The 57,671-nt window shown below is 57.1% G+C and carries 47 protein-coding genes (2 of these 47 cut by a window edge); 19 read left to right on the top strand and 28 right to left on the bottom strand.

The window, feature by feature from the left end; all coding sequences use genetic code 11:
* The 3 genes from sufC to K787_RS0109385 form a co-directional block, all read right to left on the bottom strand.
* Nucleotides 1–41 carry the beginning of a Fe-S cluster assembly ATPase SufC gene (gene sufC, locus K787_RS0109395; protein WP_022962547.1) on the bottom strand. It extends 715 nt beyond the left edge of the window, so only the first 41 of its 756 coding nucleotides appear in the window; it begins with the start codon at nt 39–41; its stop codon lies off the left edge, out of view.
* Between the two features lie 52 nt (nt 42–93).
* Nucleotides 94–1,530 carry a Fe-S cluster assembly protein SufB gene (gene sufB / locus K787_RS0109390; RefSeq protein WP_022962546.1) on the bottom strand — a complete coding sequence of 479 codons (1,437 nt, stop codon included), beginning with the start codon at nt 1,528–1,530 and terminating at the stop codon, nt 94–96.
* 126 nt (nt 1,531–1,656) lie between these two features.
* On the bottom strand, nt 1,657–2,139 hold the full coding sequence (locus K787_RS0109385) for a Fe-S cluster assembly transcription factor (protein ID WP_022962545.1): 483 nt from the start codon (nt 2,137–2,139) through the stop codon (nt 1,657–1,659).
* Between the two features lie 271 nt (nt 2,140–2,410).
* Here K787_RS0109385 and K787_RS0109380 point away from each other — a divergent pair, with 271 nt between their 5' ends.
* Nucleotides 2,411–3,847, top strand: coding sequence for an aldehyde dehydrogenase family protein (locus tag K787_RS0109380; protein ID WP_022962544.1), 1,437 nt, complete (start codon nt 2,411–2,413; stop codon nt 3,845–3,847).
* 358 nt (nt 3,848–4,205) lie between these two features.
* Here the strand turns inward: K787_RS0109380 and K787_RS0109375 are convergent, their stop codons facing one another.
* The 5 genes from K787_RS0109375 to K787_RS0109355 all read right to left on the bottom strand — a co-directional run bounded on the left by K787_RS0109375 (nt 4,206) and on the right by K787_RS0109355 (nt 9,057).
* Entirely contained in the window at nt 4,206–5,630 is a 1,425-nt protein-coding gene (locus K787_RS0109375; protein ID WP_022962543.1) for an NAD(P)(+) transhydrogenase (Re/Si-specific) subunit beta, read from the bottom strand.
* Nucleotides 5,631–5,632: 2 nt separating this feature from the next.
* Nucleotides 5,633–5,965: an NAD(P) transhydrogenase subunit alpha part 2 gene (locus tag K787_RS0109370; protein WP_022962542.1), complete on the bottom strand. Its 333-nt coding sequence runs from the start codon at nt 5,963–5,965 to the stop codon at nt 5,633–5,635.
* Between the two features lie 2 nt (nt 5,966–5,967).
* Nucleotides 5,968–7,095 (bottom strand): NAD(P) transhydrogenase subunit alpha, encoded by a 1,128-nt coding sequence (locus tag K787_RS0109365; RefSeq protein WP_022962541.1) that lies wholly within the window; start codon nt 7,093–7,095, stop codon nt 5,968–5,970.
* 91 nt (nt 7,096–7,186) lie between these two features.
* Nucleotides 7,187–8,095 carry an AEC family transporter gene (locus K787_RS0109360; RefSeq protein ID WP_022962540.1) on the bottom strand — a complete coding sequence of 303 codons (909 nt, stop codon included), beginning with the start codon at nt 8,093–8,095 and terminating at the stop codon, nt 7,187–7,189.
* Nucleotides 8,096–8,232: 137 nt separating this feature from the next.
* Nucleotides 8,233–9,057: a metal-dependent hydrolase gene (locus tag K787_RS0109355; protein WP_022962539.1), complete on the bottom strand. Its 825-nt coding sequence runs from the start codon at nt 9,055–9,057 to the stop codon at nt 8,233–8,235.
* A 210-nt stretch (nt 9,058–9,267) separates the two neighbouring features.
* Here K787_RS0109355 and K787_RS0109350 point away from each other — a divergent pair, with 210 nt between their 5' ends.
* Nucleotides 9,268–10,680, top strand: coding sequence for an alanine/glycine:cation symporter family protein (locus K787_RS0109350; RefSeq protein ID WP_022962538.1), 1,413 nt, complete (start codon nt 9,268–9,270; stop codon nt 10,678–10,680).
* Between the two features lie 46 nt (nt 10,681–10,726).
* Here the strand turns inward: K787_RS0109350 and K787_RS0109345 are convergent, their stop codons facing one another.
* The 3 genes from K787_RS0109345 to K787_RS0109335 are packed head-to-tail and all read right to left on the bottom strand — an operon-like array spanning nt 10,727 to nt 14,573.
* Nucleotides 10,727–11,518, bottom strand: coding sequence for an SDR family NAD(P)-dependent oxidoreductase (locus K787_RS0109345; protein WP_306361038.1), 792 nt, complete (start codon nt 11,516–11,518; stop codon nt 10,727–10,729).
* Between the two features lie 2 nt (nt 11,519–11,520).
* Entirely contained in the window at nt 11,521–12,906 is a 1,386-nt protein-coding gene (gene cysS, locus K787_RS0109340) for a cysteine--tRNA ligase (RefSeq protein WP_022962536.1), read from the bottom strand.
* Nucleotides 12,906–14,573, bottom strand: coding sequence for a glutamine--tRNA ligase/YqeY domain fusion protein (locus K787_RS0109335; protein WP_022962535.1), 1,668 nt, complete (start codon nt 14,571–14,573; stop codon nt 12,906–12,908). The genes cysS and K787_RS0109335 overlap by 1 nt, the downstream gene beginning before the upstream one ends.
* Nucleotides 14,574–14,739: 166 nt before the next feature.
* Between K787_RS0109335 and K787_RS0109330 the strand changes: the two genes are divergently transcribed.
* The 3 genes from K787_RS0109330 (at nt 14,740) to K787_RS0109320 (ending at nt 18,071) form a co-directional block, all read left to right on the top strand.
* On the top strand, nt 14,740–15,234 hold the full coding sequence (locus K787_RS0109330; protein ID WP_022962534.1) for a peptidylprolyl isomerase: 495 nt from the start codon (nt 14,740–14,742) through the stop codon (nt 15,232–15,234).
* Between the two features lie 11 nt (nt 15,235–15,245).
* A complete protein-coding gene (locus tag K787_RS0109325; protein WP_022962533.1) occupies nt 15,246–15,968 on the top strand; it encodes a UDP-2,3-diacylglucosamine diphosphatase in 723 nt (240 codons plus the stop codon).
* Nucleotides 15,969–16,406: 438 nt separating this feature from the next.
* Nucleotides 16,407–18,071, top strand: coding sequence for an electron transfer flavoprotein-ubiquinone oxidoreductase (locus K787_RS0109320; protein WP_022962532.1), 1,665 nt, complete (start codon nt 16,407–16,409; stop codon nt 18,069–18,071).
* Nucleotides 18,072–18,307: 236 nt separating this feature from the next.
* On the opposite strand, the gene K787_RS0109315 is transcribed toward K787_RS0109320, so the two are convergent.
* The 3 genes from K787_RS0109315 to K787_RS0109305 are packed head-to-tail and all read right to left on the bottom strand — an operon-like array spanning nt 18,308 to nt 25,237.
* Nucleotides 18,308–19,213: a transglutaminase family protein gene (locus K787_RS0109315; protein ID WP_022962531.1), complete on the bottom strand. Its 906-nt coding sequence runs from the start codon at nt 19,211–19,213 to the stop codon at nt 18,308–18,310.
* A gap of 15 nt (nt 19,214–19,228) precedes the next feature.
* Nucleotides 19,229–21,850, bottom strand: a complete 2,622-nt coding sequence (locus K787_RS24285) for a circularly permuted type 2 ATP-grasp protein (protein ID WP_022962530.1) — start codon at nt 21,848–21,850, stop codon at nt 19,229–19,231.
* A gap of 57 nt (nt 21,851–21,907) precedes the next feature.
* Entirely contained in the window at nt 21,908–25,237 is a 3,330-nt protein-coding gene (locus tag K787_RS0109305; RefSeq protein ID WP_022962529.1) for a transglutaminase family protein, read from the bottom strand.
* A gap of 256 nt (nt 25,238–25,493) precedes the next feature.
* Here K787_RS0109305 and K787_RS0109300 point away from each other — a divergent pair, with 256 nt between their 5' ends.
* From K787_RS0109300 to K787_RS0109285, 4 genes are all read left to right on the top strand, one after another.
* Entirely contained in the window at nt 25,494–26,948 is a 1,455-nt protein-coding gene (locus K787_RS0109300; RefSeq protein ID WP_022962528.1) for a circularly permuted type 2 ATP-grasp protein, read from the top strand.
* Between the two features lie 2 nt (nt 26,949–26,950).
* Entirely contained in the window at nt 26,951–27,913 is a 963-nt protein-coding gene (locus K787_RS0109295; protein ID WP_022962527.1) for an alpha-E domain-containing protein, read from the top strand.
* Nucleotides 27,914–27,964: 51 nt separating this feature from the next.
* Nucleotides 27,965–29,110: a zinc-binding metallopeptidase family protein gene (locus tag K787_RS0109290; protein WP_022962526.1), complete on the top strand. Its 1,146-nt coding sequence runs from the start codon at nt 27,965–27,967 to the stop codon at nt 29,108–29,110.
* Nucleotides 29,111–29,201: 91 nt separating this feature from the next.
* Nucleotides 29,202–30,431, top strand: a complete 1,230-nt coding sequence (locus K787_RS0109285) for a serine hydrolase domain-containing protein (protein ID WP_022962525.1) — start codon at nt 29,202–29,204, stop codon at nt 30,429–30,431.
* Nucleotides 30,432–30,500: 69 nt separating this feature from the next.
* Here K787_RS0109285 and K787_RS0109280 read toward each other — a convergent pair whose 3' ends face one another.
* From K787_RS0109280 to K787_RS0109235, 10 genes are all read right to left on the bottom strand, one after another.
* A complete protein-coding gene (locus K787_RS0109280) occupies nt 30,501–31,022 on the bottom strand; it encodes a lipocalin family protein (RefSeq protein ID WP_022962524.1) in 522 nt (173 codons plus the stop codon).
* Complete coding sequence (locus tag K787_RS0109275) at nt 31,019–31,723, bottom strand: type 1 glutamine amidotransferase (protein WP_022962523.1); 705 nt, start codon at nt 31,721–31,723, stop codon at nt 31,019–31,021. Before K787_RS0109275 ends, K787_RS0109280 begins: the two co-directional genes overlap by 4 nt.
* A 69-nt stretch (nt 31,724–31,792) precedes the next feature.
* Complete coding sequence (gene corA / locus K787_RS0109270) at nt 31,793–32,854, bottom strand: magnesium/cobalt transporter CorA (protein WP_022962522.1); 1,062 nt, start codon at nt 32,852–32,854, stop codon at nt 31,793–31,795.
* A 48-nt stretch (nt 32,855–32,902) separates the two neighbouring features.
* A complete protein-coding gene (locus K787_RS22690) occupies nt 32,903–34,777 on the bottom strand; it encodes a diguanylate cyclase (protein WP_022962521.1) in 1,875 nt (624 codons plus the stop codon).
* A gap of 138 nt (nt 34,778–34,915) precedes the next feature.
* Nucleotides 34,916–36,364 carry a siroheme synthase CysG gene (cysG, locus tag K787_RS22685; protein WP_022962520.1) on the bottom strand — a complete coding sequence of 483 codons (1,449 nt, stop codon included), beginning with the start codon at nt 36,362–36,364 and terminating at the stop codon, nt 34,916–34,918.
* Between the two features lies 1 nt (nt 36,365).
* Nucleotides 36,366–37,649, bottom strand: coding sequence for a serine--tRNA ligase (gene serS, locus K787_RS0109255; RefSeq protein ID WP_022962519.1), 1,284 nt, complete (start codon nt 37,647–37,649; stop codon nt 36,366–36,368).
* 39 nt (nt 37,650–37,688) lie between these two features.
* Nucleotides 37,689–38,060 carry a fluoride efflux transporter CrcB gene (gene crcB / locus K787_RS0109250; protein ID WP_022962518.1) on the bottom strand — a complete coding sequence of 124 codons (372 nt, stop codon included), beginning with the start codon at nt 38,058–38,060 and terminating at the stop codon, nt 37,689–37,691.
* Nucleotides 38,050–39,342: a replication-associated recombination protein A gene (locus K787_RS0109245; protein ID WP_052185350.1), complete on the bottom strand. Its 1,293-nt coding sequence runs from the start codon at nt 39,340–39,342 to the stop codon at nt 38,050–38,052. Before K787_RS0109245 ends, crcB begins: the two co-directional genes overlap by 11 nt.
* 49 nt (nt 39,343–39,391) lie before the next feature.
* A complete protein-coding gene (gene lolA / locus K787_RS0109240; protein WP_022962516.1) occupies nt 39,392–40,027 on the bottom strand; it encodes an outer membrane lipoprotein periplasmic chaperone LolA in 636 nt (211 codons plus the stop codon).
* 51 nt (nt 40,028–40,078) lie between these two features.
* Nucleotides 40,079–42,496 carry a DNA translocase FtsK gene (locus K787_RS0109235; protein ID WP_022962515.1) on the bottom strand — a complete coding sequence of 806 codons (2,418 nt, stop codon included), beginning with the start codon at nt 42,494–42,496 and terminating at the stop codon, nt 40,079–40,081.
* Nucleotides 42,497–42,733: 237 nt separating this feature from the next.
* Here K787_RS0109235 and aat point away from each other — a divergent pair, with 237 nt between their 5' ends.
* The 3 genes from aat (at nt 42,734) to infA (ending at nt 44,561) form a co-directional block, all read left to right on the top strand.
* Nucleotides 42,734–43,447, top strand: coding sequence for a leucyl/phenylalanyl-tRNA--protein transferase (gene aat, locus K787_RS0109230; protein WP_022962514.1), 714 nt, complete (start codon nt 42,734–42,736; stop codon nt 43,445–43,447).
* 30 nt (nt 43,448–43,477) lie between these two features.
* Nucleotides 43,478–44,185 (top strand): arginyltransferase, encoded by a 708-nt coding sequence (locus tag K787_RS0109225; RefSeq protein WP_022962513.1) that lies wholly within the window; start codon nt 43,478–43,480, stop codon nt 44,183–44,185.
* Between the two features lie 157 nt (nt 44,186–44,342).
* Nucleotides 44,343–44,561: a translation initiation factor IF-1 gene (infA, locus tag K787_RS0109220; protein WP_022962512.1), complete on the top strand. Its 219-nt coding sequence runs from the start codon at nt 44,343–44,345 to the stop codon at nt 44,559–44,561.
* Between the two features lie 227 nt (nt 44,562–44,788).
* Here infA and K787_RS0109215 read toward each other — a convergent pair whose 3' ends face one another.
* Nucleotides 44,789–45,997, bottom strand: a complete 1,209-nt coding sequence (locus tag K787_RS0109215; protein ID WP_022962511.1) for an acyl-CoA dehydrogenase — start codon at nt 45,995–45,997, stop codon at nt 44,789–44,791.
* 188 nt (nt 45,998–46,185) lie between these two features.
* Here K787_RS0109215 and K787_RS0109210 point away from each other — a divergent pair, with 188 nt between their 5' ends.
* The 7 genes from K787_RS0109210 to K787_RS0109175 all read left to right on the top strand — a co-directional run bounded on the left by K787_RS0109210 (nt 46,186) and on the right by K787_RS0109175 (nt 54,424).
* Nucleotides 46,186–47,127, top strand: a complete 942-nt coding sequence (locus K787_RS0109210; protein WP_022962510.1) for a LysR family transcriptional regulator — start codon at nt 46,186–46,188, stop codon at nt 47,125–47,127.
* A gap of 156 nt (nt 47,128–47,283) precedes the next feature.
* Nucleotides 47,284–47,679 (top strand): MerR family transcriptional regulator, encoded by a 396-nt coding sequence (locus tag K787_RS0109205; RefSeq protein ID WP_022962509.1) that lies wholly within the window; start codon nt 47,284–47,286, stop codon nt 47,677–47,679.
* 66 nt (nt 47,680–47,745) lie between these two features.
* Nucleotides 47,746–48,909: an isovaleryl-CoA dehydrogenase gene (locus tag K787_RS0109200; protein ID WP_022962508.1), complete on the top strand. Its 1,164-nt coding sequence runs from the start codon at nt 47,746–47,748 to the stop codon at nt 48,907–48,909.
* Between the two features lie 123 nt (nt 48,910–49,032).
* Nucleotides 49,033–50,640, top strand: a complete 1,608-nt coding sequence (locus K787_RS0109190; protein ID WP_022962506.1) for a carboxyl transferase domain-containing protein — start codon at nt 49,033–49,035, stop codon at nt 50,638–50,640.
* 125 nt (nt 50,641–50,765) lie between these two features.
* A complete protein-coding gene (locus tag K787_RS0109185) occupies nt 50,766–51,566 on the top strand; it encodes a gamma-carboxygeranoyl-CoA hydratase (protein ID WP_022962505.1) in 801 nt (266 codons plus the stop codon).
* A 6-nt stretch (nt 51,567–51,572) separates the two neighbouring features.
* Entirely contained in the window at nt 51,573–53,525 is a 1,953-nt protein-coding gene (locus K787_RS0109180) for an acetyl/propionyl/methylcrotonyl-CoA carboxylase subunit alpha (protein WP_022962504.1), read from the top strand.
* A complete protein-coding gene (locus K787_RS0109175; protein ID WP_022962503.1) occupies nt 53,522–54,424 on the top strand; it encodes a hydroxymethylglutaryl-CoA lyase in 903 nt (300 codons plus the stop codon). The genes K787_RS0109180 and K787_RS0109175 overlap by 4 nt, the downstream gene beginning before the upstream one ends.
* 411 nt (nt 54,425–54,835) lie before the next feature.
* On the opposite strand, the gene K787_RS22680 is transcribed toward K787_RS0109175, so the two are convergent.
* From K787_RS22680 to K787_RS22670, 3 genes are all read right to left on the bottom strand, one after another.
* Entirely contained in the window at nt 54,836–56,293 is a 1,458-nt protein-coding gene (locus K787_RS22680; protein ID WP_022962502.1) for an aminotransferase-like domain-containing protein, read from the bottom strand.
* A gap of 190 nt (nt 56,294–56,483) precedes the next feature.
* Complete coding sequence (locus tag K787_RS22675) at nt 56,484–57,350, bottom strand: substrate-binding periplasmic protein (RefSeq protein WP_022962501.1); 867 nt, start codon at nt 57,348–57,350, stop codon at nt 56,484–56,486.
* A 77-nt stretch (nt 57,351–57,427) separates the two neighbouring features.
* Nucleotides 57,428–57,671: the final stretch of a MiaE family protein gene (locus K787_RS22670; protein ID WP_022962500.1), read on the bottom strand. 392 nt of this gene lie beyond the right edge of the window; only the last 244 of its 636 coding nucleotides appear in the window; its start codon lies beyond the right edge, outside the window — the gene reads right to left on this strand; the stop codon is at nt 57,428–57,430.

The following is a 57,671-nucleotide window of genomic DNA, read 5'->3' as shown; positions in this document are numbered from 1 at the left end:
TTATCACCAACTTTCGCGTGCAAATCCTTGATATGTAACATATTAACTGCCTAATAACTATTGAATTAAAGGGACGCCAGTCGTGGCAACGGGTTAACCCACCGAGCCTTCGAGACTGACTTCCAGCAACTTGCCTGCTTCCACCGCGAACTCCATCGGCAGCTCCTTGAACACCTCGCGGCAGAAGCCGTTGACGATCATGGAAATGGCCTTTTCCGCATCCAGGCCGCGCTGCTGGCAGAGGAACATCTGGTCATCACTGACCTTTGAGGTGGTGGCCTCGTGCTCGACCACCGCCGTCGGATTGCGGCTTTCGATATAGGGGAAAGTATGAGCGCCGCACTGATCACCGATCAGCAGGGAATCGCACTGGGTAAAGTTACGCGCACCGTCCGCACCTGGGTTGAAACGCACCAGACCGCGATAGGCACTGTTGCTGCGCCCTGCGGAGATACCCTTGGCAATAATGGTCGAGCGGGTGTTCTTGCCCAAATGGATCATCTTGGTGCCGGTATCGGCCTGCTGAAAGTTGTTGGTCAGCGCCACCGAGTAGAATTCACCGACGCTGTTGTCACCCTTGAGGATGCAGCTGGGGTACTTCCAGGTCACGGCCGAACCGGTCTCGACCTGGGTCCAGGAAATCTTCGCGTTGGTATGGCAAATGCCGCGCTTGGTGACAAAGTTATAAATGCCGCCCTTACCTTCCGCGTTACCTGGATACCAGTTCTGCACGGTCGAATACTTGATGGTCGCGTTATCCAGCGCCACCAGTTCGACTACCGCTGCGTGCAGCTGATTCTCGTCGCGCATCGGCGCGGTACAGCCCTCGAGATAGCTCACATGCGAGCCTTCTTCGGCAATGATCAGGGTGCGCTCGAACTGCCCGGTGTTCATTTCGTTGATGCGGAAATAAGTCGACAACTCCATCGGGCAACGTACGCCCTTAGGGATATAAACAAAGGAGCCATCCGAAAACACTGCGCAGTTCAGCGCCGCGTAGTAATTGTCTTTTGGCGGGACCACGCTGCCGAGGTATTTTTTCACCAGCTCGGGGCAACGGTGCACCGCTTCACTGATCGGACAGAAAATCACTCCGGCTTCTTCGAGCTTGGCGCGGAAGGTGGTCACGACCGAGACTGAGTCGAACACGGCATCCACGGCTACGCCTGCGAGCATTTCCTGTTCGTGCAGAGGAATGCCGAGCTTTTCATAGGTAGCAATCAGTTCGGGGTCAACTTCGGCAAGACTTTGGGGTTTGTCAGCCATGCTCTTGGGCGCGGAAAAGTACGAGACCGCCTGAAAGTCAATTTCCGGATAGTGCACGTGAGCCCAGGTAGGCTCTTCCATTTCCTGCCAGGCGCGGAAGGCCTTCAGCCGCCATTCAAGCAACCACTCTGGCTCACCCTTCTTCGCCGAGATAAAGCGCACAACGCTTTCATCCAGGCCGGGCGGCAAAGTGTCGGACTCGATAGCTGAATGAAATCCAGCCGCATAGTCCTTCTTGATAAGACTCTCGACTTGTTCAGTCACGGTATCACCTCAATCAGGCAACCAGGGCAAACGGCCCGGCTGCTACGTCAAATCAGGCTTGTTAGTGGATGTACCAGCACTCAGGCAGGTCCGCCAACAATGATCGAGCGGCTCTTGCAGGCCGCTTCAGATAATGCGCTCCAGCTCAGACACTGTAGGGCTGTTAATACAGCCCACCTTGTCCTGACGACTACGCACTCGTTGAATATCCTCGCGAGACACCAGATCAGCCAAGCTGATATCGCTTAGAAATTGATGCAACCGGTCGCTCAGATCGGACCACAGATGATGGGTCAAGCAAACTTCCCCCTGTTGACAGTCACCCCGGCCCAAGCAACGGGTGGCATCCATGGAGTCATTCACCGCTTCGACAATCTGAGCAACACTGATGGCAGCCGGGCCACCCGCCAGTCGATAACCACCGCCGGGCCCTCTTACGCTCTCTACCAAGCGGCAGCGACGCAATTTGGCGAATAGCTGTTCAAGATAAGAGATAGATACACCTTGGCGCTGAGAAATATCCGCCAAGGTTATCGGCCCCTGGTCTTCATGCAGCGCCAAATCCAGCATGGCTGTCACCGCGTAGCGGCCTTTAGTGGTCAGTCGCATTGGCAATCCCGAGCCGGTTAAACATGCTAGGCATAATGCAATAGCCAAGCAATTTAGTCAAGTATTCGGCGGGTACAGAAGGCGCTAAACGCGGGCATTATAAAGACATTTGGCCAGCGGCTGAACAGCAATCACCCTGATAGCCACAGGCTATTTTGAAAGAGGACATCGCTTAAAACATAAAATCGCTGATACTTGCGTGCAGGTATGGCGCAGGTAGTGCTATCGTTTTGGTTGATTTGCGAACAGTACATTAGGGAGTCTATTTAGTATGAGTCATTACACCGAGTTCTTTATCAACGGCCAGTGGGTCAAGCCCAAGGGCGAGCAGACCCTGGACGTTATCAATCCGGCCACCGAAGAAGTGGCTGCGACCATTGCCTTGGGCAACAAAGAAGATGTTGATCTGGCTGTCGAAGCCGCGCGGAAGGCATTTGAAACCTACTCCCAAACCAGCCGCGAGGAGCGCATTGCGCTGCTGGAAAAAATCCTCGTTGTAATGACCAGGCGTCAGCCCGATCTGGCCAAAGCCATTTCCATCGAAATGGGCGCACCGGCCAAGCTGGCGAAAACGGCACAAGCGCCATCAGGCATTGGGCATTTCTCTGCTGCCCTGGACGCCCTGAAAGAATTCGAATTTGAGGAAGAGATCGGCACTACGCTGGTGGTCAAGGAGCCTATCGGCGTCTGCGGTCTGATCACCCCGTGGAACTGGCCGATGAACCAGATGGCTTGCAAGGTCGCACCGGCGCTGGCTACCGGTTGCACCATGGTGCTGAAGCCATCTGAAGTGGCGCCGCTGTCCGCGCTGATTCTAGCTGAGATTCTTGAGGAAGCGGGCGTGCCGGCTGGCGTGTTCAACCTGGTCAACGGCGACGGCCCAACGGTGGGCGCGGCCATGTCTTCGCATCCGGGTATCGATATGATGTCCTTTACCGGCTCCACCGGCGCAGGTCGTCAGGTAATGAAGGCCGGTGCTGACACCATCAAACGCGTGGCATTGGAGTTGGGCGGCAAATCAGCCAATATCCTGCTGGATGACGTTGACTTCGAGAAGATGGTTGGTCACGCAGTAATGTCCTGCATGAACAACAGTGGTCAATCCTGCAACGCTCCTACCCGCTTGTTGGTGCCCAACAGCCGTATGGAGGAAGTCGCTGAAATTGCCAAAGCAGTTGCAGCCAAGGTCAAGGCTGGCGATCCGAATGCGGAAGATACCGTGATCGGTCCGGTGGTATCCAAGGCGCAGTGGAGCAAGATTCAGGGTCTGATCCAAGATGGTATAGCAGAAAATGCCAAGCTGATTGTCGGTGGTCCGGATCGTCCCGAAGGTCTGACCAAAGGCTATTACGTCAAGCCGACTATTTTCAGTCATGTGACCAACGATATGACTATCGCCCGGGAAGAAGTTTTCGGTCCGGTATTGGTGATCATTGGTTATGAGAATGACGATGAGGCAGTGCGCATTGCCAATGACACTAACTACGGGCTATCTGGCTATGTGTCTTCGGCCAATCTGGATCGCGCGCGCAATGTGGCTCGCCGCATCCGTACCGGCATGGTTCACCTAAACGGTGCGCCGCTGGACAACAAAGCGCCCTTCGGTGGTTACAAGGAGTCAGGCAATGGCCGCGAGTGGGGTCACTATGGCTTTGAGGACTTCCTCGAGGTCAAGTCTATCTATGGCTATAACGTGAAGCAGGCTTAAACTTCAGCTGCTGCGTGTAAGAATCTGTAATGACCACAAAAACCCCGGCTCTATGCCGGGTTTTTTGTTTGTGAGTTGCCGCTAATAGCTCGGAGTTTCGTCGCCTTCGGCGGGTCAGCGTTACGAAAAACGCCGTGAATACTGTCCTGTAGGCTTGGATACGAAGCCCGATCGCCACGGATGGCGGAAGTGTCGATACTGCAGGAGCCTTTATCGACCTGTTTTATACATTTTCTCCCCTCACCCGCCGAAGGCACAGCGCACGTTAGTGTGATGCGTAAAACGCTTTCCCAAAGTCAAAAACAAACCAAGATCGGTTTTGGTCCTGGTTCTGCATTTAGCTCGCCGCTGAGCTGGGTTAGCCCAGCGACTTTACCGCTTCGATCATCTGCGCCATTACCTTCTGTGCGTCGCCATAGACCATTGAGGTGTTTTCGGCGTAGAACAGTTCATTCTCGACTCCGGAATAGCCTTTGCCCTGCCCGCGTTTGACCACGTAAGCCTGGTGGGCCATGTCGACGTTAAGAATCGGCATGCCGTAGATCGGGCTGGATTTGCGCGTGCGTGCGGCGGGGTTTACTACATCGTTGGCGCCAAGCACGATGGCGACGTCGGCTTGAGCAAAGTCCTCATTGATATCTTCCAGGTCATGGATGATGTCGTAGGGCACGCCGGCCTCAGCCAGCAATACGTTCATATGTCCGGGCATGCGCCCGGCCACGGGATGAATGGCGAACTTGACGTCCACGCCCTGCTTCTGCAGCAGCTTCACGAATTCATACAGCTTGTGCTGCGCCTGGGCCACGGCCAGGCCATAGCCGGGCACGATAATGACCTTGCTGGCGTAGTACATGGCAATAGCGGCATCCGAAGCTTCCGCGGTCTTCATGCTGCCTTCGATATCCGAGTCGTCTTCCCCACCGCTTTCACCGAATTGACTGAAGATTACGTTCGACACTGGGCGATTCATGGCCTTGGCCATCATCAGGGTCAGCAGTGTGCCGGCCGAGCCGACCACAGTACCGGCGATGATCATCGCCGGGTTCTGCAGCACAAAACCCTCGAAGGCGACTGCCAGGCCGGTGAAGGCGTTGTACAACGAGATCACTACTGGCATATCGGCGCCACCGATGGGCGTGGTCAGCAGCACACCCAGAACCAGGGCCAGGATAAAGAACAGCGAGATGAGTAGCATGGATACTTCGACGCCGGTTACGCCTGCTGTGGTGATCGCCGCACCCAGCCCCAGGGCTGCGAAGAACAGCACTGCATTGATCAATTGCTGCCCGGGCAAGCGCAGCGTTTTGCTGATGCGCCCATCGAGTTTGGCCCAGGCGACCAGCGATCCGGAGAGTGCCACCGCGCCGATCAAACCGCCCAGCACTGCCAGTATCGTAACCACGACGCCATGGGATTGGGCGTTGCCCGAGAACAGTTCGATGGCAGCGATTGCGGCTGCTGCACCCCCGCCCATGCCGTTATAAAGTGCGACCATCTGTGGCATATCGGTCATGGCGACCTTTTTGCCGCTGTACCAGGCCCAACCCACACCGAGCCCAAGGGCGATCATTAACAACCCCAGGTTCAAGCCTACATGCGGTTGTGCCCGCTCATTTACATCAAGACCGTAAAGAAAGGCCACCACCACAGCCAGCACCATGCCCCAGCCCGCGACCACAATACCCGAGCGCGCGGTCTTCGGACTGGCCATGCGCTTCAGTCCGTAGATAAACAACAGTGCTGCAATGAAGTACGCCCCTTCGATAATCAGACTGGTATCCATAACTACTCCTTGTCTGTCGAAGAGGACTTGTCCGCAGCCTTATCGCTGGATTTGAACATGTCCAGCATGCGTTCGGTGACCACATAGCCGCCGGCGGCATTGCCTGCACCGAGCAGCACACCAAAGAAGCCGATGGTCTGCTCCAGGGGCGTCGCCGCATTCAGTAGCGCCCACATTGCCCCCACCACGACGATCCCGTGGATGAAGTTGGAGCCAGACATCAGTGGCGTGTGCAAAATAGCCGGCACCCGGCCGATAATCTCGTAGCCGGTAAAGGCCGCCAACATGAAGATGTAGAGTGCAACGAAACCGGTAATGGTGGTGGTGACGTCCATGCTTATTCTCCCCCTGATTCGGCAGCCTTTCTGGCTGTCTCGTTTTTGATCTGCCCATCGTGCGTGAGTACTGCGCCGGCAAGAATGTCGTCTTCCCAATCCAGCGCCAGTGTCCCGTCCTTGATCATCAGCCCGACCAGAGCCAGCAGATTGCGCGCATAGAGTTCGGAAGCGTGTTCGGCCAGATGGCTGGGGATATTCAGTGGCGCAACGATGGTGGTCGGGCCGATTTCGACCGTATCGCCTGGCTGGGTCAGTGGTGTGTTACCGCCACCCTCCGCTGCCAAGTCAATAATCACCGAGCCTGGTTTCATGCCCATGATTTGCGCTTCACTGATAATTTTGGGGCTGGGCCTGCCGGGAATTGACGCGGTGGTGATCACTGCGTCGGCATTTTGAATGTGCCGAGTCAGTACCTCCGCCACCTTGGCCTGCTCTTCATCAGTCAGTTCACGGGCATAGCCACCCTGACCACTGGCCGACACGCCGGTATCGACGAACTTGCCGCCCACCGATTCCACTTGTTCCTTGACCTCGGGCCGCACGTCATAGCCTTCGACCATTGCGCCCAGCCGCTTGGCTGTTGCCAGCGCCTGCAGTCCGGCCACCCCGGCGCCCATCACCAGGACGCGCGCCGGACGCAGAGATCCGACTGCGGTGGTCATCATCGGCAAAATGCGATTCAGGCTGGTGGCGGCCAATAACGCTGCGTAATAGCCTGCCAGCGCCGCCTGGGAAGATAGCGCATCCATGGCCTGCGCACGGGTGATGCGCGGCACCAGCTCCATGGCGAAGCAGGTGATCTGGCCGTCCCGCAGGGCTCGCACCGTGGCCTGCTCCCTGTGAGCGTAAACGAAGCAGCAGAGTACGGTACCTGGGTTCATCTGTTCGATTTCCGCTATCGACGGGGGCTGTACGCTGAAAACCAGACTTACGTCCGCTGGCGGATTGGACAGTGCGACACCGATTGTTTCATAGGCTGAATCGGGAATGCGCGCAGCCAGCCCCGCGCCTGGCTGCAGGCTGATTTCGATACCTAGCTTGTGAAGCTTTTCGACTACGGCGGGAACCAGCGCAACGCGTTTTTCATGCAGGCGAGTTTCTCTGGGGACAAACAGCTTGACTGGCATGTAGGCTCCTGTGGCACGTCTGGTTTTCTCACAGCATAGACCAAGACCCCACAGTTCGTTTTATAGCTCCTCGCAGCGCCAAGCCATGCGGTTATCCTCCCAGCAAAAGCAACCACAACGGCAGAGTGACTGCTGAGAGTAGCGTCGATAAAAAGATCACCGAGCTGATGATGCGGCTATCTTCCTGGCCCATATAAAAAGCCAGTACGTTTACGCCCGTGGGGCACGCGGCCATGATCACCAGTACGGTACGCGCTTGCGAGTCAAGCCCGGGAATGGCGAGCCCGCAGAGCAGCACCAACAGGGGAAACAGCACTAGTTTGCTGAGCGTCAGCACACCCATGCTCGCACTCATATGCAAACGGTAGTGAGAAAGGCTTAAGCCCAGTACCAACAGCGCGCAAGGTAATGCAGCAGCAGCCAGCCATTCCACTGCCTTCCACAGGGACGAAGGTACCTGCAAGCCAGACAGATTGAGTAACGCCCCGAGCAGTAAGCCGATGATCAACGGATTGGCCAGGCTCTTCAGCGTGTCACGCAGATCTAGGCCTTTGCCGTCACCCTCGGCCCAAAAGGCGTTATAAAGACTTTGGGCGGTGAACAGCAGCAAGCTATGAAAGACCAGAATGGCGAATAGATACACTAGGTACTCTGGCCCTAGCACCAGTGTCACCACCGGTATCCCGACCAGCACATTATTCGAATAACTGGCTGCCAGGCCCATGCTGGTCGGACGACCCAGGCGGCGATGCATGATCAGATTAATCACGCCAAAGACCAGCAGAGCCGGCAGGAAATACACCAGTACCAGCACGGGTGATAACGCCTGACCCAAATCAGCCTTGGCCAAGCCGGAAAACAGCAGCACCGGCATGAACAGCTTGAAGGTGACGGCGTTGAGTGATCCTCCTGCGTCACCTGGCACCCAGCGACGCCAGCCGAGCACATAGCCGAGCAGGATCAAACCAAAAACGGGAATAAGGGCGTTGACAACGACCATGCTGCGCTCCTGAGAGGCGGATTGCAAAAGGCAACGCCGCCAGGCGCGCAGTCTACCAGTGCATGACCCCTTCAGCGCTTAGACTGTTGGGAACACACCGTTGCATCCAGGATGTGAAAAGCAGTTTGCGGCTAGCCTCACGCAGGATGACCCTGAAATTCCTCTGCTACGGAAGCCATTAATTGGGCATTGTCATGCTGCCAGGGATGGAAGTCTTCCTTGTAAAAATCCCGGTAATCGCTGATCAGATGGGAGAAAAAACCGTTCGGGCCCCAGAGCCAGTACATGCCCTTGCACCAGGTCTTAAGCGTCAAGGCGCGATCTTTTCTTAGCATGTGCCAGGTACCGACGGTCACGTCCTTGAGAAAGAAAAAAGTAGCTTGGCGCATCGCTTTACGCAAAATGCTGCGATCACCACAGACCTGCATATACACGTCAAAGGCGACCGCCTTGTGCTCTGTTTCTTCGAGCGCATGCCAGCGCCAGAGCCGGCGCAACTCGGGCGTCGCGCCTTGAATCCATTGCGGATCGCGCAACATTGCATTGGCCATGATGGCGGTGAAGTGTTCCATCGCTACAGTACCCGCCAGCTGCCGCTCGGCGGAGAACTGCTGCTGTATGAACCTAACGCGCTTTTTAACCTTGAGCTCTAGACGGTCAATGTCATACCCCAGATCACGCAAGCGGTTGTTATACTCGGTATGTTCGCGGCTGTGATGGCCTTCCTGACCGATAAAACCACGGATCTGCTCCTTCAACGCCGGATCGGTGACCTGATCACGAAAATGCCTCACCGAGTCAATAAAGTACCGTTCGCCATCGGGAAATAACACCGACATGGCGTTGAAAAAATGCGTCTTGAAGGGATCGTTGCTGTGCCAATGCCGTGGTAGCGGATTGGGCAGATCAAAATCCATATGGCGCGGTCGTATGCTCAGGTTTTCGGGCGTCAGACTGGACATGGCAACTCCGGTTGCTTAATTGGATATGACACCTCGCACGAGTGTCTATCGTCAATATAGGCTTACCCGTTGCCGAGTAACAGGTCGGATACAGCCATTTATCAGGTCATTTCTGGCCCGATTCGAGGATGTCTATTGCTCAGGCTGGCGCTTTAGCCGCGTACAACTAGTATTGTTTCAAACCTTCCTTAATTTCATGCAGGACGCTACATGACAGCGATCATCGACTTTCTGAACACTATTTTCTGGGGCTATGTGCTCATTTATGGACTCCTGGCTGTGGGTGTGTTTTTTACTATCAGACTGGGCTTTTTACAGTTCCTGCATTTCGGCGAGATGGTCAAGGCAATACGTGGCTCGAGAGAAAGCGACGAATCGGGTATTTCCCCTTTTCAGGCGCTCTGTACCAGCCTGGCCTCAAGGGTAGGTACCGGCAATCTAGCGGGCGTGGCTGTAGCGCTCTATCTAGGTGGTGCGGGTGCGATTTTCTGGATGTGGATGGTCGCATTGGTGGGTATGGCCACGGCCTATTCGGAAAGTACCCTGGCGCAGCTGTACAAGGTGCGTGATGGCAAAGGTCAGTATCGCGGCGGCCCGGCCTTCTATATTTCCAAAGGCCTAAAAGCGCCTTGGGCTGGCGGCGTGTTTTCCGTCTGCCTGATTATCTCCTTCGGCCTGGTGTTCAATGCGGTCCAGGCCAATTCCATCGCCGATGCCATGGAAGGTGCCTTCGGCTTTTCCAAGATGTGGGTCGGCCTGGTGATTGCTTTCTGTGCCGGACTGGTGATCTTTGGTGGGCTGCGCTCAATCGCCCGTTTTGCCGAACTGATCGTGCCCTTTATGGCGGCCGTGTATGTGTTGATGGCACTGGTAGTGATGGTCATGCACATCACCGAAGTACCTGGTGTACTGGCGCTGATCGTCAAGAGTGCCTTCGGTCTTGAGGAAGCCGCCGGTGGTGCAGCTGGCTCAGTTACCGCAGCGATGCTCAACGGCATCAAGCGCGGTCTGTTCTCCAACGAAGCAGGTATGGGTTCGGCGCCCAACGTTGCCGCGACCGCGACCCCAGCTCCGCATCATCCGTCCTCGCAGGGCCTGGTTCAGGCTATGGGTGTGTTTATCGACACCATCGTCATCTGTACCGCCACGGCGGTGATGATTCTGCTCTCCGGGGTGCTTGAGCCTGGCTCCGGCATCACTGGTACCCAATTGACCCAGCAAGCAATGGAATCGCATATTGGCGTCGCAGGCACCTACTTCATCGCTATTGCGATTCTGTTTTTCGCCTTTACCTCCATCGTTGCCAACTATTCCTATGCGGAGAATGCGCTGACCTTTCTGGGCGTCGGCAATACTGCAGGCCTTACCGTGCTGCGAATTGCTGCGCTGGGCATGGTGGTCTGGGGGGCGATGCAGGCGGTGGCGACAGTCTTCAATGCGGCGGATGCTTCAATGGGGTTGATGGCCACGATCAACCTGATCGCCATCATGATGCTGTCTGGCACTGTCGTAAAACTGACCAAGGATTACCTGGGTCAGCGCAAGCAGGGATTGGTACCTAAATTCAAGGCTGCCGACTATCCCGAGCTGAAGGAAAAGATCAAGAACGACATCTGGCGGTAAGCCAACTGGACTGTATCAAGAGCGCAATCAAGGGCAGAGTCTAAACTCAGCCCTTGATTTCCTGCAGACTGTTACCGCCGTCCACGACCAGCATTTGCCCGGTCAGATAACTACAACCTTCACTCGCCAGAAACACCACCACCCGCGCGATCTCCTCGGGCGTGCCTGGCCGCCCCACCGGCGTATGCAAACCCGCCGCTATCTCCTCCGGTTGGCTCGAATGGGTCGCTATCCAGCCTGGCGCTACCGCGTTAACCGTTACGCCCTGCCCGGCCACTTCATGCGCCACTGCACGCGTCAGCCCGACCATACCGGATTTCGCCGCGCTATAGCCGGCCGTGCCCGGAAAGGTCACCAACGGCCCGGTGACCGAGGCGATGTTCACGATACGACCATAGCCGGCCTGCAGCATATGCGGCAGCACGGTTCGGGTAACGTGAAAGCAGGTATTGAGGTTCAGGTCGAACTCACGCTGCCATTGCAAAAACGGCAACTTGTGAAACAGCTCGGGCAACGGCGTATCGACCCCGGTTTGGGTCATGCCGGCATTGTTGATAAGGATGTCGATGCGGCCGAAGCGCGCGATCGCCCGTTCGACCAGCTCTTCAACCTGAGCCGCGTCGGTCAGATCCGCGACATGCGCGAGGCAGCGCTCGCCGCTTTCATCCAGCGTGCGCTGGCGATCAAAAATCCGATTGGTGGTCGAGGTCAGTACCAGGCTGGCGCCGGCCTCGAACAGCAATCGCGCCGTAGCGAAACCGATCCCCTCTGCACTGCCCGTACCGGTAACCAGAGCGACCTTACCCTGCATGTCGCCCTGTATATGACGGCTAGCCACGGTCAATCCGCCAGTCGCCAAGTGGTACCCGCTTTACCGTCCTCGAGCACCACGCCCAACGCGGTCAGTTCATCGCGAATGCGGTCTGATTCCGCCCAGTTCTTATCGGCACGCGCCTGCAATCGCTGTTTGATCAGCAGCTCAACCGACTCAGCGTCCACCTTACCTTCGGCCCCAGCACGCAGGAAGGTATCCGGCTCCAGCTGAAGTAGGCCCAGGCTTTCTGCCAGCTCACGCAAGCGTGCCGCCAGGCCCGCCGCCGCATTCATATCGGTATCCTTGAGGCGGTTGATCTCGCGGACCATGTCGAACAGGACGGCACAGGCTTCCGGGCTATTGAAATCGTCGTCCATCGCCGCACCAAAGCGTTGAACAAAAGCTTCGCCACCCACCGCAGGCGCCTGCGGCAAACCCTTGAGCGCATGGTAAAAACGCTCCAGGGCACCCTTGGCTTCCTTCAGATTGTCTTCGGAATAGTTGATCGCACTACGGTAATGGCTGGAGACCAGCAGGTAACGCACCACTTCCGGATGGTACTTTTCCAGTACCTCGCGAATGGTGAAAAAATTGCCCAGTGATTTGGACATCTTCTCGCCATCCACGCGCACCGCGCCGGCATGCATCCAGGCCATGGCATAGGGTTTGTCGTTGGCCGCTTCGCTTTGAGCAATCTCGTTCTCGTGGTGCGGAAACACCAGATCCGGCCCGCCACCATGAATATCGAAGGTATCGCCCAGGCAGCAGTTGGACATCACCGAACACTCGATATGCCAACCCGGACGCCCGTCACCCCAGGGCGACGGCCAGCTCGGCTCGCCCGGTTTGACGCCTTTCCAGAGTACGAAATCCAGCGGATCTTGTTTGGCTTCGTCAACTTCCACTCGGGCCCCGATGCGCAGATCTTCAATTTTCTTGCGCGACAGCTTGCCATAGCCGACAAACTTGGCAACGCGATAATAAACGTCGCCATTACCAGGCGCGTAGGCATAACCCTTGTCGATCAGCTTCTGGATCATCGCGTGCATACCCGGCACGTGGTCGCTGGCCTTGGGCTCCATGTCGGGACGCAATACGTTCAGGCGCGCCTCATCCTCGTGCATGGCGTCAATCATGCGCCCGGTCAGATCGAGAAAGCTTTCGCCGTTTTCGTTGGCGCGGCGGATGATCTTGTCGTCAATGTCAGTGATATTGCGCACATAGGTCAGCTTGTAGCCGCGAAAGCGCAGCCAGCGCGCAACCACGTCAAAGGCCACCATGACCCGCGCATGACCGATATGGCAGTAGTCATAAACGGTCATGCCGCACACGTACAGGCGTACATGGTTGTCTTCCAGCGGCTTGAGTGGTGCTTTGGTCTTGCTCAGGGTGTTATAGATCGACAGCGTCATTATTGGCCCCAGGAGTCTCTGAGTGTCACGGTCCGATTGAATACCGGATGCCCCGGCTTGGAATCCTTGCGATCAACACAGAAATAGCCTTCGCGCTCGAACTGGAAGCGCTCTTCGGCGTCTGCGGCAGCCAGTGACGGTTCGGCGCGGCAACCGGTTAGCACCACAAGTGAATCGGGATTGATATTTTCGAGGAAGGTATTGCCCTCCTCGTTCTTGTCGGGATTGGGCGCACGGAACAAACGGTCATACAGACGCACTTCACACTCCACGCTTTCTGCTGCCGGCACCCAGTGAACCACACCCTTGACCTTGCGACCCTCGGGATTCTTGCCCAGCGTGTCCGGATCATAGGAGCACAGTAGCTCGACAATATTGCCCTGTTCGTCAGTTATCGCTTCGTCGGCGCGAATTACATAGCTGCCGCGCAGACGCACTTCCCCACCGGGTAATAGACGCTTATAGCCCTTGGGCGGATCGACCATGAAATCGTCCTGGTCGATATACAGCTCACGGCTGAACGGTAGCTCGCGTACGCCCATGTCATCCTTAGGGTGACGCGGCAGATGCAGCTGTTCAGTCTGACCTACCGGGTAGTTGGTAATGGTTACTTTCAGCGGGCGCAATACGCACATGGCACGCGGTGCACTGGCATCCAGGTCCTCGCGAATACAAAACTCCAGTACGCCCATATCCACCACCGCATCGGAGCGAGTGACTCCAATGCGCTCACAGAAATCGCGTAGCGAGCCCGGCGTATAACCACGACGACGGAACGCGCTAAGCGTCGACATGCGAGGGTCATCCCAGCCATCCACATGGCCTTCGTCAACCAGTTGCTTGAGCTTACGCTTGCTGGTCACCGTGTAGTTCAGGTTTAGGCGAGCAAACTCGTACTGCCGCGGCGTTGCCGGTACCGGCAGATTGCTCAGGCACCAATCATACAGCGGGCGGTGATCTTCAAACTCCAGGGTGCAGATGGAATGAGTGATACCTTCCAGCGCATCCGATTGACCATGGGTGAAGTCATAGCTGGGGTACACGCACCACTTGTCACCGGTCTGGTGGTGATGAGCGTGACGAATGCGATAGAGGATAGGATCGCGCAGGTTCATGTTCGGCGCAGCCATATCGATCTTCGCCCGCAGCACCTTGGCGCCGTCGGCAAATTCACCTGCGGTCATGCGCGCGAACAAATCGAGGTTCTCATCCACAGCGCGGTCACGGAACGGGCTGTTACGGCCGGGCTCGGTGAGGTTGCCGCGATATTCACGCGCCTGCTCCGGCGTCAGATCACAAACGTAAGCCTTGCCGGTCTTGATCAGCTCGATGGCCCAGGCGTGTAATTGGTCGAAATAATCCGAGGCGTAGCGCACATTGCCGGCCCACTGAAAACCCAGCCATTCCACATCCTGCTTGATCGCATCGATGTACTCCTGCTCTTCCTTGGCCGGGTTGGTATCGTCAAAGCGCAAATGGCAATCACCACCAAACTCCTGTGCCAGGCCGAAATTCAGGCAGATCGACTTGGCGTGACCAATGTGCAAATAGCCATTGGGCTCTGGCGGAAAACGGGTCACTATTTTGCTGTGCTTGCCACTATCCAGGTCAGCCCGAACGATCTGCCTGAGGAAGTGGGCGGGTGCGGTGGTTTCCGGTTTGTTCATAAGGTGTGCAAGGCTCGTTACGGGTGACGCCATGGGGCATCACGGATTTTGGCTAGGCCATAGTGGCCAAAACGCTTATCATACCGCAAAGTGTCAAGCGTCTGAACGCGGTCTGCGCCTCAGTCGCTGCATTCATTCAACTTTATTAGTCCGAGGATTGCCTTACATGGTCAAGCTGCATACCAACCACGGTGTCATCACCCTGGAACTCTTTGCCGACAAGGCGCCGGAAACCGTAGAAAACTTCAAGCAATACGTGCGTGATGGTCACTATGACAACACCATCTTCCACCGCGTGATCTCCAACTTCATGGTCCAAGGCGGTGGTTTTGAGCCAGGCATGAAGCAGAAGGAAGCCCGCGCTCCGATCAAGAACGAAGCCAACAATGGCCTGACCAACGCACTGGGCACCGTTGCCATGGCCCGCACCATGGAACCGCATTCCGCCAGCGCCCAGTTCTTTATCAACGTAGCTGATAACGACTTCCTGAATCACAGCGCGCCTACTGTGCAGGGCTGGGGTTACACGGTATTTGCCAAGGTGGTTGACGGCATGGACGTGGTCAACAAGATCAAAGCCGTTCCTACTACCATGCGTGCCGGCCATCAGGACGTTCCCGCTGACGATGTGATCATCGAACGCGCCGAACTGACCGAGTAAAGCCGCTACTGATGCGCTATCTGTTTATTTCAGACCTGCATCTTGAAACAGAACGCCCGGACATCACCCGGGCGTTTCTGCATTGTCTGGAGCATCGGGCCCGCCACGTCGACGAGTTGTATATCCTTGGCGACTTCTTTGAAGTCTGGCTCGGAGACGACGATCCCAACCCCCTCGCCGTGCAGATAACCAGTGTCCTCGCCAATCTGGCCGAGTCCGGGGTAAAAGTCTTCGTGATGCATGGCAATCGGGACTTTCTGATCGGTAAGCGGTTTTGCCGCGCAGCACGTTGCACCCTGCTCCCCGATCCTTACTTGGTTGATCTCAACGGTGAACCTGTCCTGCTGATGCACGGCGATAGCCTCTGCGTGGATGATCTGGACTACATGAAGATGCGCCGCTTGCTGCGTAATCCGCTGAGTCTGTTCATTTTGCGCAATTTGTCGCTCAAACAGCGCCACCGGATCGGTCGCAAACTGCGATCGGAAAGCCAGGCCCAAACCCGCCAGAAACCCAGCGACATCACCGACGTCAACCTCGGCCAGGTAGCCGAAGTAATGCGTGAACATCAGGTGCGCACACTGATCCACGGTCATACCCACAGGCCGGCGGTGCACACACTGATGATTGATGGCGAGCCGGCCGAGCGGATTGTGCTGGGCGATTGGGACAAGGCGGGCTGGGTGCTTGAGGTGGATGAGGACGGCAAGCGACTGGAGAGTTTTCCACTTTAGCCTTCCTGTGGTGATTCCATTTTGACTCTGGCGGTAGTTCTTGACGCTGGCGAGGTCGACAGCGAATTTCACCGCTTTGCCGCAAACCTTGACCCTGTATCGACCACGCACTTAATGGCAACGAGGATTTTCCCAAGGGCTTCGCTCTTTAAGGGGCGACTGAAACAAGACGCAATTCAGGCGTGACTAAATTAATATAATCGTTCACGCTTAGACTAAGGAATTGGCACGAGTACGTGAGGCGATCTTGTCGCGCCTGCTGCGTCAGGTCAATATGAGCATGCATGTCACTGCGCATAAAGTCGCATTGTCAAAGCTGATGAGACATATCTATGCATTGGAGCATGCCCTGCAGACTGTTATACTCGCGGGTTACACGATCATGGAAGATCACTCACACAATCGATTTCAGATTAGGCCTAGAGCAGGAGATACATAGTGGAACGCGAATTCATGGAGTTTGACGTTGTCATCGTAGGCGCTGGCCCTTCAGGTCTTGCCGCCGCTTGTCGCATCAAGAAACAAGCCGCCGAAACCGGCCAGGAAGTCAGCGTTTGCGTTGTAGAAAAAGGCTCCGAAGTCGGCGCCCACATCCTCTCTGGAGCTGTGTTCGAGCCACGCGCTCTGGAAGAGCTCTTCCCTGACTGGAAAGAGCTGGGTGCCCCGCTGAACACCCCCGTCACCCGTGACGACATCTACATGCTGACCAGCGAAGAAAAAGCCACCAAAGTGCCTGGCATGCTGGTCCCCAAGACCATGCATAACGAAGGCAACTACATTATCTCTCTAGGCAATCTGTGCCGCTGGATGGCTCAGCAGGCTGAAAACCTGGGCGTAGAAGTCTACCCCGGCTTTGCCGCTCAAGAGGCGCTGATTGACGAGAACGGTGTTGTCACCGGGATTCTCACCGGCGACCTGGGTGTCGATCGTGAAGGCAACCCGAAGGAAGGTTTCTACACTCCTGGTATGGAACTGCGCGCCAAGTACACCCTGTTCGCTGAAGGCTGCCGTGGCCACATTGGCAAGCAACTGATCAAGCGTTTTAATCTCGATTCCGACGCCGATGCTCAACATTACGGTATCGGCATCAAGGAGATCTGGGATATCGATCCGGCCAAGCACGAAGAAGGCCTTGTGGTGCACACTGCCGGCTGGCCGCTGGATATCAACAAGAGCGAGAACACCGGTGGTTCCTTCCTCTATCACATTGAAGGCAACCAGATTGTCGTCGGCCTGATCATCGATCTGTCCTACAGCAACCCGCACCTGTCACCCTTTGATGAGTTCCAGCGTTACAAGCATCACCCGGTAATCAAGCAGTATCTGGAAGGCGGCAAGCGTGTCTCCTACGGTGCCCGCGCGATCTGCAAGGGTGGCTTGAACTCCTTGCCGAAGATGGTTTTCCCTGGTGGTGCGCTGATCGGTTGCGATCTGGGCACATTGAACTTTGCCAAGATAAAGGGCAGTCACACTGCCATGAAGTCCGGCATGCTGGCAGCCGATGCCGTGTTGGAAGCATTGAAAGCAGGCCGTGAAGGTGGCGATGAGCTGACCGGTTACGTCGACGCCTTCAAATCCAGTTGGCTGTACGACGAATTGTTTGGCTCACGCAACTTCGGCCCAGCGATTCACAAGTTCGGCCCGCTGTTCGGTGGTGCTTTCAACTTTGTTGACCAGAACCTGTTCGGCGGCAAAATTCCGATGACCCTGCGTGACACCACGCCGGATTATGCGCGCCTGAAAAAAGCAGCCGATGCACCCAAAATTGCTTATCCAAAACCGGACGGTGTCATCAGCTTCGACAAGCTGTCGTCGGTATTTCTGTCCAATACCAACCATGAGGAAGATCAGCCTGTTCACCTGAAACTCAAGGACCCGAGCATTCCGATCGACAAGAACCTGCCACTTTACGATGAGCCTGCGCAGCGTTACTGCCCGGCCGGCGTGTACGAGATCGTCACTGCAGATAATGGCGACAAGCGCTTCCAGATCAATGCCCAGAACTGTGTTCACTGCAAGACCTGTGACATCAAGGATCCTTCGCAGAACATCGACTGGGTAGCACCTGAAGGTACCGGCGGGCCGAATTACCCTAATATGTAAAAGGCCAGCTACAAGCGTTTAGCTGCAAGTAAAACCCGGTTCGCAAGAGCCGGGTTTTTATGTTTGGCGGGGGCTCAGGCCGGCTCCTGGTCAGGGTGCTCACGATGCCTAGGGATTGCGGGTCGCCGATAACCCGCTTGAATTTCCGCCTTCGCGGGAATGACGATGGAGGCAGGTGAAGGTCTTGGGCTTCAGGCGCCAAAACCCGGGCCCATCAACCGAATACCGGCCTGCCACTACAGCAGCAACCCTTCCTCTTCCCTGACCGGCAGCACATCCACCGCAACCGTCAACTTATGCTCACCCCCTCCGGTCATGACGCCCTTGAGTGGCGTCACGTCGGCAAAATCCCGGCCCCATCCAAGCACAATATAGCGCTCGTCCGGTACACAGCCGTTGGTGGGATCGATCTCTAGCCAGCCCCAGCCAGGAATAAATACGGCGAGCCAGGCATGAGTGGCGTCGGCCCCAAGGAGCTTCTCCTGGCCTGCAGGGGGCATGGTTTCCATATAGCCACTGACATAGCGAGCGGCGAGTCCCAGCGAGCGCAAACAGCCAATGGCAAGGTGGGCAAAGTCCTGACAGACACCCCGTCGACTGGCCAATACTTCCTTTAAGGGGGTGGCGACCGTGGTGAAATCCGGGTCGTAAACAAACTCACTGAATATACGCAGATTAAGATCGAGCACTGAATCAAGCAGATTGCGCCCCGCAGTAAAACTGACGGAAGCGTAGGTCGCCAAGCTTTCGTTTTGGCGAATAAAGGGCGAGTCAAGCATGAAAAGTCGCGCTTCTAGGCAGTCCCGATTACTGTAGCGAATATCGGCTGCGGTCTCGCGTACCGCCTGTTCCCAGGCAATGGTAGAGAAGAAATCTTGAGTAGGCCGGGGCCGGGTTTCGATATCACTGGTGACATTGACCTGCAACTCTTCATGCAGCGACTCAAGGGAAAAATACACCACCCGATTGCCAAAAAAGTCGATGCGCTCACGCATCCTGACTGGATTTGGCGATATATCCAGCTTGGCGTTGGTAGACCATTGCCAGGGCAGATTGCGCGGCAAGATGCGCGCCTCGTTATGGCTGAGACTAACTGGGCCGCTGTACTCATAGAGCGTACTGTGGCGTAACTGGTATTTCATCTGCCGGTGCCCTATTCAGGAGTTATTGCTGTATTGCATGGTGACCAACTGACGGGGTGGCTCAACATGACTGAAATGACTGTGTGATACCGCATTGGATAGCTCTGACATCGGCTCTATCAGTTGATCCAGCAGTTGAGTAAGCGCTTCGCGGGCCACTTCGGAGTTCTCCAGGTCAGCCAGCATATTGATGTCCACCAGGTGCAGCTTGCTGGTGGCCTCGATGATTAAGCGCTTTTCCAGATTGCGGTAAGGCGAATTACCCTGGGTAGGCAAACGGGTAATCTGACGTTCCAGGCGCTTGAGCATGTAACCCACCGAGCGCGGGTTGGTTTCATCGAACAACAATAAGTCGAGAATCGCTGCGGGATGCAGTTGCGAGCGGTAGCGGCGTCGGTACACGGTAAAATTGTCGGTGGACGACAATACGACTTCCCACAAGGGTATGCCAGGGTGGGTTGCAGTCAACAGGGCCAGCTTGAGCAATTGCAGACTGCCCAGCGTGCGCTCGATAAAGCGCCCTATATCAAGAAAGCGCCAGCCATAATGGTGTGGCATGGTTTCATTGCAGAGCCCGAAAAACGCCGACAGGTCAAGCACCATGGCTTCCAGAAGCCGTTGGCCGACGACCACCCCGCGGGTTCTTGGCATGCTGTTAAAGCGCTGACGCAAGCTGTTGATCGCGCGCCAGCTGTCATCACCCAGATGATCGCGCACGGCCCTGCTGTTGCGCACAAAATGACTGAAAAGCATTGGCAGCCCTTCCGGCTGATCATCAGCAAACAGCAATAGCAGGCGATCACGCGTGAGGATATATTCGGGAGAGAACCGCGCATGCCCGCGCGCGGCTTCAATCTCGTCTTCCAAGGTTTCCGGATCGAGACTGATATCCAGCGCTGCAAGCAGGTCTTGGAGAATATTGTTCGTGGCTTCGTGCCGGTCATCCTGCAATAGACGCCCCAGCGCCTCGCGTAATAGTCGGGCGCGGGTATCCAGCCGTTCGCCGTAGCGGCCCATCCAGAACATGCTCTCCGCAACTCGGCATGGCAGATCCTTGCCATCACGGGTGACCACTATCGGGCCCTGAGCCTGCCGCAACATGCTGATGTGTGGCTGCGGGACCGGCGCCAGGACCCACACATCCTTGACCGTACGGCTCTGCATCAATGGCGCCCCCGGTTCACCAACCCAGGCCAACCCGCCGGGCATCACGCGAAAGTGACGCTCGTGCACTGGTTTGCCGAGATCATCCGGCTCGACCAGACTGAAAAAGCGTAGCGTGGCGTGTTGGCGTTCGAGCTTTTTGGTCTGCGGATTGAAGCCGGGAGTGACCGATGAAACCAGCGGCTTCTGGGCGGTGAATAGATAAGGCCGCTGATGCAGGTCAAGGCGTAATCGCTGAATGGCCTCCAGGCTCATCTGATCGGCCCTGAAAGCCTGGTTCGGCTGGCTGATATCGCGCAGCACCCATTCGTCCAGAGATTGACTGACCTGCGCCAGGCCTTCGGCATTCCCACACCAGAGCGTTTCACGGCAGCGTAGCAGCAGAGTCTCCCCGAGTAGCCGCTGGCACAGGCCAGGCAGAAACGCAGCGAGTGCCGGGTGCTCAAGAATGCCCGCGCCCAGGGCATTAGCAATACGCACCTCACCATTACGCGCAGCCTGCAACAGCCCCGGAACGCCCAATAACGAGTCCGGGCGCAGCTCCAGCGGGTCACACCAGGGATCATTGATCTGCCGGACAATCACATCAACCTGAGTCAAACCTCCGAGGGTACGCACTGACACCTGGCCTTCACGCACTACCAGGTCGTCACCCTCGACCAACGAGAAGTTCATGTAGTTGGCCAGCCACGCATGTTCAAAGTAGCCGGGGCTGCCTGGTCCCGGAGATAACAACACGATATTGGGCTGCTCACGACCGGAGCCGGCCAACCCGGCCAGACAGCGGTGCTGCGCCTGGTGAAAGCCGGCCAGACGACTGATTGGCGCTTCCCGATAGATGCTTGGCAGCGCGCGCGCCAGCGTAATCCGGTTCTCCAGTGCGTAACCCGCACCGGATGGCGACTGGGTCCAATCCCCAAGTACCAGCCATTGCCCTTGCTCATCGCGAATCAGATCTGTGCCATGAAAAATCAGCAGCGGCCGTTCCAGCTGGGAGGGCGAATCAGCGGCGGCGAACAGGTAAGCAGGGTGAGTGAATACCAGTTCCGGCGGCAGAAGCCCTTCATTGATCACATTACGATGGCCATACAGATCGTCAAGCAAGTGCTCTAACAGACGGCTGCGCTGCTTGAGTCCCGCTTCCAGCCCTTGCCACTCCTGGGTGCTGATCACCCATGGCAGGCAGTCGAGCTGCCAGGAGCGCAGTTGCCCTGGATCATCCTCATAGGGATTGAAAGTGACGCCGTTCTCGTGCAACAGGTTCTGTGCTTCCTCGCTGCGACTGACCAGAAAGTCAGCACCCAGCGCAGAAAACTCATTCATCAGAGCCTGCCACTGCGCACGCGGCTGCCCATCCAGGTCGAGTAATTCGTCGTGTTGGCTATGATGCCCAGGCCGCCCTGTGGAAGGGTCCCGCGAATAATCTCCGAGAAATTGTTTGAGCGATGGATCCAGACTACCTGGTAACTGCATGAGATTATTCCTGAACGGCGCCCGAAGCGGGCGCCTGTGCGCTGTACCAAATAGCCATTATAGACCAGAGGCAGGTACGGCAGCACGTCGCAGGTCGAGAGTATGCGGGTACTCCTGGCCGGGCGCCTGTTCAATCCGGTTAATCGGCCCCTGAGTATGACCATGCGACCAGAAGCGGGCCATGCGGCGGGCTTCGGCTTCATTGGCATTGACCGGGAAGGTGTCATAATTGCGCCCGGCCGGGTGCACCACGTGATAGGTACAGCCACCCAAAGAGCGATTATTCCAGCTATCGACCAGATCAAACACCAGAGGCGCGTGCACTTCAATCATCGGATGCATGGCCGACGGCGGTTGCCAGGCGCGATAGCGTACCGCAGCCACGCCCTCCCCCGGGATGCCGGTGAACTGCAAAGGCACCTTGTAGCCGTTACAGGTCAGCACGTGGCGCGCCGGATTGAAATCGCTGACCTTCACTTCCATGCGTTCGACTGAAGAATCCACGTAGCGGGCAGTACCGCCACCACTGACCTCTTCACCCAACACGTGCCAGGGCTCGATCGCCTGACGCAACTCCATGCCCACACCGTCGTAGCGCACTTCGCCGCAATGCGGGAAGCGGAATTCCAGAAATGGCGCAAACCATTGCGCTTCAAACGCGAAGCCATGGGTATTCAGGTCAGCAATCACATCGCGCAGGTCCTGCCAGATAAAATGCGGCATCATCCAGCGATCATGTAGTGCAGTGCCCCAGCGTACCAGTGGCTTACGATAGGGTTTGGCGTAGAAGCGCGCGACCAGCGCCCGGATCAACAATTGCTGCATCAGACTCATCTGCGCATGCGGCGGCATTTCAAAACCGCGCAGCTCGAGCAAGCCGAGCCGCCCGGTGGCGGTATCGGGGGAATAGAGTTTGTCGATACAGAATTCTGCACGGTGGGTATTACCGGTGATATCGGTCAACAAATGCCGCAGCAGGCGGTCCACTAACCAGGGCCGGGGCACCTCGCCTTCGGGCATCTGCGACAGCGCTATTTCCAGTTCGTACAGCGCTTCATGGCGCGCCTCATCCACCCTTGGCGCTTGGCTGGTGGGGCCGATGAATAAGCCGGAAAACAGATACGACAGGCTCGGATGATGCTGCCAGAAGGTCAGCATGCTAGCCAGCAAGTCAGGGCGACGCAGGAACGGTGAATCGGCGGGTGTTTTGCCCCCCAGCGTGACATGGTTGCCACCCCCGGTTCCGGTATGGCGGCCATCAAGCATGAATTTCTCGGTACCTAGCCTGGTCAGGCGAGCCTGTTCATACAGAATATGCGTGTTGTCGACCAGATCGCGCCAGTTGGATGCAGGCATCACGTTAACTTCGATCACCCCCGGGTCCGGCGTGATCATGAACTTCTCGATGCGCGTGTCTGACGGCGGTGCATAGCCCTCTATGCAAACCGGCATTTTCAGGTGTGCTGCGGTATGTTCGATAGACGCCAGCAGCTCAAGATACTCCTCGAGCTGAGCCAGCGGCGGCAGGAAGATGAACAATTTTCCATCTCGCTCTTCCAGGCATAGCGCCGTACCTATGACCCCCTCTTCACTCAGATCCGGCAACTGCTCTTGCCAATCCTGACCGGCTGCCTGGTGATGCCGGCCTTCGGCCTTGTCACCCGCCGCCTGAATTTCACTATAACGGCTAGCTACTTCGCCGTGCACATCCGGCAACGCTGGCGGTGCATCAAAAAGCGAACGGGGCTGGGGCTCATCAAGCTTGCGTAGCGGCAGTGCCGACAAAGGCAAACGCAGGCCCATGGGCGAGTCGCCGGGAACCAGATAGAGGTTTTCCCGACGCACCGGCCAGCGACTGCTCTGCCAGCGCTGCGTGGTCAGATCCCGCGCCAAGGGCAACGCCAAGCCGCTCATCTTGTCCAGCCCGCGTTCTAGTAGCCGCACCAGTCTGGCGCGGCTTTCATCGTCCTGCAGCTCTTCATCGCTCAGCTTGACGTCGCTGGGCTGCTGTTGCTCAAGCCACAGGTAATAGTAGGTGTCTTCAAAACAGGGGATCAGGTAACGCTCGTCCAACTCCAGCCGTTTCACCAGCTCGGCGGCAAAACGCTGCACGTCCTTCTCACCAAGCTGATAATCCTTCTCCACATCGGCCAGCCACTGGTCATCCTGCCACATGGGTTTGCCGTCACGCCGCCAGTAACAGGCCAACGCCCAGCGCGGCAACGGTTCACCGGGATACCATTTGCCCTGTTGGTAATGCATTAGCGAATGCGGGGCGTAATGCGGGCGCAAACGCCGTAGCAGCTTCTCGGCCAGCCCTCTTTTGGTCGGTCCCTGCGCGGCAATGGTCCATTCTGGTGCATCCATATCATCAACCGACACAAAAGTGGGCTCGCCACCCATGGTCAGGCGTACGTCCAAGGCTTCAAGCTGCTTATCTACCTGATCGCCCAGCGCGTCGATTCGTGCCCACTCTTCTTCGGTATAGGGTTTGGTCACGCGCGGATCTTCATGGACGCGCGTTACGCTCATCTTGAAATCGAATTCCACCTTGCACGGATCTGAAGCGCCGGTAATGGGCGCAGCGCTGGAAGGTTCTGGTGTGGCAGCCAGGGGGATATGACCTTCACCAGCAAACAGCCCGGAGGTGGGATCCAGCCCGATCCAGCCCGCACCCGGTATGAATACTTCAGTCCAGGCGTGCAGATCGGTAAAGTCCACTTCGGTGCCGGAGGGACCGTCGAGGGCTTTTACGTCAGCCGTAAGCTGGATCAAGTAGCCCGACACAAAACGTGCGGCCAGGCCCAGTTGCCGAAAGATTTCCACCAGTAACCAGGCCGTATCGCGGCATGAGCCACGCTGCAAGGTTAGCGTCTCTTCGGCACTCTGCACCCCCGGCTCCATCCGGATCAAATACTCGACATCTTGTGACAAACGCTGATTAATCGACACCAGGAAGTCCGCGACTGACCGCGGCTCCTTGCTTACTGTTGCCAGCCAGGCCGCGAGCAGCGGACCCGGCTCATTCTTTTCAAGATAGGGACCCAATTCCTTGCTCAAGGCCTTGGGGTATTCAAAGGGGATCTGCTCGGCATAATCCTCAACAAAAAAATCAAAGGGATTAACCACCGTCATCGGGACTATCAGCTCTACATCCACATAAAGATGGTCGATCTTTTCCGGGAATACGACCCGCGCAACATGGTTGCCGAAAGGGTCCTGCTGCCAGTTGATAAAGTGCTCTCCCCCCTCAATCTTCAAGCTGTAGGCGTCGATGGGCGTACGGCAATGCGGCGCGGGTTTCAAACGAATATGGTGTGCTGCCACCGCTACCGCCTTGTCGAAGTCATAACGAGTGCTATGTCTCAGTGCTACACGAATAGTCATGAATCGTTTCCCGGTGCAATGTCAAGGTGAGCCCAAGAGCGAAGCAACGCCTGTGCCAAGCGCGCTGAATAAAACTCTTTTGAAGCTATTGGGTCTATTGCGAGGATAACCCTTTTGGTTAAAAGCAGTATGACAATCATAGTGGATACCCCATCCTCTAACATCAAATCCAATGGCTAAACGGGTGATAGCGTATTAGTCTGGTATAGCAATTGCAGCGTTTCGACCCATCACCCCAGCACACAAGAGTGGCTTAATGAGCAAAGTTAATTGGGAAGACTACGCCTCAAAGGGTTTTTTTGACGAACTCATCACTGCTTCCGGACAGGCAAGGCCGGAGGCGGCCATGTTATGCCAGTACCTTGCCGATCTGGATGCGCGAGAACTGAGCGAACACAAGACCGCAGCTGAGGTCGCCATCCAACTGATGGGCATTACCTTCACGGTGTATACCGAAGGCAATATGATCGACCGCGCCTGGCCGTTCGATATTGTGCCGCGCATTATCCCTTTGGCCGAATGGCAGAAGACCGAAGCGGGTTTGAAGCAGCGGGTGCAGGCGCTGAACATGTTTATTGATGACCTCTACCACGACCAGAAAGTCATCAAGGACAAAGTTTTTCCTGCCGAGATTTTGGCCAAGTCGGTCAACTTCAGACCGCAATGCGTAGGCGTCCACCCACCCCACAATGTCTGGGCGCATATTTGCGGTTCTGATCTGGTGCGCGATAGTGACGGCACCCTCTATGTGCTGGAAGACAATTTGCGCATTCCGTCCGGCGTTTCCTACATGCTGGAAAACCGCAATGTCACCAAGCGGGTGCTGCCGGACTTGTTCGCCACCGGGCGCATTCAGCCGGTGGATGATTACACCTCGCAGCTGTACGACATGCTCGCGTCCATGTCGCCGCGTCCTGGCGACGACCCCTGCATCGTCATTCTGACGCCAGGCATCTACAACTCGGCCTATTACGAGCACGCTTATCTGGCCCAACAAATGGGTGTGGAAGTGGTTGAAGGGAGCGATCTGGTAGTCGGTGACGATGACTGCGTATATATGCGCCGCATTGATGGCTTGAGTCGGGTGGACGTGATTTACCGCCGCGTTGATGACCTGTTTATCGATCCTGAAGTGTTTAATCCTGATTCGGCCCTGGGCGTCAAAGGCCTGATGCGCGCATGGCGCAAGGGTACTGTGGCGCTGGCTAACGCACCAGGAGCTGGGGTTGCCGACGACAAGGTGGTCTACGCATTCGTTCCCGCGATCATTAAGTACTATCTCGATCAGGAACCGCTGTTGCCGAACGTCCCCAGCTACCTGTGCATGTTCGACGACGACCGCAAGTATGTGCTTGAAAACCTCGACAAGCTGGTAGTCAAACCGGCTAATGAGTCCGGTGGCTATGGCATGCTGATAGGGCCACACTCGACGAAAAAGGAGCAGGACAAGTTCGCTGAATTGATCAAGGCCGATCCACGCAACTATATGGCTCAGCCTACTTTAGCGCTCTCTACCTCACCTACCTTGTGCGAAAACGGCGTTGAACCGCGGCATGTTGATCTACGCCCTTTCATCCTCTCCGGCGAGACCTCGTGGGTGACCACCGGCGGCCTGACCCGCGTTGCGTTGACCAAAGGCTCACTGGTGGTCAACTCGTCTCAGGGTGGCGGCAGTAAAGACACCTGGATCGTCGACATGGCGGGGAACTGATCATGCTTTCAAGAGTTGCGGAAAATATCTACTGGCTGGCTCGCTACATTGAAAGGGCCGAAGACACAGCTCGCCTGCTGAGCGTCAATAGCCACCTATTGCTCGACCTGCCCAGCTCTACCAGGCTCGGCTGGTCGGAAATCATCGCCATCACCGGCAACGGCGAATTGTTTGACGAGCACTATGAAACACGCGATGAGGCCAGCGTGCTGTCGTTCATGTGCGGCGACCGCCGCTACTCCGGGTCAATCATCAGTTCCCTGGCTGGCGCGCGGGAAAACTTGCGTACCACTCGAGAGGTAATTCCGAGGGAAATATGGGAAGAAATCAACCAGTTATACCTTAGTGTTCAGGAACAGGTTGAAGCCGGGATTACGCCCAGGCGTCGCGACGCCTTTCTCAATCGCGTGATCCGCAGCTGTCAGACCGTGAACGGCCTGGTCGAAGGCATGCTCAGCTACACCACGGCACGCACCTTCCTGATGATCGGCCGGCAACTAGAACGTGCCGATATGACCACCCGGATTATCGACGTGCGTTCGGCCAACTTGCTACCTCGCAGCCCAGAGGACCTGACGCCATTTGAAAACCTGCAATGGATGAGTGTACTCAAATCGCTCAGCGGCTTTCAGATGTATCGTCAACATGTGCGTCTGCGCATTCGTGGCCCAGACGTGTTGCAATTTCTGCTGCAGGACCGGATGTTCCCTCGTGCAGTGGCCTGTAGCCTAGAAAGGCTGGCTATCGCGCTAAAAAATCTGCCTATGCACGAGCTGGCATTGGACGAAGTTGAAACCTGTAGGAAACATATTGCCGAAGCGGAGATCATACGTATGGCAGCCGAGCCGGATCTGCTGCATGCCTTTGTGGACGAGATTCAGATCGACTTCACCGAACTGCACGACGCCATTCGCAAAACCTATTTTGCCGAACCGGAAGAGGCAACCCAATCACAGGAGCAATGACCTGCCCGCTCCGGCACCCAGGTCGGAGCATCCCTTCATGGATATTCACCCATGAGCTATTTTGATCAATTGGTTCAGCGCAGTGATGGTAGTCAGTTGTTCGATTATCACCCTAACGGCCACGTCCAGCGTTGCCGGTGCGGCCAAGCAGTTTTTTTCGACAACCAATTCTGCCTGCGCTGCGGTTCGGCGCTGGCCTATCATCCAGAACAGGGCATGCTCTGCAGCATCGAGCAGGAGCCCAATAGCGACAAATGGGTAATCCGTTCTGATGGGCCCTTGGCAGGCCAGTCTTTCAGGCTGTGCCAGCACCGCCAAAGTGCAGCGCAATGCAACTGGTTGGTCAGCAATGAGGAAACTGCACCTTTTTGTGTGGCCTGTTCGTTAAACCTGACCATTCCGGATCTGAGCATTGACCGTAACGCCGATTACTGGCTGACCACCGAACAGGCCAAACGTCGGCTGATTGCCCAACTGATCATGCTCGGCCTGCCCACCGTGTCGAAAAAACTGGATCCGAAACAAGGCCTCGGCTTCGAGCTACTGCGCCAGTTGCCCGGTGGGCCAGCCATACTCACCGGCCATATGGACGGTGTGATTACGCTCAATATTGAAGAGGCCGACCCCGCACATCGCGAAACGGTGCGGCAGAACATGCACGAGCCTTACCGCACCATGCTCGGACATTTTCGTCACGAGTCAGGTCATTACTACTGGGATCGCCTGGTCATGGATACGCCCTGGCTGCCGGTATTTCGCGATTTGTTTGGTGACGAGCGTCTGGACTACAAGCAAGCGCTACAGCAGCATTACTATCAAGGCCCGCCAGCAGACTGGCATCAGCGCTTTATCAGCAGCTACGCCGCGTCGCATCCCTGGGAAGACTGGGCAGAGACTTGGGCGCACTATCTGCATATGACCGATACGCTCAATGTGGCGCTGGATTTCGGTATTCGCTTGGATACGCTCAAACTGCACATTGATGAGTTCCACCGTAGCCAATTGGAAGGCTGCGCGCGGGGCAATGATGATCAGGAGGCGTTTCTGGCTTTTATCAATCGCTGGGTGCAGCTTAGCAGCGTGCTGAATGTGTTGGCCCGTAGTATGGGGCAACCCGACATTTATCCTTTCGTGCTCACCACCCCTAGCTTGCGCAAGCTCTATCTGGTGCACAGCGTCGTCGCCGACGTCGGCTGAATAGGGCAACATTTTCGGCGTCATTGCGCTCACCCAAACGGCGCTGTAACCGGTAAGATCGACGTTTATCAGCATAGCCAATGGATAGCTCATGAATAGCCATACGCCCTGCTCTACCGTGATTGCCGGAATGGACACTCAGCGACTCTCGCGCATAGCCGATCACCTCGACCGCGCTTACCTGCAGCCCGGCAAACTGCCCTGCGCAATGACCCTGGTTGCCCGGCGCGGTGAAATCACCTATCTGCACGCCCAGGGCTTGATGGATGTAGAGCGCAATAAACCGCTACAGCGCGACACCCTGTTCCGCATCTACTCGATGACCAAACCGGTCACCTCCATCGCGCTGATGCAGCTGTATGAGCAAGGTCGTTTCCTGCTCGACGAGCCGGTACACAAATATATTCCCTCGTGGGCAAATTTGCGCGTTTACAAGTCTGGCATTCACCCGCAGTTTTTAACCACTGCAGCGCAGCGGCCGATGAGCATTCGTGACCTGCTAACGCATCAATCCGGCCTGACCTACGGCTTTATGAACCGCACCAATGTGGATGCCGCTTACCGGGCCTTAAAACTCGATGGTGGCACCGGACACACGCTGGAGCGGCTGGTGGATGAACTCTCACGCCTGCCGCTGGAGTTTTCTCCGGGCTCGGCCTGGAACTACTCGGTCTCCACCGATGTGGTCGGCTATCTGGTTCAGGTGTTATCTGGCCTGAGTCTGGATGAGTACCTGGCCGAGCATGTATTCAAGCCGCTGGGCATGATCGACACTGCCTTTACCGTCCCTGTCGACAAGATTGAGCGCTTGGCAGCCTGCTATCAGTACCAGCCCGGTGACCGGTTCAGTTTGCAGGACGATCCCGCCCATTCCGCCTTTACCCGCCCACACGGGTATCTGTCTGGCGGCGGCGGCCTGGTGTGCAGCATGGATGATTACTACCGTTTTGCGCAGGCGCTAGCCAATGGCGGCGAATATCAGGGTGCCCGGATCATCGGACGCAAGACCCTGGAATTTATGCGTCTGAATCACTTGCCGGGCAATCAGGACCTGCCTGGCGTTTCCGTGGGTGCTTTCAGCGAGACACCCTATGAAGGCTCCGGCTTTGGCCTGGGCTTCTCGGTAAAAACCGATGTGGCCAAATCGCAAACGAATGGGTCCGTGGGCGAATACGGTTGGGGCGGCATGGCCAGCACCAATTTCTTTATCGATCCGCAGGAGGACCTGCTAATGATTTTCCTGACACAGTTGATACCGTCTTCAACCTATCAGATTCGCCAGGAACTACGCGCCATCATCAATGGCGCTTTAATCGACTAAGCGCCTGCTGACCGGGCTGCGCCAGGACAGCATCGCCTGGTCTGGCCCGGCCCTATCAATACAGCCCTGTTACTCGTGTTCTACCCAGATCAATTTGTCGGTATTAAAACCCAGCTCCGTCGCGCGCTTGACGAAAGCCTGCTTGTCTTCCTCGGCGATCTGCGGCTCGCGGGCCAGGAGCCATAGATAGTCCGTATTCGGGCCGGAAACCCAGGAATGCTGGTAGTTCTCCTGATCCAGCCCGAAGATGCCGTAAGCACCGTAGAAAGGGCCAAAAAACGACACTTTCAGGTAACCGGTCTGCTCATTTTCAACAAAGTACGCCTTGCCCTCGGCCTCTTGCCACTCGCCTTTCTCTTGCGAATACCCCCTATTAAGGACCCTGATACCGCCGTCATCGCGCAGACTGTATTCAGCCGTCACCCTGCTCAGGCCCTCTTCGAAGGAATGATCCAATCGAGCAATTTCATACCAGGTACCCAGATAGCGACTGGGCTCGAACCCGCTGATCGGCTCAACCCGATCCGGTAGCTTCACGCATCCCACCAGCACAAATGCCAATAAGCTGATGAGTAATCCTGCTTTGTTCAAGAGACACTCCTTTGGCGGTGCAGATAATCCAGCACCTCGCCCATTAATACCGTTGCCTGCTCCAGCTCGTCATCAGGAATGCTCAGCAAGTGTTCAGGCGACTGGACCCACTCTTCCGGCTCCAGCTCAGCGACCGGCGTGGCCTCCACAAACGCCTTGACCTGCGACGGGGTAGATTCAAGGTGACATTGCAAACCAATGATCCGGTCACCGAGTTGAAAGGCCTGATGGTGGCAAGCGCCACTGCTGGCCAGGTGAATTGCGTCAGGCGGCAATTCAAAGGTCTCACCATGCCAATGCAGCACTTTGATCTGTTCCGGAAAACTAAATACGTCCTCACGCCCGTGATCAATAGCCTGAATTGGAAACCAGCCAATTTCACGCATGCTGTTGGGCCAGACCCGGCTGCCCATCACATTGGCAATCAGCTGCGCCCCCAGGCATACGCCCAGCACCGCAAGGCCATGATCTATTGCACTGCGTATGAACGCCTTCTCGGCAACAAGCCAGGCGTGCTCCTGCTCGTCGTTCACACTCATCACCCCACCCATGATCACCAACAGGTCAATGTCACCCAGCGGCGGTAGCGCCTCATCCAGATGCAGGCGCGTGCAGGTAATGCGGTAACCCCGGCTTTCCAACCAGGGGCGAATACTGCCCAAGCGCTCAAAATCAGCATGTTGGAGATAATGCGCGCGCATGACTGCCCCCCTTCAGATTCATGAATGCGGTCAAGTGATCCGCATCGGCAGTTTAAAATACCCTACAACCTATATCCATCCGCGGCGGCGAAAAGCCACCAGCAGCCCAGCTGAAATTCCCAGCATCGCCACCATCACTGCAGGGTAACCCCAGCGCCAACCCAGCTCTGGCATCACCTCAAAGTTCATCCCATAAACACCAGCGATAAAGGTCAGTGGCATAAACAGCGTGGCGATAATGGTCAGCACCTTCATCACCTCGTTCATGCGGTTACTGACACTGGAAAGGTACAAATCGAGCATACCAACCAGCAGTTCGCGCAAGGTATCGACGGTATCCATAACATGGATCGTATGGTCATAGACATCGCGCAAGAAGAGGCGGGTTTCGGCACTGATCAAAGGGCTCTCATCACGAGATAGGCGGCTGAGCACCTCGCGCAGTGGCCAGACCGCCTTGCGCAACATCAGCATCTCGCGCTTGTAGTGGTGAATCCGCGTCAGCGTAGAAGGCTGAGCCCGCTCAATCAGCTCGTCTTCAAGGGCCTCAATCTGATCACCCAAATGCTCCAGCGCCAGGAAGTATTGATCCACTACCGCATCAAGTAGTGCATAGGCGAGATAATCAGCCTGCATAGAGCGGATCTGACGCCCTTCCTGCAGACGGCTACGAATCCCATCGAATAGATTGCCGGGCAGCTCTTGCAGCGAGAGTAGGAAACCGTCGCCCAGAATCAGGCTAAGTTGCTCGGACTGGATCTCATGACTGGTCACGTCATAACGCAGAACACGCATGACCAGATACAGATATCCTTCGTAATCCTCGACCTTGGGCCGCTGATCAATACTGAGAATATCCTCCATCACCAGTGGATGCAGATTAAACGCCCGGCCAAGTGCCTCGATGACCTCTACCTGGTGCACACCGTCAACATTCAGCCAGGCGACGTGATCACCGTTACGTACAATATAATCACCAGCCGTCTGGATCAGCCGATCAGATATTTCGTGCTGGTTATACTCGATAACCCGAATAGCCGGCTGATCTGCGCGCGGAGGCCCGATGTGGATCAGCGTACCCGGTGCTGACCCAGCCTTGTGACCACGCTTGACCACCAGTTTACGCCGCATACGCTTTCCTCCAACCGTGAGTTCAGAGCCATCATGACAGAGCGCAGCTTATCTGGCATTCATCGGTCGCATCGGCTTGGCTGAATACATTGCGCGGTCCGCCACGCTGAATAGCAGATCAATATCCTGGGCATCATCGGGGTACATGGCAGCGCCGATACTCATGCCTACCGACACCCAAACATCTGCATTCAGGTGAATCGGCTGCAGAACCGTCTGCAACACCTTGTGGCGAATCATTGTCAGGGCTTCATGATTGGCCACCGACTCGATAACCAGTACAAACTCATCCCCGCCCACCCGCGCTACGGTATCAACATCGCGCAGAACAGCCTTGAGTCGATTGGCTACTTCGATCAGCACGCGATCCCCGGCAGGATGTCCATGCTGATCGTTAATCGCCTTGAACCAGTCAAGGTCTATCATCATCAGAGCGAAGCTGCTGTGGTTACGTTTAGCCCTTAACCGGGCGCCATCCAGCCGGTCATTGAGCAACTTGCGGTTTGCCAAGCCGGTCAAAGCATCGTGGTTGGCCTGCTGCTCCAGCAATTTCTTACTTTGCTGCAACTGCACATTGGCCGCCTCCAACGCCAACGTACGCTCAGCCACCCGAGTCTCTAACTGCCGCTCGTTGTCACGCAAAGCGCTGAGCATGTCGCGGTTGACTGCGAGCGCTTCCTGCTGCGCCATATCTTGCGCATGTTGGATACTATTGATGCGGTCGGCCAGCGCCAGTGACAACAACAGCATTTCCGCCGCAGAGCCAAATAGCAAGGCATTGGCAGTGAACGCATTGGACGGCAATGCCCCCAGATTGTGCAGCGCCATGACCAGAATACTGACGAGCAAAGCTATCCACGCCAATACGAAGAACCGCGCACCAGGGCACCGCCAATACAAGCTCACACCGCTCATGATCAAGGCCGTGAAGGCGAACATCAGTGAGGTGATATTCACCGCCAGCGCGCCAGCAAAATAGGAAACGAACAACGTACACAGAAACGTCAGCGTGAACATTATGCCAATCAAGGGCATGACCCAATGCATCTTCATGCGGCGCGGCGTACCACCGAGAAAACGCTGGACAAAAATGGCCCCAAATAACCCCGCCAACGAAACGCCGGCGGTAGGCGAGAGATGGGTCAGCAATGCATTGTTCGGCCAAATAAACTGCCCGACCAGCCCCGCTAGCCCAGCCTGCCCCAATGCCAGGAAGGCCACAAAGGCGACATAGATAAGGTAGAGTTTTTCGCGCAGCGAGAAGAAAAGAAACAGGTTATAGATCAGCAGCCCGCACGCCAGCCCGTAATACAAGCTCAGGAATGAATAACTGATTTGGTCACTGACCCAGAGCGCATCTGGCTGCCATAGCGTCACCGGAACTGAGAGCGTACCTTGAGAGGTGACGCGCAGGTACAAGCTATATTGCTGGTCGGGGCGCAAATCAAGTTCAAAAAGGTGGTGCCTGTGCGGTAACGTCTTGGCTGAAAAAGGTAAAAGATCACCCGCATGTTGGTGCTGATATTCGCCATGCTGCTCGGAAAAATACAAGTCAACCCGATCCAATGAGGCATGCGCCACTTCCAGCAACCAGCGCTCGGGGACCGAGTCCGAAGTAGTGAACTCCAGATGCAGCCATACCTCATCGCGGGTCAGGCCAAAGTTGGTAGCAGACAGGGATTGAGCATTGGCGCCGTTGAATTCATCGTTTCGTGCCAACGCTTGCGCCAGAGTCAATTCCGGACCAGCGTTTCTTAATGAGACAAAATGACCAGATAACGCATAGCTGCTGTCATCTGCAATACGCAGATCCGCAGCCGCCGCCTGCCCCGCCAGACAATAGCTGCTGAGTAAGCAGCACAGCCAGCAGATGATGCGGCCAAGCCCAAGGTCGCTGATTCGAACATCACAGGAGGACGTCATTGGATTCAACAAGCCAAGAGTAGACAGGGAAAGAACTCCGTTTCAATGATGGCATCATAGCCGGCCCTTAGCGGGCGCGGAATGATATCAAACAGCCACGCGCGCCTGTCTACTACTTTAGTGCCGCCTTGTTCCCGCTCAGCCTGCTCTGTCGCCCTGCTCTGCAGTCTGATTCAGCACACCCTTAGCCTCGCCTTCCACCTGTTCCGGTGCAAACCATTTCAGCTTGCCGTGCAGTTTTACTACCTCGCCAACAATCAACAGGGTTGGCGGCTTGATCTCGACACTAGCAACCAGGCCCGGCAGGCTACTCAAGGAACCAATCAGCACTTTCTGATTAGCCGTCGTACCCTGTTGGATGAGCGCCATAGGCGTGTCTGCAGCGCGCCCATGCTTGATCAATTGCTGACAGATGTCTGGCAACCCGACCAGCCCCATATAGAACACCAGCGTCTGACCGGGCGCGACCAGATCCGCCCATGGCAGGTTGGTAGTGCCATCTTTGAGATGGCCGGTAACGAAGCGCACGGATTGGGCATAATCACGGTGAGTCAGGGGGATACCAGCGTAGGCCGAACAGCCATTGGCTGCGGTAATACCCGGCACCACCTGGAAAGGTATACCGTGCGCCGCCAACTCTTCGATCTCTTCCCCACCCCGACCAAAAATAAATGGATCCCCGCCCTTCAAGCGCAGTACCCGCTTACCCTCGCGGGCAAGGCGTACCAATAGTTGGTTGATCTGCTCCTGCGGTACTGCATGCTCAGCACGGGCTTTGCCCACGTAGATTCGTTCCGCATCGCGGCGGCACAGATCAATAATCGCAGTCGGCACCAGGCGATCATAGAGCACTACATCAGCCTGCTGCATCAGCCTCAGTGCACGAAAGGTCAGCAGATCCGGATCGCCGGGCCCAGCACCCACCAGGTAGACCTCGCCCACATACTGCTGCCCGGCTTGCTCGGTCAGGCGACTCGCCAACAGGCTTTCCGCCGCCTGATCCTGGCCGGCGAAAATGCGCTCGGCGATATCCCCCTGAAACACCTTTTCCCAGAATACCCGGCGCTGATTGATTTGCGGAAACGCCGCCTTGACCTGACTGCGAAAGCGTTTGGCCAACTGCGCCAACTGGCCATAGGTATGGGGGAATAACGTCTCGATGCGTGCGCGGGTCAAACGCGCCAGCACCGGTGCATGGCTGCCACTGGACACAGCGATGATCAACGGCGAGCGATCAACAATGGCCGGAAAAATAACCGTACACAAATCCGGTGCATCCACCGCATTGATCGGCACAAAGCGCGCCTGGGCGTCGGCAGATACCCTCGCGTTAAGCGGCTCGTCGTCGGTCGCCGCGATAACCAGGTGAACCCCGGCCAGGTCATCAGACTGATAACCACGCAGCACACATTCACCACCGCCCTGTTCGACCAATGTGCGCAATGGCGTCTCGATTTTCGGCGCCACTACCCGTAACACGGCACCCGACTCGGCCAACAAGCGCGATTTGCGCAGGGCAATCTCGCCCCCGCCGACAACCAGCACCCAGCGGCCTTGCAGATTATGAAACAGCGGCAAATATTCCATATCAGCCGATCGTTTCCAGGCCGGCCATGTAGGGGCGCAGCACCTCAGGCACGCTGATGCTACCGTCGGCCTGCTGGTAGTTCTCCAGAATGGCTACCAAAGTACGGCCCACGGCCAAACCTGAGCCGTTCAAGGTATGCACCAACTCTGGCTTGCCGGTTTCCGGATTGCGCCAGCGCGCCTGCATGCGGCGCGCCTGAAAATCACCGCAGCTGGAGCAGGAAGAAATTTCCCGGTACTTGTCCTGGGTGGGAATCCACACTTCCAGGTCATAGGTCCGGGTCGCACCGAAGCCCATATCACCCGTACACAGGGCCAGCACCCGGTAAGGCAAATTGAGCAGCTTGAGGATGTTTTCCGCATGCCCAGTCAGCTCCTCCAGCGCTGCAGCCGAATCTTGCGGGCGCACTATCTGCACCATTTCGACCTTATCGAACTGGTGCTGGCGGATCATCCCGCGCGTGTCGCGCCCGGCTGAACCTGCTTCGCTGCGAAAGCAGGCTGTGTGCGCGGTCATCTTCATCGGCAGTTGATCGGCGGCCAGAATGCTCTGGCTGACGATATTGGTCAGCGTCACTTCAGCGGTGGGGATCAGATACAGATCACTCTGACCCTCTCCACGCGGTACCTTGAACAGATCAGCCTCGAATTTCGGCAACTGCCCGGTGCCGTGCAAAGCCTCGGCCTGCACCAGATAGGGCGTATAGAATTCTTCATAACCGTGCTCGTTGACGTGCAAGTCGAGCATAAATTGCGCCAGGGCCCGATGCAGGCGGGCGATCGGCCCGCGCATCAGCGCGAAACGTGCGCCGGAGAGTTTGGCAGCGGTTTCAAAGTCCAGATAACCATGTTGCTCGCCCAGAGCGACGTGATCCTGAACGGCAAAATCAAATTCACGCGGCGTGCCCCACCGGCGGATCTCGACGTTATCGTCTTCATCCTTGCCCACCGGCACATCGTCCTCCGGCAGATTGGGCATGGTCAACATCAACGCATCCAGTTCAGCCTGAATGCTCTCCAGCTCCTGCTTGGCCTCGCTCAACTCGCCACCCATGCGCTCCACATCTGCCAGCAGAGGTTGAATATCCTCACCCTTGGCTTTGGCATGGCCAATCGCCTTGGAGCGGCTATTGCGCTCGGCTTGCAGGGTTTCCGTGCGGGTCTGAACCGTCTTGCGACGTGTCTCCAGGCCTTCCAGCTGCGCGACATCCAGGGTAAAACCACGGGTGGCGAGACGTTCAGCGACCAATTGAGGTTGGGTACGAAGCAGTTTTGCATCAAGCATGGGTCATCATCTTATGGTTACGGGTTGCAGCCCGGCTGACTATCGAGTCACTGCCAGGCCGGCCCAGGTGGCGAGCAGGCAAACGCACACGCTGAGCAGAATATATCCAATGGCCAATAAGGCCTCACCGTTTTCCATCAGCCGCAGGGCATCGAGGGAAAAGGTCGAAAACGTGGTAAAGGCGCCGAGGAAACCGATAAACAGGCCCTGGCGCAGCAACGGCGAAAATTCCGGACGATGCAGCCACAAGCCGTAGAGTATACCTATCAACAGGCAACCGATCAGGTTGACCGCAAAGGTGGCTAGCGGAAATGCCTTTGGCCAGGTAGCCATGGCCCAGTGCGCCACACCGAACCGGGCCAATGCCCCCATGGATCCACCCACTGCTATGGCCAAGACGCTACTTAACATCCGGTAACTGCCTCCTTTGCATCGGGCTGGCTGCGTCCAGGCTGCGCAGATACTGCAGCTTCTGCCCGATCTTCAACTCCAGCCCTCTATTGACCGGATTATAATAACGCCTCGGCTCCAAGGCTTCAGGAAAATAATCCTCCCCGGCGGCATAAGCTTCCGGCTCATTGTGCGCGTAGCGATAGCCCTGGCTGTAACCCAGCTCTTTCATCAGTTTGGTCGGCGCATTGCGCAGGTGCAGCGGCGGCTCGTGCGAGGTCTGGCTGGCGACATCCTTCATCGCCGCATTGAATGCGCTATATACGGCATTGCTCTTGGGCGCGCAGGCCAGATAAACGATGGCCTGCGCCACCGCCAACTCGCCTTCCGGGCTACCCAGACGCTCTTGCACATCCCAGGCATTCAGACACAAGGTCAGCGCGCGCGGATCGGCATTGCCGATATCTTCACTGGCCATGCGCACCACTCGGCGGGCTATATACAGAGGGTCACAGCCGCCGTCGAGTATACGCGCGAACCAATACAAGGAGGCATCGGGGTTGGAACCGCGAACGGACTTGTGCAGCGCGGATATCTGGTCGTAAAAGGCTTCGCCGCCCTTGTCGAAGCGCCGCCGGCTGTCATTGAGCAGATCGCTAACCAGCGCGGTATCGATGATGCCACCGTCTTCGACCAGGTCGGCGGCGATTTCCAGCAGATTCAATACGCGGCGCGCATCACCATCGGCAGCCTCAAGCAGGATCTGCTTGGCCTCGCTGCTGATCGTTAACCGGTGCCCGCCCAGGCCTCTTTCGTTATCCGCTAGCGCCCTGTCCAGCAAGCCGCCCAGCGCCTCCGCATCCAGCGACTTGAGCACGTAGACCCGCGCCCGCGAGAGCAGCGCGTTGTTCAATTCGAAGGAGGGGTTTTCCGTCGTTGCGCCGATAAACAACAGCGTGCCGTCTTCCACGTAGGGCAGAAAAGCATCCTGCTGCGCCTTGTTAAAGCGATGCACTTCATCAACAAAGAGGATGGTCTGGCGGCCATTCTGCGAAGCCTGTTGGCGCGCCAGATCAACTGCCTGGCGGATATCCTTGACCCCAGCCATAACGGCCGAGAGCGTGACGAAATGCGCATCGGCCAGCGTCGCGATCAAGCGCGCCAGTGTGGTCTTGCCCACCCCCGGCGGACCCCAGAAGATCATTGAGTGCAGCGCGCCCTGCTCCAGTGCCACCCGCAGCGGCCGGCCGGCACCCAGCAAATGCGCCTGCCCCGAGTACTCTTCCAGGCTGGCCGGCCGCATGCGGGCGGCCAGCGGTTGATGGGGTTTGTGCTCCGGGAACAGCCCGTCCTTACTCACTGATGACGTCGATCCCGTCAGGAATGGCGAAGGTGAACTGGTCATCGTCCAAACGTTGATTCAGCTCTACATCCTGGAACAGGATGTTAGTGCGCTGGCCGACGGCGTCACTCATCTGCATATCGTTGATAACCCCGTCACGGAAGGACAGACGCAGGCTATCGAACAGCGTGTCATTAACCTTAGGTGTCAGGGTGAAGTCGATCACATTGCCCGAGTCTTGCCAGGTAATGGTGAAATTTTCCTGCAAGCTGCTGACATCACCCGATAACAACAGTGCCGGGGTGTGGGTCAGACGCTGATCCATCTCCTGGATGGTGACCTGTTCCAGATCCGGGTCATACAGCCAGATTTTCTGGCCATTGGATACCAGCTCCTGCTCGGCTGGTGCATCAGTATGCCAGCGGAACATGCCCGGGCGCTTGAGCGCCAGGGTGCCGGTAGTCTCTTGCATGCTCGCGCCGTTGGCGCTGAGCGTCATCTGGGAAAAGTCCGCAGTCATGGTGCTGGCGTTGGACAATAATGTATTCAGACGCTGCGCAGCGGCTTCCTCATCAGCCATGACCATTGCTGGCAGGCTGAACAGGCAAAGCGCCGCGAGGCTGTGACGAAAAAGGCTTTTCAACATGGCAGAGTGCGTTCTCCGAGCTCTATTGAGCGTCATTGGGCATCGGCCCGCTCAGTCGCGCACCGGTGGCGGTGCGATGACCTCACGCGAGCCATTAGTATTCATCGAGGTTACAACCCCGGCCATCTCCATGGCTTCGATCATCCTTGCTGCGCGGTTATAACCGATCTTCAGCTTGCGCTGCACTGCCGAGATCGACGCTCTTCTGCTTTCACAGACAAACCGCAGTGCTTCGTTATACAGCGCATCTTCCTCGCTGTCACCACCGCCCGTACCACCAGATGTGTCAAAGCCACTGCCAGCCCCATCGTCAGCACCATCAAGGATGTCCTGAATGTAATTGGGCGCGCCGCGCTTCTTCCACTCGTCCACCAGGCGGTGGACCTCTTCATCCGAGACAAAGGCGCCATGTACGCGCACCGGCAAACTGGTGCCCGGTGGCATGTAGAGCATATCGCCATGACCTAACAGTTGCTCCGCACCACCCTGATCCAGAATAGTGCGCGAATCGATCTTGCTGGATACCTGGAAGGCCATCCGGGTTGGAATATTCGCCTTGATCAGGCCGGTAATAACGTCAACCGACGGACGCTGCGTAGCCAAAATCAGGTGAATACCCGCTGCCCGCGCTTTCTGGGCGATCCGTGCAATCAACTCTTCAACCTTCTTGCCCACAATCATCATCATGTCGGCAAATTCATCGATCACTACTACGATCACCGGCAGCGTTTCTAGTTCCGGAGGCACATCTTCCATCGACTCGCGCCGAAACAGCGGATCGGTCAACGGCGTGCCAGCCTTTTCCGCGTCTTTTACCTTACGGTTGAAACCCGCGAGGTTACGCACGCCCATGGCCGCCATCAGCTTGTAACGCCGCTCCATCTCAGCCACACACCAGCGCAGTGCGTTAGCCGCCTCTTTCATATCGGTAACCACTGGCGCCAGCAGGTGCGGAATACCCTCGTAAATGGAGAGCTCAAGCATTTTCGGGTCGATCATGATCAGCCGCACTTCTTCCGGAGGCGACTTGAACAGAATGCTCAGCAGCATGGCGTTCACGCCCACCGACTTACCTGAACCCGTCGTGCCCGCCACCAACAAGTGCGGCATCTTGGCCAAATCGGCCATTACCGGATGACCACCAATATCATGCCCCAGCGCCAGCGTGACGGGTGAAGTCGCCTCATCAAATTCGCGCGTCTGCAACACCTCCGAGAGCCGAACAATCTCGCGGTCCTCGTTGGGTATCTCAATGCCTACCGTAGTCTTGCCAGGAATCACTTCTACCACCCGCACACTGATCACCGCCAGCGAACGAGCCAGATCTTTGGCCAGATTGGAAATTTTGCTAACCTTCACCCCGGCCGCAGGCTGGATTTCAAATCGGGTAATCACCGGGCCTGGCTGGACTTTTTCAACTTCAGCCTCGACCCCAAAGTCTTTGAGCTTTAGCTCCAACAGGCGCGACATTCCCTCCAGCGACTCGGCGGAAAACCCCTTCTGCTTCTTGCTCGCAGGGTCAAGCAAGGAAATCGGTGGCAACGAACCAGGCTCTACCGAATCGCTGAACAATTTAGATTGCTTTTCCTTGTTCAAGCGAATGCTCGGCTCCGCCGGCTTGGTGTCCAACGGCACTATTTCGGGTGGCTGGCGGTTCTCGCGCGATGCCACATGCTTGGCCAGTGATTCATGGCGTTGCGCGCGGGACGCTTCGGCCTGACGTTGCTCGGCAGGACTGAAAACCGGTTCGCTACGCGGCGGTGGATTTTTAGGCCGCCCAGGTAGGTCGCGCTCAACCTCCGAAGAGGCGCGGCGCGCACGCCAGCTCTGCCAGGCGCGCTTGAGCAAATCGAGAAAGTCCAGCGTGATACGGCCGGTCAACTCCATGACCTTGAACCAAGACAGATTGGTAAACAAGGTTAACCCGAACAGAAACAACGTCAGAAACAGCAGCGTGCTGCCTTGCATGTTAAGCACCGGCGTTGACAGATCAGACAGCAACTCACCGAGTACCCCACCCGCCTCAGCGCCTTCTGGAAAAGAGTCAGGGGCTGTCCCGTGAAGGGCCGCCAGTGCGGTACCTGCAAACAAGGTCAACAGAAAACCAATAAGCCGCCAGGAAAACAGCCAACCGTTCCAGATAAACGGCAAATGCCGCCGGCGGAACATTTGCCAGACCTTGACCATAACAATCAGCGGAAACAGGTAGGCCAGATAGCCGAGTACCAGCAGCAGCACATCGGCGATCCACGCGCCCATGCTACCGGCCGCGTTGCCCACTTGATCAACATCACCGCTGCGGGTCCAGCCCGGGTCTGAAGTCTGATAGGTAAACAGCGCCATACACAGGTACAGACACAGGGCGATCATCGCCAGCAGTGCGCCCTCGCGAAGACGATAGGTCAACTGTTCACGCCATACCGGCAGCGTTGTTCGAGCTTTGTTATCCTTCAAAACGGATGCTTCCATCGTTGGTCAGCTGGTCATTGTACGATGTCCTGCCGCGGAATTCACAACCACTGCCACCATGCTGATGGAAAGTGAGTGCCGAGAGTATATTGCTTGACCACATGGAGTGGTTTGCGTTCCATCATATTATGGAACTATATTCATAGATGACAACAGCTTATATCAGCTTCTTGATAAACCGTTTAAAACCTTGTGCCCGGCGAATCACGCTTTTGGCTCACTACTATCAGGCGCCCCATGCTGCAACTGACCTGGCTAGACGAACAGAATCTGGAGTTTCCGCCTGCGGCGCTGGCACTCGATGAGCCGCCCGGCTTGCTAGCTGTTGGCGGCGACCTGTCCCCTGCCCGGCTTATCAAGGCCTACCGCTGCGGCATATTTCCCTGGTATCAGGATGGCCAACCCTTGCTCTGGTGGTGCCCGCACCCGCGTACCGTACTCCTGCCTCGGCAACTACATGTCTCGCGCAGCCTGCGCAAGCAGCTCAAACACAACCCGTTCCGACTGAGTATGGACAGCGCCTTTGCCGAAGTGCTGCGCGGCTGCGCCGAACCTCGCGATTACACCGACGCGACCTGGATCACCGAAGAGATGCAGCAGGCCTACCGCAAGCTACATCAACTGGGCATCGCCCACTCGGTTGAAGTCTGGGAGCAAGAACAACTGGTTGGCGGGCTCTACGGCCTGGCACTGGGCAAGGTTTTTTTCGGCGAATCCATGTTCAGCCGCCGCACCAACGCCTCTAAAATAGCCTTCGTTCATCTGGTAACCCAGCTTGAGGCCTGGGGCTTTGAGTTGATTGACTGCCAGATGCCGACCGATCACTTATTCAGTCTCGGCGCTCACAGCGTGAGCAGGGAAGACTTTCTTGCTCAATTGAACACCCTGTGCCCGGAGGGACCCGTCAGTAGCGCTTGGGGAGCTTCAACCAGCAAAGAACTGCTCCTATAATGAATCAAGCGACTTTTAGAGTGTGTCATCATGGCTAATCTGGCTCATCTCAAGTTCTATGCCACGCAGCCCCACGCGTGCAGCTACCTGCCGGAGCAGCGAGCGACAACCTTGTTTCTCGACCCGCAGCAGCCTATTGACCTGGAAACCTACAGCCAGCTTTCCGAGCTTGGCTTCCGGCGCAGCGGCGATCACCTGTACCGCCCCCACTGCCAGGCCTGCTCTGCGTGCATTGCCTCGCGTATCGCCGTTGCCTCTTTTACACCGAACAAACAGCAAACGCGCATTATTCGCCGCAACAGCGACCTGCGGGTCAGCGCGCAGGCTCCGGCTCTGACGGATGAAAACTATGATCTGTATGCGCGCTATATAGAAGCCCGGCACCAGGATGGAGACATGCATCCACCCAGCCGAGAGCAATTCGCTTCTTTTCTAGTACGCGACTGGCCTTTCAGCCAGTTTTACGAATTTCGCCTGGGGGCTGAATTGTTGGCCATTGCCGTGACCGACCGCATGCATAACGGTCTGTCTGCGGTGTATACCTTTTATGCGCCAGAACATAACCGGCGTAGCCTGGGGCGCTATGCCATACTCTGGCAGATAGAAGAAGCACGGCGCCAGCAGCTCCACGCACTCTACCTGGGCTACTGGATAAAAGGCTGCAGGAAAATGAACTACAAGACCGAATATCGCCCGCTAGAGATGCTGGTCAACCAGCGCTGGGTGCAGCTCAGTTAAGCGAATTCACATTGCGAGAACGCCTCTCATCGGGGTTATTTGGTAGTATTTATCAATGAAACTTGGTTGTTGTGCGCTTTTCAGGCACAATTGCTCACCTTTTTTGCGGGCGCAGCTTCAGTTGCCCGCTGTTTTTTCCGACATGTGAGAGGCCTTAATGGCGAAAGAAGAAAGTATTGAAATGGAAGGCACCATTGTAGACACGCTGCCGAATACCATGTTCCGCGTTGAACTGGAGAACGGTCACGTTGTTACTGCCCATATTTCAGGCAAGATGCGCAAAAATTACATCCGCATCCTGACCGGTGACAAAGTGCGTGTTGAATTGACGCCCTATGACCTGACCAAGGGTCGTATCACCTACCGCGCTCGTTAATTCGGGCAACCGTTCTAGCCGTTTCTCTGGCCACGCCGGCCAATACCAACGCCTGCTTTTTTCGCACATCCGAAGATAATTCGGGTGGGCGTTGTGTTGCCTGGCCTCCAGGCTAACGCTTGCCAAGCCGCAGCTTGACTGGATAGCCCTGAACCCAATCCCGCAGGCATAAAAAAACCGCTCACCAGGCGCTAGCCCGGCAAGCGGTTTTTAGCATAGCTGCACAATCAGCGCGCCATGTACTTACCCAGCTCATGCTTGCCAATAGCGGCGCGGTGCACTTCGTCCGGGCCATCAGCCAGACGCAAAGTACGCTGCATGGCATACATATGTGCCAACGGAGTATCTTCCGATACGCCAGCACCACCGTGCATCTGGATTGCCCGATCGATTACTCGCAGCGCAACGTTCGGCGCCGCAACTTTGATCTGAGCAATTTCACTTTTCGCGACCTTGTTACCCACGGTATCCATCATGTAGGCCGCATTCAGCGTCAACAGGCGCGCCTGATTGATCTCGATACGCGACTCGGCGATCAGGTCAATATTGCCGCCCAGCTGAGCCAGACGCTTGCCGAAGGCTTCACGCTCAACCGAGCGACGGCACATCAGCTCAAGAGCGCGCTCGGCAGCGCCAATGGAGCGCATGCAGTGGTGAATACGGCCTGGCCCAAGACGACCCTGAGCGATTTCAAAGCCACGGCCCTCACCCAAGAGCACGTTTTCGTAGGGTACACGCACGTTTTCCAACAGCACTTCGGCATGGCCGTGTGGTGCATCGTCATAACCGAATACCGGCAGCGGGCGAATGACTTTCAGACCGGGAGAGTCCATAGGCACCAGAATCATCGAGTGCTGCTGGTGACGCGGCGCATCCGGATTGGTCAGACCCATGAAGATCATGATCTTGCAGCGCGGATCGCAGGCGCCGGAGGTCCACCATTTGCGACCGTTGATGACCCATTCGTCACCTTCGCGACGGGCATTGGCCTGCATATTGGTCGCGTCGGAAGACGCCACGCCCGGCTCGGTCATGCCGAAGCAAGAACGAATTTCGCCAGCCAGCAGCGGCTTGACCCAGCGCTCTTTCTGTTCTTCGTTGCCGTAACGAACGATAGTTTCCATATTGCCGGTGTCCGGCGCGCTGCAATTGAAGGCTTCGGAAGCCAGACCGGAACGACCCATCAGCTCAGCCAGGGGTGCGTATTCCAGGTTGGTCAGGCCGGCGCCCAGCTCGGACTCGGGAAGAAACAGGTTCCACAGGCCGACAGCGCGGGCCTTTACCTTGAGTTCTTCGACGATAGCGGTGGGCTGCCAGCGATCACCTTCATTCACCTGTTGATGAAAGATGTGCTCGGCGGGGAACACGTGCTCCTGCATGAATGCGTCAACGCGTTCGCGGAGGTCATTAACCTTGGGTGAGTATCCAAAATCCATAGTTGCGGGCCTTTTTTGATGACGATGGTGTAGCGACCCTGGTGATGCTAGATGAGGCTCCCCGATTTATCTAACCTATTTTCTGCGTGTATAAAGCCGTATAAGCAATATATACTTCACTTATTATGAGTGGGTGATATCTCTATGTGAGTCACCTTGCCTAAGCCCTACCGAAGGACGATGTTGGCATGAACCTCAGTAAAGTCGACTTGAACCTGTTCATTGTATTTGATGCCATCTATACCGAAGCCAATCTGACCCGCGCCGGACAGATTGTCGGCATCACCCAACCTGCAGTGAGCAACGCCCTCGCCCGTCTGCGCGAGACCTTCAATGATCCGCTGTTTGTCAGAACGGCCCAGGGCATGGTGCCCACGCCCATGGCGCAAAACATCATTACCCCTGTGCGCCATGCATTGCAGTTGCTGCGCGTATCCGTGCAGGAAAGCCGCAGTTTCAACCCGGATCAGGCGACCAAAACCTATCGTATCAGCATGACCGATTTGACCGAGGCGGTGATTTTGCCGCATCTGGCGTCACGTATTCGCCGGCTAGCAGCCAACATCAATATCGACAGCTTTTTGACCAAACGCCGTGAGACGACCAAAGAGCTGGCTGCCGGGCGTCTGGATTTTGCTATCGACGCACCGCTGAATACCGATACCCAGGTCCGTCACGTCAAGCTGTTTGAAGACCGCTACGTCTGCGTCATGCGCCGCGATCACCCGTTGACCAGCAAAACGAAAATCACACTGGATGACTACCTTGGCCAGTCGCATATTCACATCTCCAGCCGCCGCAATGGCCTGGGGCATGTGGACCTGTCGCTCGGCAAGATCGGCTTGCAGCGCCGTGTGGTGTTGCGCTCGCAGCATTACCAGATGGCGCCGCTGGTGCTCGAATCGACCGACATGGTCATGACCGTGCCCGAGCGCTTCGCCCGCCGCCACCAGTTGCATTATTCAGAGCTGCCTATCGACGACGTACCACCGATCGAAACACACCTGTTCTGGCATGAAAGCACTGATCAGGACCCGGCCAACCGCTGGATGCGTGAACAGATCATCGAGCTGTCGCAACAACTAGAACGTAAAATCATGCGCGAGCGCGAGGCCGAAGCTGCTCAATAGTTGCCAGCAGCGGGCGTTACGCGCCCGCTGCTGCCTCCCGTTACCCCCCTATTCCCAATGGCACCCCTCCAGCATCCGGACCCTTTGCACTCAGCTTGATTGACAGTTTCCACGCACTGCCTTACGTTAACGTAAAGGTTAACCAAGGTGTCTTCCATGCCCTCCTACTCCATCTCCGATCTTGCCCGCGAACTGGATATCACCACCCGCGCTATTCGCTTCTACGAAGAGCAGGGCCTCCTGAGTCCCGAGCGCCGAGGTCAAGAACGTATCTATTCAGCCAGAGACAAGGTCAGCTTGAAGTTGATCCTGCGTGGCAAACGCATCGGCTTTTCGCTCGCTGAATGCAGGGAATTGATCCAGCTATACGACCCACTGGGCGACAATCAGAAGCAGTTGCACAGCATGCTCGGCAAAATCGCCGAGCGGCGCGCGCAGCTTGATCAGCAGATGCTGGATATTCAACAAATGCAGATTGAGCTCGATAGCGCCGAGGAGCGATGCTACACGGCGCTCAAAGCCGCCCATGTATCCAGCCCAACTAGCGCCTGATAGCGCTTTGGCCGCATTCATTAGCCCTTACCGACCGATCCAGAACCATTGGCTACAGGTGACCCCATGCATTACAGCTCCTTGAACTTTGCCCACGGCGATACGATAAACATGCTGCGCGAGCAGCTGCAGGGTTTTTGCCGCGCCGAGCTGGCACCGCGCGCAGCGCAGATCGACCGCGACAACCTGTTCCCCGAGGACATGTGGCTGCGCTTTGGCGACATGGGATTGCTGGGTATTACCGTTGCCGAAGAATTCGGCGGTGCTGGGCTGGGGTACCTCGCGCATGTGGTCGCCATAGAAGAGATTAGCCGCGCATCGGCCTCTGTGGGCCTCTCTTACGGCGCGCACTCGAACCTCTGTGTGAACCAGATCAATCGTAATGGCACGCCGGCACAGAAGGCCCGCTACCTGCCCGGCCTGATCAGTGGCGAACATATCGGTGCGCTGGCGATGAGCGAGCCCAATGCCGGGTCCGACGTGGTCAGCATGAAGCTGCGCGCCGAGAAAAAGGGCGACCGCTATCTGCTTAACGGCACCAAGATGTGGATCACCAATGGCCCGGATGCCCACGTCTATGTGATTTATGCCAAGACTGAGCCCGACAAAGGCGCTCATGGCATCAGCGCCTTTATCGTCGAGCGCGACTGGGCCGGCTTCTCCCGCGGACCCAAGCTCGACAAACTCGGCATGCGCGGCTCCAACACCTGCGAGCTGATCTTCGACAACGTAGAAGTGCCTGCCGAGAACATCCTTGGCGACCTGAATGCCGGCGTGAAGGTATTGATGAGCGGCCTGGATTATGAGCGCGTGGTACTGGCGGGCGGGCCGGTTGGCATCATGCAGGCCTGTATGGATGAAGTGGTGCCCTACATTCATGACCGCAAGCAGTTCGGCCAGAGCATCGGTGAGTTTCAGCTGATCCAGGGCAAGGTCGCGGATATGTACACCCAACTCAACGCCAGCCGCGCCTACCTGTACGCCGTAGCCCAGGCCTGCGATCGCGGCGAAGCCACCCGCAAGGACGCTGCGGGGGTCATACTGTATACCGCCGAGCGTGCCACGCAGATGGCGCTGGATGCGATCCAGATTCTCGGCGGCAATGGCTATATCAATGACTACCCCACGGGCCGTCTGTTGCGCGACGCCAAACTCTATGAGATCGGCGCTGGCACCAGCGAGATTCGGCGGATGCTGATCGGGCGGGAGTTGTTTAATGAAACGCGCTGAGCTTAGCGGCAAGCTACAAGGTTCAAGTGGCAAGCGGTGCGGATCCAGCGAGCAGGCCGGTGCAGCAAAGGGCAGCTTGCCGCTGGCAGCTTATGGCTTGCCACTGTGTATCGAGGCAATGCCATGAGTATCCTGCCTACGCAGATGCATCCGTCCAGCCCCGAGTTCGCGGCCAACCGCGACGCCATGCGCCACCTGGTCGAGGATTTGCGGACGTTATTGTGCAAGGTCGCCGAAGGCGGGGGAGCAACGGCGCAGGAGCGGCATTTGTCGCGCGGCAAGCTGCTACCGCGCCAGCGTATCGATACCTTGCTGGATACCGGCTCGCCCTTTCTCGAAATCGGTCAGTTGGCAGCGCATGGGGTATATGACGAAGACGTCCCGGCGGCCGGAATCATTGCCGGGATTGGCCGGGTAGAGGGCGTGGAGTGCATGATTGTCGCCAACGATGCGACGGTCAAAGGCGGTTCCTACTATCCGCTGACGGTCAAAAAGCATTTACGCGCACAGACCATCGCCCAGCAAAACCGTCTGCCCTGTATCTACCTGGTGGACTCCGGCGGCGCTAACCTACCGCGGCAAGATGAGGTCTTTCCCGATCGCGAGCATTTTGGTCGGATCTTTTTCAATCAGGCCAACATGAGCGCCCAGGGCATTGCCCAGATCGCCGTGGTCATGGGTTCCTGTACCGCTGGCGGCGCCTATGTACCGGCCATGGCCGATGAAGCCATCATGGTGCGTGATCAGGCGACGATTTTTCTGGCGGGCCCACCACTGGTCAAGGCCGCCACCGGCGAAGTGGTCAGCGCCGAGCAGCTGGGTGGCGCGGATGTACACTGCAAAATCTCTGGCGTGGCGGATCATTACGCCGAGAATGACGAACACGCGCTGGCGCTGGCGCGGCATTGCATTGCCAATTTGAACTGGCGCAAACAGGGTGAGCTGAATCTGCGCGCGACCATCGAGCCGCGCTATCCAGCGGAGGATCTGTACGCCGTGATCCCGGCCGACCCCAAGCAGCCCTTCGAGGTGCGCGAGGTGATCGCCCGACTGGTCGACGACAGCCAGTTCGATGAATTCAAGGCACTCTATGGCAGCACGCTGGTCTGCGGCTTCGCCCATCTGCACGGCCACCCGGTGGCGATTCTGGCCAATAATGGCATCCTGTTTGCCGAGTCGGCGCAAAAAGGCGCGCACTTTATCGAGCTAGCCTGTCAGCGTGGTATTCCACTGGTCTTTCTGCAGAACATCACCGGCTTTATGGTCGGGCAGAAATACGAGGCCGGCGGCATCGCCAAACACGGCGCCAAACTGGTTACCGCTGTGGCCTGTGCTCAGGTACCCAAATTTACAGTCATTATCGGCGGCAGTTTTGGTGCCGGCAATTATGGGATGTGCGGCCGCGCCTATGACCCGCGCTTTTTATGGATGTGGCCGAATGCGCGTATTTCGGTGATGGGCGCCGAACAGGCCGCTGGCGTGCTGGTGCAGGTCAAGCAGGAACAGGCCGAGCGCCGTGGCGGCACCTTCACCGCAGATCAACAGGCGCAATTGCGCGACCCCATCCTAGAGCAGTACGAACGCCAAGGACACCCCTACTACTCCAGCGCGAGACTCTGGGATGACGGCGTCATCGACCCGGCCCAGACGCGAGACATACTCGGCCTGGCCCTGTCCGCCGCACTGAATGCGCCGATAGGGCAGACACGCTTTGGGGTATTCAGGATGTAGGGGTAAGCGGTCTGACATACGTATTGATAACCGAACAACGCTGGACCGGAAGGTTCAGCCCCCCCTGATTACACGCCTGCACGACCAGCTTGCGGCTGGCAGCGCTCGCGACAACCGAGATAGCCATGACCTCTTTCAATACGCTGCAACTCGACTTCTCCAGCACCGGCATTGCCACGCTCTGGCTCAACCGCCCGGAGAAGAACAACGCGTTCAACGCCGAGATGATTCGCGAGCTGCTGTTGGCTTTTGACGCAATTGAAGCGCGGCCAGAGTTGCGTTTTATGCTGCTGCGCGGGCGTGGCAAACATTTTTCCGCGGGCGCGGATCTGGCCTGGATGCAAGAAAGCGCCGAGCTCGATTACAACGCCAACCTGAACGACTCACGCGAACTGGCGCAGGTAATGGCCAGCCTCTATCAGTTGAAGTTACCGACGCTGGCGGTCGTGCAAGGCGCCGCCTTTGGCGGTGCGCTAGGGCTGATCAGCTGCTGTGATATGGCCATCGGCAGCGAAGACGCCTTGTTTTCGCTATCCGAGGTGCGCATCGGCATTCTGCCCGCCGTGATCAGCCCCTATGTGGTCAAGGCAATTGGCGAGCGCGCCGCGCGGCGCTACGCATTGACCGCCGAACGCTTCGATGGCCAACGGGCAGAGCAGCTTGGCCTGCTTGCCGCCGCCTACCCCGCCGACAGGTTGGCACAGGCTGTAGCCGATTGGTCCGCCAATCTGCTGCTCAACGGGCCTGCCGCGATGCGCGCCACCAAAGCGCTGATGCACGAGGTCAAACACGGCGAACTCACCACCGCCTTGCGTCGTTACACCGAAGCGTCTATCGCTCGCGTACGCGTCAGCCCCGAGGGCCAGGAAGGACTGAAAGCCTTCCTCGATAAACGCAAGCCGAGCTGGCAACAGAACCTGGAATAAACCCCGATGAGCACACCCATTACGACTTTGCTGGTCGCCAACCGCGGCGAAATTGCCTGCCGCATTATGCGCACGGCCAAGGCGCTAGGCATACGCACCGTAGCCGTACACAGTGAGGTAGACCGCCATGCACAGCATGTGCGTGAAGCGGATGTGGCGATCAATCTCGGCGGCGCCAAGCCGGCTGACAGCTATCTACGCACAGACCTGATCCTGGCAGCCGCGAAAGCGACAGGCGCGCAGGCAGTGCATCCCGGTTACGGCTTTCTGTCGGAAAATGCCGAGTTTGCCCGGGCTTGCGAAAACCAGGGGCTGATCTTTATCGGCCCGCCGGCCAGTGCCATCGATGCCATGGGCAGCAAGTCTGCTGCCAAGACGCTGATGGCACAGGCTGGCGTACCGCTAGTGCCCGGCTACCATGGCGACGACCAGAGCCTGACCTGCTTGCGCCAGGAAATTACCGCCATGGGCTATCCGGTACTGCTTAAGGCCGTGGCAGGTGGTGGCGGCAAGGGTATGAAAGTAGTCGAAAGCGACGCCGAATTGGCTGCTGCATTGGCGTCGGCGCAGCGCGAAGCGCTGGCCAGCTTTGGCGACAGCCGCATGCTGGTAGAACGCTATTTAATCAGGCCGCGGCATATCGAAATCCAGGTGTTCGCCGATCAACACGGCCACTGCATTCATCTGAATGAGCGTGATTGTTCGATCCAGCGCCGCCATCAGAAAGTCATTGAAGAAGCGCCCGCGCCCGGTCTTAGCGCCGCCCTGCGTGAAGCCATGGGCGATGCCGCCGTGACAGCAGCCAAGGCCATCGGTTATGTCGGTGCCGGTACCGTCGAGTTTCTGCTCGACGAGCAGCAGCGTTTCTATTTCATGGAAATGAACACGCGGCTGCAGGTAGAGCATCCGGTCACCGAAGCCATCACCGGCCAGGATCTGGTCGCCTGGCAGCTGAACATCGCCCAGGGCAAACCATTGCCATTGGAGCAGGCCCAGGTGCCCCTCAATGGTCATGCGATAGAAGCGCGGCTGTACGCCGAAGATCCCTCCAACGGCTTCCTGCCCGCCAGTGGGCGCCTGGCCCTGTATCGTGAACCCGCCCATGGGCCCGGCCGGCGCATGGACAGCGGCGTGAGTGAAGGCGATGACGTATCGCCTTTTTACGATCCGATGCTGGCTAAACTGATAGCCTGGGGCGACACCCGCGAAGCCGCACGCCTGAATTTGCTCGGCATGTTGCGTGAAACCGCCATAGCAGGGCTGCAGACCAATCTGAGCTTCCTCACCGGCATTATCGAGCACCCGGCTTTTGCTGCCGCGCAGCTGGATACCGGCTTTATTTCCCGGCACGAAACCGTGCTAATACCACCCCGGCCCATTTTGACCGACGACTTCTGGGCGGTGGCAGGCTGTGCCTGGCTAATCAGCCAACGCCTGATCGAGCACGCACCACCCTGCCCCTGGCAAACACTGCCATCAGGCTGGCGTAGCGGCCTGCCCGCCTCCAGCCGCGTGCATTTGCGCAGTGGCGAACAGGGCCGACAACTGGATACGCTGGATACCCACGGATGCAGCTTCGATCAAAGCGCACAGATGCTGACTATCGAGCGTGACGGCATGACCCAGCGCTACCCTTTGCGGCTAGCGGCGGGAGCGGTATGTCTGTTCTGGCAAAGCCATTGGCATCCGCTGCAAGCCTTCGACCCCATTAGCCAGGCAGAACAGGCCCAGCAGCACAGTGGTGGCCTTCTAGCGCCGATGAATGGCAGTATTGTGCGCTTAATGGCCCAGGTCGGTGATCGGGTGCAGGCTGGTAGCGTACTGCTGGTGCTCGAAGCGATGAAAATGGAACACAGCATTCGCGCGCCGCAGGATGGCAAGGTCACAGCCTTGTTTTGCGTCGAAGGCGACTTGGTCGCCGAAGGCACCGTGCTGGTGGAACTGGAGGATAGTGAATGACATTGCCGCAGAAGGTGCGACTGGTCGATGTTGGCCCGCGTGACGGGCTGCAAAACGAAGCTCAGCCCATCAGCGTACAGGCCAAGGTGCGCCTGGTAGATGACCTGAGCGCCGCCGGCGTCAACCATATTGAAGTGGGCAGCTTTGTATCACCCAAGTGGGTCCCGCAGATGGCTGGCTCGGCGGAGGTTTTCGCTGGCATCCAGCAGCGCCCGGGTGTGTCCTATTCAGCGCTGACGCCTAACCTTCAGGGCTTTGAAGCCGCACTGGCGGCTGGCGTACACGAAGTGGCTGTATTCGCCGCAGCCTCGGAAGCCTTTTCCCAGCGCAACATCAACTGCTCGATTGCCGACAGCATTAATCGCTTCACCCCGGTATTAGAGGCGGCGCTGGCTGCGGGCGTGAGGGTACGCGGTTATATTTCCTGTGTACTCGGTTGCCCCTACCAGGGCGACGTCACCGCAGATCAGGTCGCGCTGATCGCCCAAGAATTGTCTGCCATGGGCTGTTATGAAGTATCGCTGGGTGACACCATCGGCACCGGCACGCCCGGCGCCACTCGCCACCTGATCGAGGTGGTGGCCGGGCAGGTGCCGCGCGACCGCTTGGCCGGGCACTTCCATGACACCTACGGTCAGGCCTTGGCAAATATTTACGCCAGCCTGCTGGAAGGTGTCAGCGTCTTTGACAGCTCCGTCGCCGGGCTGGGCGGTTGCCCCTACGCCAAGGGCGCCACCGGCAATGTGGCCAGTGAAGATGTGCTCTATATGCTCACTGGGCTAGGCATCGAGACCGGGATCGATCTGGATCTGCTGGTTGATGCGGGTGCACGGATCAGCCAGGTATTGGGCCGGGAGAATGGGTCGAGGGTAGCGCGGGCGCGGTTGGCGGCTCGGTAGGGTCTGGTTGGTTCGGGCTCTGCTATCGCGGCGAGGCCGCCGCTCCCACCGATCTGAAGAAGCTCCTGTCCTATGGGGAGCAACTGTCTGAGGAAATCCTACCCAGTAGCAGCAACTCCTTGAGGGAGCCCTGCCCAGTGGGAGCAAATGCCTGAACGGCTCCTGTCCAGTAACAGCCTGAGGGATCTTGCTCAGTAAGAGCAACTGTCTGAGTAGATCCTGCCCAGTGGGAGCAGAGGCCTGAGCAGTTCTTGCTCAGGACAGTAGAAGCGACCGCTTGAGGGGGTTCCTGCCCGGTAAGAGTGACTACCTGGGGAGTCTTGCACGGTAGGCGCGATGGCCGGTGGGAGCGGCGGCCTCGCTGCGATGGATTTAGCTCACACAGAGCTCCAACCTCAGCCCCCAAAATACCTAAGCCACTTCCTCACCAACCTCCTCTACCTCCCTGTTTTTACTAAATAAACCTTTAGCCAAAACCCCCAGTGTCATCACCGCCCGCTCAGTCTCCTGATTCCACAGCACCCCACAATTCAGCCGGAAACAGTGGTTAAACTGATCCGAATTACTGAACACTGCCCCCGGGGCAATACTGATACCATGCTCCAACGCCTGGGTAAAAAGCAGCTGCGCATCCACATTTCCGGGCAAACTGACCCACAAAATAAAGCCACCTTTAGGCCGGGTAATCTGTGTGCCCTCGGGAAAATACTGCTGTATTGCCAGCTGGAAATGGCTCAAATTGCGCCGGTATTCCTGCCGAATATAACGCAAATGCCGATCATACCCGCCGTTCTCCAGATAGGCCGCTACTGCCATCTGACTGACGCTGCAGGCCGATAATGTGGTGAACGTCTGCAGCTTCTCGATGGTATCCTGATGCTTGCCAGCAATGACCCAGCCAGTGCGCAAGCCCGGCGAAATGGTTTTCGAGAAGCTCGAGCAATACAGCACAGTATCTGAGCAATCGAACGCCTTGAGCGCCTTGGACCTGCCCGGCTCAAACATCAGCTCACCATAGATGTCGTCCTCTACAATCGGAATGCCCCGCTGCGCCATCATGCCGACCAGCTTACGCTGACGGTTTTCGGCCATGGTTGCACCCATCGGATTGCCCGCGCGAGCGGTTACCACCAGCGCTTTGATTGGCCACTTATCCGCAGCTTTTTCCAATGACTCCAGACTCAGACCGGTCTCCGGGTCAGTGGGTATTTCAATTACTTTCAAGCCGAGCAACTGGCACAACTGCACCAAGCCGTAATAACTGGGTGATTCGCTCGCAATCAAATCGCCAGGGCTAGTGAGTGCCCTGAGACACAATTGCAGCGCCTCCACACACCCGTTGGTAATGACGATCTGTGACGGGTCGACAACCGCACCGGCATCGCGCATACGAATAGCCACCTGACGCCGCAAGGGTTCGTAACCAGGGCTGAATATATAGCTGTAGGCTTTTTTGCCATGAAAGCGCGTGACCTTGCTCATCTGCTGATGCAATGCCCGCAGTGGCAGAAACTCGCTGGACGGCACCGCTGCTCCGAGCGGCATCACATCGCTGCGCCGGGACAAGTTGAGAATCTCGCTGATAATGCCGCTCCGCGTGACCGCGTAAGGCGGCTCCACTCGGGAAATCGGTGGGGTGGGTGCGGTCAAAGCCGGTGTCTGGTGTACATAATAACCGGATTGGGGGCGCGCCCTAATCAAGCCCTGATCTTCCAGGGTAGCGTAGGCATGCAATACCGTGGCGTGGCTTACGCCCTTTTGGGTGCTGAGTTTGCGCACCGAAGGTACACGCTCGCCCGGTTGATAAAATCCCTTGCGGATATCATCAGCCAGTTGGCGGGCAATCTGCTGGTATAAAAGGCTGGTCATCGAAGCTCTCCTGCGTCATAGGGTACCCTAACGCAGGGTTATCCAGTGATCGCCGTACAGTTGTCCGAGAATGGACCTGTACAGAATAGCAAAGCCTACAACTGTGCAGGTTCAAAACAGCCTAGAACAAACTGTTCTGCTTAGCAGCCTATTCGATCAAGCCTGTGCGGCCGGACCTATGCGGCCCAACCTATTCAGCTAACGGCTGTTCGATTAACTGCGGGTCTTCCGGGGCGAACCGGTCCGCCCACACCTGGCGGTACTTCTCCAGCAACCGCCGCGGTTCGCCTTTGCTGGCCAGATCCTGCATGTTCTGCGCAAGTATGGCGCGCAGCTGTGGCGAGTTGCAGGCCGAATTGTGCGACAGCGTGTAATACAACTGCTCGTTAATCAGCGATCCCTCGATAATCTCCAACTGGTCTTCAATACCCAGTTGCTGAGCTACTGCCATCCCCTGATAGCGCTCATAGATCACATAATCGACGCGCCCGCGCACCAAGGTCTGGAACGACTGCTCAATCGATGACACCTGCTCTACACGCAAATGATCACGCGAGAACCTATCAAAAGCCATTCCATAACTGTTATTTAGCAGTGTGCTCCCGGTCTTGTCGCGCAGGTCGTCCCAACCACTGTAGGGAAACACTTCCCCACGTTTGACAAACAGCACACTCGGCACTTCAACATAGGGCGGGTAAATATAGTCCATATAGCCCAGACGCTCACGGGTCAGGAAGGCACCCGCGAGCATGTCCACTCGACCACTACGCACTTCTTCCTGTGCCCGCGACCAGGGGCCGACATTCAGTACCTCGGCCTTCACGCCAGTACCTTCCAGGGCCATTTCCAGCAGCTCAACCCCCGCACCAACCAGGTGTTTATCATCATCCGGATTGACCCAAAGGATCGGCGGATACTGGGGATTGCCCGTCACCACAATACGCTCACACACCCCACCGGCCGCCTGCGCCGAGCCTACACCAAGCAGCCCAAGCAATGCCGCCGGTATCAGCAGCACGCGATAAATAGTAGCTCTGGCAGGTTGTTTGATCGCCATTAGTGCTCCTCGAATTAGGTTCTGGCAGCTCTGTGCAACTCTCAGTATAGACGCTTACTGACTGATTTATGGCGAGTTTATCTGACAGCGCGCAGCGCTCCCTGGCGGTCCCCTTCGGCGGCTCCGCTGTGAAAGCGAAAGTCGCTGTCATTTTCGTGGATGGCTTGACCTTCCACCTGTGCAAACAAGGCAATGCGATCCTCAATCGGCTGCTCAGCAAACTGCTTGGCCAGGCCGAGATAATCTTGATAATGCCGTGCCTCGGATTTAAGCAGCGAGCGATAGAAATCGCCGAGTTCAAGGTCCAGATGAGGCGCTAGA

The organism is Halopseudomonas pelagia CL-AP6 (assembly GCF_000410875.1).
GTDB lineage: Bacteria > Pseudomonadota > Gammaproteobacteria > Pseudomonadales > Pseudomonadaceae > Halopseudomonas > Halopseudomonas pelagia.
The sequence above is the reverse complement of the archived record's forward strand: the minus strand, read 5'-3'. Positions and strand labels throughout refer to the sequence as shown.

Coding starts and splice junctions, on each gene's coding strand:
- K787_RS22690 (WP_022962521.1), bottom strand. CDS start 34,777: ATGACGTCCTCCTGTGATGTTCGAATCAGCGACCTTGGGCTTGGCCGC.
- corA (WP_022962522.1), bottom strand. CDS start 32,854: ATGCGGCGTAAACTGGTGGTCAAGCGTGGTCACAAGGCTGGGTCAGCA.
- K787_RS22680 (WP_022962502.1), bottom strand. CDS start 56,293: ATGACCAGCCTTTTATACCAGCAGATTGCCCGCCAACTGGCTGATGAT.
- K787_RS0109330 (WP_022962534.1), top strand. CDS start 14,740: ATGGTCAAGCTGCATACCAACCACGGTGTCATCACCCTGGAACTCTTT.
- K787_RS0109290 (WP_022962526.1), top strand. CDS start 27,965: ATGAGCTATTTTGATCAATTGGTTCAGCGCAGTGATGGTAGTCAGTTG.
- K787_RS0109385 (WP_022962545.1), bottom strand. CDS start 2,139: ATGCGACTGACCACTAAAGGCCGCTACGCGGTGACAGCCATGCTGGAT.
- K787_RS0109210 (WP_022962510.1), top strand. CDS start 46,186: ATGAACCTCAGTAAAGTCGACTTGAACCTGTTCATTGTATTTGATGCC.
- K787_RS0109275 (WP_022962523.1), bottom strand. CDS start 31,723: ATGCGCGCGCATTATCTCCAACATGCTGATTTTGAGCGCTTGGGCAGT.
- K787_RS0109300 (WP_022962528.1), top strand. CDS start 25,494: ATGAGCAAAGTTAATTGGGAAGACTACGCCTCAAAGGGTTTTTTTGAC.
- K787_RS0109380 (WP_022962544.1), top strand. CDS start 2,411: ATGAGTCATTACACCGAGTTCTTTATCAACGGCCAGTGGGTCAAGCCC.
- K787_RS0109190 (WP_022962506.1), top strand. CDS start 49,033: ATGAGTATCCTGCCTACGCAGATGCATCCGTCCAGCCCCGAGTTCGCG.
- cysS (WP_022962536.1), bottom strand. CDS start 12,906: ATGACGCTGTCGATCTATAACACCCTGAGCAAGACCAAAGCACCACTC.
- K787_RS0109375 (WP_022962543.1), bottom strand. CDS start 5,630: ATGGATACCAGTCTGATTATCGAAGGGGCGTACTTCATTGCAGCACTG.
- K787_RS0109200 (WP_022962508.1), top strand. CDS start 47,746: ATGCATTACAGCTCCTTGAACTTTGCCCACGGCGATACGATAAACATG.
- serS (WP_022962519.1), bottom strand. CDS start 37,649: ATGCTTGATGCAAAACTGCTTCGTACCCAACCTCAATTGGTCGCTGAA.
- crcB (WP_022962518.1), bottom strand. CDS start 38,060: ATGTTAAGTAGCGTCTTGGCCATAGCAGTGGGTGGATCCATGGGGGCA.
- K787_RS0109180 (WP_022962504.1), top strand. CDS start 51,573: ATGAGCACACCCATTACGACTTTGCTGGTCGCCAACCGCGGCGAAATT.
- K787_RS0109325 (WP_022962533.1), top strand. CDS start 15,246: ATGCGCTATCTGTTTATTTCAGACCTGCATCTTGAAACAGAACGCCCG.
- K787_RS0109215 (WP_022962511.1), bottom strand. CDS start 45,997: ATGGATTTTGGATACTCACCCAAGGTTAATGACCTCCGCGAACGCGTT.
- K787_RS22675 (WP_022962501.1), bottom strand. CDS start 57,350: ATGGCGATCAAACAACCTGCCAGAGCTACTATTTATCGCGTGCTGCTG.
- K787_RS0109225 (WP_022962513.1), top strand. CDS start 43,478: ATGGCTAATCTGGCTCATCTCAAGTTCTATGCCACGCAGCCCCACGCG.
- K787_RS0109175 (WP_022962503.1), top strand. CDS start 53,522: ATGACATTGCCGCAGAAGGTGCGACTGGTCGATGTTGGCCCGCGTGAC.
- K787_RS0109370 (WP_022962542.1), bottom strand. CDS start 5,965: ATGGACGTCACCACCACCATTACCGGTTTCGTTGCACTCTACATCTTC.
- K787_RS0109305 (WP_022962529.1), bottom strand. CDS start 25,237: ATGACTATTCGTGTAGCACTGAGACATAGCACTCGTTATGACTTCGAC.
- K787_RS0109355 (WP_022962539.1), bottom strand. CDS start 9,057: ATGTCCAGTCTGACGCCCGAAAACCTGAGCATACGACCGCGCCATATG.
- infA (WP_022962512.1), top strand. CDS start 44,343: ATGGCGAAAGAAGAAAGTATTGAAATGGAAGGCACCATTGTAGACACG.
- K787_RS0109350 (WP_022962538.1), top strand. CDS start 9,268: ATGACAGCGATCATCGACTTTCTGAACACTATTTTCTGGGGCTATGTG.
- K787_RS0109245 (WP_052185350.1), bottom strand. CDS start 39,342: ATGCGGCCGGCCAGCCTGGAAGAGTACTCGGGGCAGGCGCATTTGCTG.
- K787_RS0109295 (WP_022962527.1), top strand. CDS start 26,951: ATGCTTTCAAGAGTTGCGGAAAATATCTACTGGCTGGCTCGCTACATT.
- cysG (WP_022962520.1), bottom strand. CDS start 36,364: ATGGAATATTTGCCGCTGTTTCATAATCTGCAAGGCCGCTGGGTGCTG.
- K787_RS24285 (WP_022962530.1), bottom strand. CDS start 21,850: ATGCAGTTACCAGGTAGTCTGGATCCATCGCTCAAACAATTTCTCGGA.
- K787_RS0109185 (WP_022962505.1), top strand. CDS start 50,766: ATGACCTCTTTCAATACGCTGCAACTCGACTTCTCCAGCACCGGCATT.
- K787_RS0109285 (WP_022962525.1), top strand. CDS start 29,202: ATGAATAGCCATACGCCCTGCTCTACCGTGATTGCCGGAATGGACACT.
- K787_RS0109360 (WP_022962540.1), bottom strand. CDS start 8,095: ATGGTCGTTGTCAACGCCCTTATTCCCGTTTTTGGTTTGATCCTGCTC.
- K787_RS0109205 (WP_022962509.1), top strand. CDS start 47,284: ATGCCCTCCTACTCCATCTCCGATCTTGCCCGCGAACTGGATATCACC.
- aat (WP_022962514.1), top strand. CDS start 42,734: ATGCTGCAACTGACCTGGCTAGACGAACAGAATCTGGAGTTTCCGCCT.
- K787_RS0109335 (WP_022962535.1), bottom strand. CDS start 14,573: ATGAACAAACCGGAAACCACCGCACCCGCCCACTTCCTCAGGCAGATC.
- K787_RS0109235 (WP_022962515.1), bottom strand. CDS start 42,496: ATGGAAGCATCCGTTTTGAAGGATAACAAAGCTCGAACAACGCTGCCG.
- lolA (WP_022962516.1), bottom strand. CDS start 40,027: ATGTTGAAAAGCCTTTTTCGTCACAGCCTCGCGGCGCTTTGCCTGTTC.
- K787_RS0109365 (WP_022962541.1), bottom strand. CDS start 7,095: ATGCCAGTCAAGCTGTTTGTCCCCAGAGAAACTCGCCTGCATGAAAAA.
- K787_RS0109315 (WP_022962531.1), bottom strand. CDS start 19,213: ATGAAATACCAGTTACGCCACAGTACGCTCTATGAGTACAGCGGCCCA.